This is a genomic window from Stenotrophomonas sp. I18B00994, from assembly GCF_014145825.1.
In the GTDB taxonomy this organism is placed as follows: domain Bacteria; phylum Pseudomonadota; class Gammaproteobacteria; order Xanthomonadales; family Xanthomonadaceae; genus Stenotrophomonas; species Stenotrophomonas maltophilia.
Genome location: NZ_JACIUW010000010.1, coordinates 113082 through 167199 on the forward strand (window position 1 = coordinate 113082; position 54118 = coordinate 167199).

62 protein-coding genes and 1 pseudogene (2 of these 63 only partly in view) are annotated in these 54118 nt (G+C 67.5%); 48 read left to right on the forward strand and 15 right to left on the reverse strand.

Annotated features, from left to right (window positions below; genetic code table 11):
• Positions 1-1080: the 5' portion of a bifunctional aspartate kinase/diaminopimelate decarboxylase gene (locus H4O10_RS13060; RefSeq protein ID WP_033835574.1), read on the reverse strand. Its footprint begins 1515 nt before the window's first position; the window shows 1080 of its 2595 coding nt (coding positions 1-1080); it begins with the start codon at positions 1078-1080; its stop codon lies beyond the left edge, outside the window.
• A 75-nt stretch (positions 1081-1155) separates the two neighbouring features.
• On the opposite strand from H4O10_RS13060, the gene H4O10_RS13065 reads away from it, so the two are divergent.
• The gene (locus H4O10_RS13065) at positions 1156-2028 is read left to right on the forward strand and encodes a PhzF family phenazine biosynthesis protein (protein ID WP_033835573.1); all 873 of its coding nucleotides are present in this window, start codon (positions 1156-1158) and stop codon (positions 2026-2028) included.
• A 131-nt stretch (positions 2029-2159) separates the two neighbouring features.
• Entirely contained in the window at positions 2160-3038 is an 879-nt protein-coding gene (locus H4O10_RS13070; RefSeq protein ID WP_033835572.1) for a PhzF family phenazine biosynthesis protein, read from the forward strand.
• Between the two features lie 158 nt (positions 3039-3196).
• On the opposite strand, the gene H4O10_RS13075 is transcribed toward H4O10_RS13070, so the two are convergent.
• Positions 3197-3628 (reverse strand): OsmC family protein, encoded by a 432-nt coding sequence (locus H4O10_RS13075; protein WP_005408443.1) that lies wholly within the window; start codon positions 3626-3628, stop codon positions 3197-3199.
• A 374-nt stretch (positions 3629-4002) separates the two neighbouring features.
• Between H4O10_RS13075 and H4O10_RS13080 the strand changes: the two genes are divergently transcribed.
• The 4 genes from H4O10_RS13080 to H4O10_RS13095 all read left to right on the forward strand — a co-directional run bounded on the left by H4O10_RS13080 (position 4003) and on the right by H4O10_RS13095 (position 6266).
• A complete protein-coding gene (locus H4O10_RS13080) occupies positions 4003-4401 on the forward strand; it encodes an HU family DNA-binding protein (protein ID WP_005408442.1) in 399 nt (132 codons plus the stop codon).
• 295 nt (positions 4402-4696) lie between these two features.
• A complete protein-coding gene (locus H4O10_RS13085; protein ID WP_005408441.1) occupies positions 4697-5005 on the forward strand; it encodes a DUF3861 family protein in 309 nt (102 codons plus the stop codon).
• A gap of 51 nt (positions 5006-5056) precedes the next feature.
• The gene (locus tag H4O10_RS13090; protein ID WP_033835571.1) at positions 5057-5587 is read left to right on the forward strand and encodes a hypothetical protein; all 531 of its coding nucleotides are present in this window, start codon (positions 5057-5059) and stop codon (positions 5585-5587) included.
• A gap of 82 nt (positions 5588-5669) precedes the next feature.
• Positions 5670-6266: a DUF1439 domain-containing protein gene (locus tag H4O10_RS13095; protein WP_033835570.1), complete on the forward strand. Its 597-nt coding sequence runs from the start codon at positions 5670-5672 to the stop codon at positions 6264-6266.
• A 38-nt stretch (positions 6267-6304) separates the two neighbouring features.
• On the opposite strand, the gene H4O10_RS13100 is transcribed toward H4O10_RS13095, so the two are convergent.
• Complete coding sequence (locus tag H4O10_RS13100; protein ID WP_033835569.1) at positions 6305-6847, reverse strand: type 1 glutamine amidotransferase domain-containing protein; 543 nt, start codon at positions 6845-6847, stop codon at positions 6305-6307.
• 161 nt (positions 6848-7008) lie between these two features.
• A complete protein-coding gene (locus H4O10_RS13105; protein WP_182681057.1) occupies positions 7009-7476 on the reverse strand; it encodes an SET domain-containing protein-lysine N-methyltransferase in 468 nt (155 codons plus the stop codon).
• A 208-nt stretch (positions 7477-7684) separates the two neighbouring features.
• Between H4O10_RS13105 and H4O10_RS13110 the strand changes: the two genes are divergently transcribed.
• Genes H4O10_RS13110 through H4O10_RS13135 form a run of 6 tightly spaced genes read left to right on the forward strand, consistent with a single transcriptional unit; the run spans position 7685 to position 13316 of the window.
• Positions 7685-8140: an SUF system Fe-S cluster assembly regulator gene (locus H4O10_RS13110; RefSeq protein ID WP_005408436.1), complete on the forward strand. Its 456-nt coding sequence runs from the start codon at positions 7685-7687 to the stop codon at positions 8138-8140.
• 17 nt (positions 8141-8157) lie between these two features.
• Positions 8158-9633: a Fe-S cluster assembly protein SufB gene (gene sufB / locus H4O10_RS13115; RefSeq protein WP_005408435.1), complete on the forward strand. Its 1476-nt coding sequence runs from the start codon at positions 8158-8160 to the stop codon at positions 9631-9633.
• Entirely contained in the window at positions 9630-10034 is a 405-nt protein-coding gene (locus tag H4O10_RS13120; protein ID WP_033835568.1) for a hypothetical protein, read from the forward strand. Before sufB ends, H4O10_RS13120 begins: the two co-directional genes overlap by 4 nt.
• Before the next feature lie 2 nt (positions 10035-10036).
• The gene (sufC, locus tag H4O10_RS13125; RefSeq protein ID WP_049452241.1) at positions 10037-10801 is read left to right on the forward strand and encodes a Fe-S cluster assembly ATPase SufC; all 765 of its coding nucleotides are present in this window, start codon (positions 10037-10039) and stop codon (positions 10799-10801) included.
• Positions 10801-12063 carry a Fe-S cluster assembly protein SufD gene (sufD, locus tag H4O10_RS13130; protein WP_049452240.1) on the forward strand — a complete coding sequence of 421 codons (1263 nt, stop codon included), beginning with the start codon at positions 10801-10803 and terminating at the stop codon, positions 12061-12063. Before sufC ends, sufD begins: the two co-directional genes overlap by 1 nt.
• The gene (locus H4O10_RS13135) at positions 12060-13316 is read left to right on the forward strand and encodes a cysteine desulfurase (RefSeq protein ID WP_033835565.1); all 1257 of its coding nucleotides are present in this window, start codon (positions 12060-12062) and stop codon (positions 13314-13316) included. The genes sufD and H4O10_RS13135 overlap by 4 nt, the downstream gene beginning before the upstream one ends.
• A gap of 15 nt (positions 13317-13331) precedes the next feature.
• Here H4O10_RS13135 and H4O10_RS13140 read toward each other — a convergent pair whose 3' ends face one another.
• The gene (locus tag H4O10_RS13140) at positions 13332-13961 is read right to left on the reverse strand and encodes a transposase (protein ID WP_111118894.1); all 630 of its coding nucleotides are present in this window, start codon (positions 13959-13961) and stop codon (positions 13332-13334) included.
• A gap of 229 nt (positions 13962-14190) precedes the next feature.
• On the opposite strand from H4O10_RS13140, the gene H4O10_RS13145 reads away from it, so the two are divergent.
• From H4O10_RS13145 to H4O10_RS13205, 13 genes and pseudogenes are all read left to right on the forward strand, one after another.
• Complete coding sequence (locus H4O10_RS13145; RefSeq protein WP_180845653.1) at positions 14191-14730, forward strand: GNAT family N-acetyltransferase; 540 nt, start codon at positions 14191-14193, stop codon at positions 14728-14730.
• Positions 14727-15059, forward strand: a complete 333-nt coding sequence (locus tag H4O10_RS13150) for a non-heme iron oxygenase ferredoxin subunit (protein ID WP_005412525.1) — start codon at positions 14727-14729, stop codon at positions 15057-15059. Before H4O10_RS13145 ends, H4O10_RS13150 begins: the two co-directional genes overlap by 4 nt.
• 201 nt (positions 15060-15260) lie before the next feature.
• Entirely contained in the window at positions 15261-15665 is a 405-nt protein-coding gene (locus tag H4O10_RS13155) for a hypothetical protein (protein ID WP_005408427.1), read from the forward strand.
• A gap of 152 nt (positions 15666-15817) precedes the next feature.
• Positions 15818-18124 carry a TonB-dependent receptor gene (locus H4O10_RS13160; RefSeq protein ID WP_033835561.1) on the forward strand — a complete coding sequence of 769 codons (2307 nt, stop codon included), beginning with the start codon at positions 15818-15820 and terminating at the stop codon, positions 18122-18124.
• 68 nt (positions 18125-18192) lie between these two features.
• Positions 18193-18912, forward strand: a complete 720-nt coding sequence (locus tag H4O10_RS13165) for a tetratricopeptide repeat protein (RefSeq protein WP_033835560.1) — start codon at positions 18193-18195, stop codon at positions 18910-18912.
• A 10-nt stretch (positions 18913-18922) separates the two neighbouring features.
• On the forward strand, positions 18923-19600 hold the full coding sequence (locus tag H4O10_RS13170) for a Fe2+-dependent dioxygenase (protein ID WP_049430447.1): 678 nt from the start codon (positions 18923-18925) through the stop codon (positions 19598-19600).
• A gap of 163 nt (positions 19601-19763) precedes the next feature.
• A complete protein-coding gene (locus H4O10_RS13175; protein WP_049430448.1) occupies positions 19764-20165 on the forward strand; it encodes a hypothetical protein in 402 nt (133 codons plus the stop codon).
• A gap of 146 nt (positions 20166-20311) precedes the next feature.
• Positions 20312-22732, forward strand: a pseudogene (locus H4O10_RS13180) (TonB-dependent receptor).
• Between the two features lie 230 nt (positions 22733-22962).
• The gene (locus tag H4O10_RS13185) at positions 22963-23601 is read left to right on the forward strand and encodes a PepSY-associated TM helix domain-containing protein (protein ID WP_005408421.1); all 639 of its coding nucleotides are present in this window, start codon (positions 22963-22965) and stop codon (positions 23599-23601) included.
• 26 nt (positions 23602-23627) lie between these two features.
• Positions 23628-24146 carry a DUF2271 domain-containing protein gene (locus tag H4O10_RS13190; RefSeq protein ID WP_005408420.1) on the forward strand — a complete coding sequence of 173 codons (519 nt, stop codon included), beginning with the start codon at positions 23628-23630 and terminating at the stop codon, positions 24144-24146.
• 122 nt (positions 24147-24268) lie between these two features.
• Entirely contained in the window at positions 24269-25072 is an 804-nt protein-coding gene (locus tag H4O10_RS13195; RefSeq protein WP_005408419.1) for a DUF4198 domain-containing protein, read from the forward strand.
• A 53-nt stretch (positions 25073-25125) separates the two neighbouring features.
• The gene (locus tag H4O10_RS13200; protein ID WP_049430462.1) at positions 25126-26097 is read left to right on the forward strand and encodes an FAD:protein FMN transferase; all 972 of its coding nucleotides are present in this window, start codon (positions 25126-25128) and stop codon (positions 26095-26097) included.
• Complete coding sequence (locus H4O10_RS13205) at positions 26094-27698, forward strand: sulfite reductase subunit alpha (protein ID WP_049430455.1); 1605 nt, start codon at positions 26094-26096, stop codon at positions 27696-27698. The genes H4O10_RS13200 and H4O10_RS13205 overlap by 4 nt, the downstream gene beginning before the upstream one ends.
• A 193-nt stretch (positions 27699-27891) precedes the next feature.
• Here H4O10_RS13205 and H4O10_RS13210 read toward each other — a convergent pair whose 3' ends face one another.
• The 4 genes from H4O10_RS13210 to H4O10_RS13225 form a co-directional block, all read right to left on the reverse strand.
• Positions 27892-28500: a HutD family protein gene (locus H4O10_RS13210; RefSeq protein WP_005412516.1), complete on the reverse strand. Its 609-nt coding sequence runs from the start codon at positions 28498-28500 to the stop codon at positions 27892-27894.
• A gap of 34 nt (positions 28501-28534) precedes the next feature.
• Positions 28535-29260 carry a murein L,D-transpeptidase catalytic domain family protein gene (locus tag H4O10_RS13215; RefSeq protein ID WP_005408415.1) on the reverse strand — a complete coding sequence of 242 codons (726 nt, stop codon included), beginning with the start codon at positions 29258-29260 and terminating at the stop codon, positions 28535-28537.
• Between the two features lie 17 nt (positions 29261-29277).
• A complete protein-coding gene (locus H4O10_RS13220) occupies positions 29278-30363 on the reverse strand; it encodes a L,D-transpeptidase (protein WP_033835554.1) in 1086 nt (361 codons plus the stop codon).
• A gap of 352 nt (positions 30364-30715) precedes the next feature.
• A complete protein-coding gene (locus H4O10_RS13225; RefSeq protein ID WP_043034217.1) occupies positions 30716-31003 on the reverse strand; it encodes a helix-hairpin-helix domain-containing protein in 288 nt (95 codons plus the stop codon).
• 238 nt (positions 31004-31241) lie between these two features.
• Between H4O10_RS13225 and H4O10_RS13230 the strand changes: the two genes are divergently transcribed.
• The 4 genes from H4O10_RS13230 to murU all read left to right on the forward strand — a co-directional run bounded on the left by H4O10_RS13230 (position 31242) and on the right by murU (position 34870).
• Positions 31242-32735 (forward strand): M20 family metallopeptidase, encoded by a 1494-nt coding sequence (locus tag H4O10_RS13230; protein WP_033835553.1) that lies wholly within the window; start codon positions 31242-31244, stop codon positions 32733-32735.
• A gap of 68 nt (positions 32736-32803) precedes the next feature.
• Positions 32804-33073, forward strand: a complete 270-nt coding sequence (locus tag H4O10_RS13235) for a GlsB/YeaQ/YmgE family stress response membrane protein (protein WP_005408411.1) — start codon at positions 32804-32806, stop codon at positions 33071-33073.
• A 64-nt stretch (positions 33074-33137) separates the two neighbouring features.
• Complete coding sequence (locus H4O10_RS13240; RefSeq protein ID WP_033835552.1) at positions 33138-34163, forward strand: phosphotransferase; 1026 nt, start codon at positions 33138-33140, stop codon at positions 34161-34163.
• Positions 34160-34870: an N-acetylmuramate alpha-1-phosphate uridylyltransferase MurU gene (murU, locus tag H4O10_RS13245; RefSeq protein ID WP_049452238.1), complete on the forward strand. Its 711-nt coding sequence runs from the start codon at positions 34160-34162 to the stop codon at positions 34868-34870. The genes H4O10_RS13240 and murU overlap by 4 nt, the downstream gene beginning before the upstream one ends.
• Before the next feature lie 536 nt (positions 34871-35406).
• Here the strand turns inward: murU and hda are convergent.
• From hda to H4O10_RS13260, 3 genes are read right to left on the reverse strand one after another with little or no spacing between them, the layout of a single operon-like run.
• Positions 35407-36114 carry a DnaA regulatory inactivator Hda gene (gene hda, locus H4O10_RS13250; protein ID WP_005408408.1) on the reverse strand — a complete coding sequence of 236 codons (708 nt, stop codon included), beginning with the start codon at positions 36112-36114 and terminating at the stop codon, positions 35407-35409.
• Positions 36114-37283 (reverse strand): AI-2E family transporter, encoded by a 1170-nt coding sequence (locus tag H4O10_RS13255; RefSeq protein ID WP_005408407.1) that lies wholly within the window; start codon positions 37281-37283, stop codon positions 36114-36116. The genes hda and H4O10_RS13255 overlap by 1 nt, the downstream gene beginning before the upstream one ends.
• Positions 37280-38419 (reverse strand): DUF2066 domain-containing protein, encoded by a 1140-nt coding sequence (locus tag H4O10_RS13260; RefSeq protein WP_049403272.1) that lies wholly within the window; start codon positions 38417-38419, stop codon positions 37280-37282. The genes H4O10_RS13255 and H4O10_RS13260 overlap by 4 nt, the downstream gene beginning before the upstream one ends.
• A 99-nt stretch (positions 38420-38518) precedes the next feature.
• Here H4O10_RS13260 and purM point away from each other — a divergent pair, with 99 nt between their 5' ends.
• From purM to H4O10_RS13295, 7 genes are all read left to right on the forward strand, one after another.
• On the forward strand, positions 38519-39577 hold the full coding sequence (gene purM / locus H4O10_RS13265; RefSeq protein WP_049452378.1) for a phosphoribosylformylglycinamidine cyclo-ligase: 1059 nt from the start codon (positions 38519-38521) through the stop codon (positions 39575-39577).
• Between the two features lie 23 nt (positions 39578-39600).
• Positions 39601-40089: a hypothetical protein gene (locus H4O10_RS13270; RefSeq protein ID WP_005408404.1), complete on the forward strand. Its 489-nt coding sequence runs from the start codon at positions 39601-39603 to the stop codon at positions 40087-40089.
• On the forward strand, positions 40086-40508 hold the full coding sequence (locus H4O10_RS13275) for a hypothetical protein (protein WP_049452377.1): 423 nt from the start codon (positions 40086-40088) through the stop codon (positions 40506-40508). Before H4O10_RS13270 ends, H4O10_RS13275 begins: the two co-directional genes overlap by 4 nt.
• 41 nt (positions 40509-40549) lie before the next feature.
• Entirely contained in the window at positions 40550-41212 is a 663-nt protein-coding gene (locus tag H4O10_RS13280) for a DUF2238 domain-containing protein (RefSeq protein ID WP_043034201.1), read from the forward strand.
• On the forward strand, positions 41209-41868 hold the full coding sequence (gene purN / locus H4O10_RS13285; protein ID WP_033835545.1) for a phosphoribosylglycinamide formyltransferase: 660 nt from the start codon (positions 41209-41211) through the stop codon (positions 41866-41868). The genes H4O10_RS13280 and purN overlap by 4 nt, the downstream gene beginning before the upstream one ends.
• A 67-nt stretch (positions 41869-41935) precedes the next feature.
• Positions 41936-42757, forward strand: coding sequence for a DUF3108 domain-containing protein (locus H4O10_RS13290; RefSeq protein WP_049452376.1), 822 nt, complete (start codon positions 41936-41938; stop codon positions 42755-42757).
• A 2-nt stretch (positions 42758-42759) separates the two neighbouring features.
• Entirely contained in the window at positions 42760-43443 is a 684-nt protein-coding gene (locus tag H4O10_RS13295) for a DUF3108 domain-containing protein (RefSeq protein ID WP_005408399.1), read from the forward strand.
• A gap of 139 nt (positions 43444-43582) precedes the next feature.
• On the opposite strand, the gene H4O10_RS13300 is transcribed toward H4O10_RS13295, so the two are convergent.
• The 3 genes from H4O10_RS13300 to H4O10_RS13310 are packed head-to-tail and all read right to left on the reverse strand — an operon-like array spanning position 43583 to position 45420.
• On the reverse strand, positions 43583-43900 hold the full coding sequence (locus H4O10_RS13300; protein WP_032957609.1) for a hypothetical protein: 318 nt from the start codon (positions 43898-43900) through the stop codon (positions 43583-43585).
• Positions 43897-45168 carry a UDP-N-acetylglucosamine 1-carboxyvinyltransferase gene (gene murA, locus H4O10_RS13305; protein WP_005408397.1) on the reverse strand — a complete coding sequence of 424 codons (1272 nt, stop codon included), beginning with the start codon at positions 45166-45168 and terminating at the stop codon, positions 43897-43899. Before murA ends, H4O10_RS13300 begins: the two co-directional genes overlap by 4 nt.
• Before the next feature lie 21 nt (positions 45169-45189).
• Positions 45190-45420 (reverse strand): BolA family protein, encoded by a 231-nt coding sequence (locus tag H4O10_RS13310; RefSeq protein ID WP_005408396.1) that lies wholly within the window; start codon positions 45418-45420, stop codon positions 45190-45192.
• 54 nt (positions 45421-45474) lie between these two features.
• Here H4O10_RS13310 and H4O10_RS13315 point away from each other — a divergent pair, with 54 nt between their 5' ends.
• The 12 genes from H4O10_RS13315 to H4O10_RS13370 all read left to right on the forward strand — a co-directional run.
• Complete coding sequence (locus H4O10_RS13315; RefSeq protein ID WP_033835544.1) at positions 45475-46476, forward strand: KpsF/GutQ family sugar-phosphate isomerase; 1002 nt, start codon at positions 45475-45477, stop codon at positions 46474-46476.
• Positions 46477-46542: 66 nt separating this feature from the next.
• The gene (locus H4O10_RS13320) at positions 46543-47091 is read left to right on the forward strand and encodes an HAD hydrolase family protein (RefSeq protein ID WP_005408394.1); all 549 of its coding nucleotides are present in this window, start codon (positions 46543-46545) and stop codon (positions 47089-47091) included.
• Positions 47088-47663 carry an LPS export ABC transporter periplasmic protein LptC gene (lptC, locus tag H4O10_RS13325; protein ID WP_012479345.1) on the forward strand — a complete coding sequence of 192 codons (576 nt, stop codon included), beginning with the start codon at positions 47088-47090 and terminating at the stop codon, positions 47661-47663. Before H4O10_RS13320 ends, lptC begins: the two co-directional genes overlap by 4 nt.
• A gap of 103 nt (positions 47664-47766) precedes the next feature.
• A complete protein-coding gene (gene lptA / locus H4O10_RS13330) occupies positions 47767-48318 on the forward strand; it encodes a lipopolysaccharide transport periplasmic protein LptA (protein ID WP_005408392.1) in 552 nt (183 codons plus the stop codon).
• Positions 48318-49037 (forward strand): LPS export ABC transporter ATP-binding protein, encoded by a 720-nt coding sequence (lptB, locus tag H4O10_RS13335; RefSeq protein WP_005408391.1) that lies wholly within the window; start codon positions 48318-48320, stop codon positions 49035-49037. The genes lptA and lptB overlap by 1 nt, the downstream gene beginning before the upstream one ends.
• A gap of 39 nt (positions 49038-49076) precedes the next feature.
• Complete coding sequence (locus tag H4O10_RS13340) at positions 49077-50498, forward strand: RNA polymerase factor sigma-54 (protein ID WP_049452375.1); 1422 nt, start codon at positions 49077-49079, stop codon at positions 50496-50498.
• 58 nt (positions 50499-50556) lie between these two features.
• Positions 50557-50874, forward strand: coding sequence for a ribosome-associated translation inhibitor RaiA (raiA, locus tag H4O10_RS13345; protein ID WP_004147311.1), 318 nt, complete (start codon positions 50557-50559; stop codon positions 50872-50874).
• A gap of 21 nt (positions 50875-50895) precedes the next feature.
• Positions 50896-51348 carry a PTS sugar transporter subunit IIA gene (locus H4O10_RS13350; RefSeq protein WP_033835541.1) on the forward strand — a complete coding sequence of 151 codons (453 nt, stop codon included), beginning with the start codon at positions 50896-50898 and terminating at the stop codon, positions 51346-51348.
• Entirely contained in the window at positions 51345-52295 is a 951-nt protein-coding gene (hprK, locus tag H4O10_RS13355; protein ID WP_005408388.1) for an HPr(Ser) kinase/phosphatase, read from the forward strand. Before H4O10_RS13350 ends, hprK begins: the two co-directional genes overlap by 4 nt.
• 27 nt (positions 52296-52322) lie before the next feature.
• Positions 52323-53207: an RNase adapter RapZ gene (gene rapZ, locus H4O10_RS13360; RefSeq protein WP_033835540.1), complete on the forward strand. Its 885-nt coding sequence runs from the start codon at positions 52323-52325 to the stop codon at positions 53205-53207.
• A gap of 424 nt (positions 53208-53631) precedes the next feature.
• Positions 53632-54024, forward strand: a complete 393-nt coding sequence (locus tag H4O10_RS13365; RefSeq protein WP_005408386.1) for a hypothetical protein — start codon at positions 53632-53634, stop codon at positions 54022-54024.
• Positions 54017-54118, forward strand: the 5' portion of a protein-coding gene (locus H4O10_RS13370) for an HPr family phosphocarrier protein (RefSeq protein WP_005408385.1). Its footprint extends 168 nt past the window's final position; 102 of the gene's 270 nt are visible here — the first part of the coding sequence; it begins with the start codon at positions 54017-54019; its stop codon lies beyond the right edge, outside the window. Before H4O10_RS13365 ends, H4O10_RS13370 begins: the two co-directional genes overlap by 8 nt.

The following is a 54118-nucleotide window of genomic DNA, read 5'->3' on the forward strand; positions in this document are numbered from 1 at the left end:
GGTTTCGGCCGAACCGATCAGGTCCACCGACAGGCCGTGCTTCTTGAACAGATTGAACACATCGGCCAGGAAGCCGACCTGCTGCCACATGCCGATGCCTTCCATCGACACCAGCACGATGCCGTTGCGGCGGCTGATCGCCTTCACCCCTGGTACCGGCGCGGCGCTGCCATCGATGCTGGTGCCCGGCAGTTCCGGGCGCTCGGTATCGAGGATGGCCATCGGTACGCCGGCATCGCGGCACGGCTTGATCGAGCGCGGGTGCAGCACCTTGGCGCCGGTGGTGGCGATTTCCTGCGCCTCGTAATAGTCCAGGCGGGTCAGCAGGCGCGCGTCCGGCACATCCTTCGGATTGGCGCTGAACATGCCCGGCACATCGGTCCAGATCTCCACCCGGCTGGCACCCAGCAACGCGCCGAAGTACGCCGCCGAGGTATCCGAGCCACCGCGGCCGAGGATGGCGGTACCGCCATCGGCGTGCCGCGAGATGAAGCCCTGGGTGATCAGCAGGCGGGTCGGCTGCGCACGGAAGCGCTGCATCCATTCCGCGTCGGCACGCCACTGGCAGTTCACCGACAGGCGCTGCGACCAGTCGCTCTGGTTCGGCTGCGGCGGCATCGCGTCCAGCCACTGGCGGGCATCCATCCAGCCCATGTCCAGGCCCGACGCGCGCAGGTAGGCCGCACCCAGGGTGGAGGACAGCAGCTCGCCCTGGCCCAGCACTTCGGCCTGCCAGTCGAGCGGACGGGTGGCTGCACGCGCGTCGTCGAGCAGGCCCTGCAGCGCGGCGAGGCGATCGGCCAGCACCTCGCGCCCCAGGCCCAGCTCGGCCAGGAAGCCTTCATGGCGTTCGACCAGCGCCGCCACGCGGTCCCGGCTGTCGGGCGCGCCATCGGCGATCGCGGTCAGTTCGTTGGTGACCCCGGACAGCGCCGACACCACCACCAGCACGCGCGAGCCGGTCTCTTCCGCGCGTTTTTTCGCCAGCTTCCCGATCGTGTCCCAGCGGTGACGACGCGACACCGAGGTGCCGCCGAACTTCAGTACGATCCAACGATCGACAAGGGGGGAAGCTGACATGGATTGGCTATGTAGAATGTGGGGAAGCCGCCCTCGGGGGCGGAACCTTTGATTCTAAGCGCAATATCCCCGTAGATGGCCGTCTTCCGTTACCTGCAGCTCGATGTCTTCGCCCCCCGCCCCGGCACCGGCAACCCGCTGGGCGTCATCCTGGACGCCGACGGGCTCTCCAGCAGCCAGATGCAGGCCCTGGCCGCCTGGCTGAACCTGTCCGAGACGGTGTTCTTCCTGCGCCCCAGCACGCCGGGCGCCGACTACCACATCCGCATCTTCACCCCGACCCGCGAGCTGGCCTTCGCCGGCCACCCCAGCGTCGGCGCCGCCTGGGCGGCGGTGACCTGCGGCCTAGCGCAACCGCACGACGGTTCCCTGCTGCAGCAATGCGCGGCGGGGTTGCTGCCGGTACGGGTGAGCGGCCCGGCCGAGGCACTGCAGATCCAGCTGGCCAGCCCACCGGCGCGGCAACTGGACACAGCGGCCGACGGGGCGCCCGAAGCGCTGCTGCCGCTGGCCGACAGCGGGCACGCGCCCGAACTGTGGGACAACGGCGCACGCTGGTGGCTGTTGCCGCTGCGCGACGCCGCCGCAGTACGCAACCTTGTGCCGGACATGGCCACGCTGGCCGACTGGAGCCTCGCCAGCGACGCGACCGGTGTGGCCGTGTTCGCCGACGAGGCCGGCGACGACCACACCCGAGTGGTGCGCGCCTTCTGCCCGGCTGATGCAGCCGCCGTGCCCGAGGATCCAGTGACCGGCAGCGCCAATGCGCTGATCGGTGCCTGGCTGCGCCAGCGCGATGCCCTGCCCGGCCGCGAGGGCCGCTACGTGGCCAGCCAGGGCCGCGAAGTCGGCCGCGATGGTCGCGTACAGGTCGAGGTTGATGCGCAGGGCACGGTGTGGATCGGCGGCCAGGTGCAGTGCGTGATCGATGGCAGCATCCGCTGGTAGCCCACGGAAGAAAGGGGACGGAGGGAATTAAGTCGCTTATGGCACATGGGGCAAAAGCGACTTAATTCCCTCCGTCCCCTTTTTGGTGCCCCGCGCTACGCTATGCGGCCTGTTTACTGGAGTGCCGCCTGATGTCCACCCGCCGTTTCCTGCAGCTGGACGTGTTCTCCCCGCGCGCCGGCGCTGGCAATCCGCTGGCCGTGGTACTCGATGCCGAGGGCCTGGACGACGCCAGCATGCAGGCCATCGCGCGCTGGACGCGCCTGCCCGAAACCACCTTCGTGTTCCCGCCGCAGGTGCCGGGCGCCAGCTATCGATTGCGCATGTTCAGCCCGCAGAAGGAAGTACCGTTCGCCGGCCACCCCAGCGTCGGTACCGCGCACGCGGTGCTGCAGGCGGGCCTGGCCGCAGCGGTCGACGGCGTGCTGGTGCAGGACGGCATTGCCGGCGCGCTGCCGCTGCGCGTCAGCGGTGAGGGTACGCAGCAGCGCATCGCCATCCGCACCCCGCGCGCGCAGCTGGCCGAGACTGCCGAGGCGACCGATCCTCGCCTGCAGGCCGCGCTGAAGGACTGGCCGCTGGGCACACTGCCGCCGGCACGCATGCAGGGTGGCCGCAGCTGGTGGGTGGTGCAGGTGGCCGATGAGGCCGCATTGCGCGCGCTGCAGCCGGACTGGGATGCGGTGGCCGCACTGGCTGAATCCACCGACAGCATGGGCGTGTTCGCCTATGCCTTCAGCGATGGCAGCGAGGGTTTCGACCTGGCCGTACGTGCCTTCGTCGGCAATGGACGCCGCTTCGAGGACGCCGCCTCGGGTGCGGCCAATGCGGTGCTGGCCGCGTGGCTGGACCTGCGTGACGCGCTGCCGCGTGGACGGACGCCGTTTGAAGTCAGCCAGGGCCGCGAAGTCGGCCATGACGCGCGCCTGACCCTGCTGGTCGACCATGACGGCGAGGTGTGGTCGGGCGGCCAGGTGCAGACGGTGATCAGCGGCACCATTGATTGGTAAACACCATCGAGGTGGAGCCGAAGGCAGCGGCAGGAGCCGCTGCCAACGTCGGACGCGACGGCCCGGAGGGTGGCGGCCAGGAAGGCCGCCATAACGCTGGCCGGCTGTTACCTGGACCTCGACATCATGCGGTTGCCGGCCAGCGGCCGGCACTACCCTCAGCCCAGCTCGGCTTCCAGGCTGATCGGCACCGCGCTCAGCGCCTTGGACACCGGGCAGTTCTGCTTGGCGTCATCGGCAATCGCACGGAACTGCGTCGCGTCGATACCCGGCACCACTGCCTTCACCTTCAGCCGGATCTGCGACAGCTGCGGGCCGCCCTCCAATGACAGATCGACCTTGGCTTCGGTGTCCAGCGAGGTCGGGGTAAAGCCGGCTTCGCCGAGCTTGGCCGACAGCGCCATGGTGAAGCAACCGGCGTGCGCAGCAGCGATGAGCTCTTCCGGATTGGTGCCCTTTTCGTCGCCGAAACGGCTGTTGAAGCCGTAGCGTGTCTTGTCCAGCAGCCCGCTCTGCGGCGTGCTCAGCTGCCCCTTGCCCGACTTCAGATCGCCTTCCCAGTGCGCGGTGGCGTGTCGCGAGATTCCCATGTGCTGCTCCTGCGTGACGGTGATGAACGGTCACCCTCGCACGGGAGGCGTTAGCCCTGCGTCGCTCCGCCGCACGCCGCAGGTCGCCTTCCGAACCCGGCGCGTGGACACTTTCTCACCAGCCGGAAACGCATTTTTCTCTTGTTTTCAGTGGTTTCGCGCATTCCGCCGACGGGCGGGCGTGGGCCGTCGCGCGCGTTGCCACACCCCCGCCCCCCCCACGGCGCGCCATGTACTGAATCGGCCTGGATATGAAAAAACATGCACTTTCCGCGCTTCGGGCTATTGGCGGCGCCCAAGAGTTGCCCTACATTGCGCTTGCCGACGGGGTTCGGCGCCGACCAAACAACCAACCGTTCACGGAACAGGAAACCATGGCAAAGACCGCTAAGAAGGCTGCCCCGAAGAAGGCAGTGAAGAAAGTCGCGACGAAGGCAGCCGCCAAGCCGGCCGCTCCGAAGCCGATCAAGGAAGTGCTGACCAAGTCCGGCCTGGTTGCACACATCGCTGAAGCCTCCGGCGTCGTCGCCAAGGACGTCCGCGCTGTGCTGGCCTCGCTGGAAAGCGCCGTTGCCTCCTCGGTGCACAAGAAGGGCGCTGGCTCCTTCACCCTGCCGGGCCTGCTGAAGATCACCACCGTCAATGTGCCGGCCAAGCCGAAGCGCAAGGGCATCAACCCGTTCACCAAGGAAGAGCAGTGGTTCGCTGCCAAGCCGGCCACCACCAAGCTGAAGGTGCGTCCGCTGAAGAAGCTGAAGGACGCCGCGCTGTAAGCGCGCGCCCCAACGCGGATTCCGACGGGACGGCTCTGGCCGTCCCGTTTTCTTTTGCACGTTCCCGGCAGTAGGTCCACGCCACGCGTGAATGCGCTGCCCCGGGGCATCCGCAACACAGCGTTGCCGCATACTGGAAAATCCCCGTTCAAGCCCGTCGCCATTAGCCAGGCGCGGCCTGGGCAGGCCCTGGAACGTACCGGGTGGAACACTGCGTGCAGCCCCGGCCATCGCCGCCGGGCACGGCCTTGCCTAAGGTGGGCACATCCTCCACAGCTACGGCGAGCATCCCCTCATGGCCAGCCCCTCCACCCGCTACCGGATCTCGGTGACCCCCATCGAAAAAGACGGGTTGCAGTGCACCGGGCGCTGCACCATCGAACTGGAACATCGCGCAAGCCGCGACCTGATGCGCCTGCTGGAAGCGGCGCCCCGCACCGCTGGCATCAGCGGTGATGAACGCGCGACCCTGGTGATCGCCACCCAGCTGCTGCGCGACATCGTGCAGCGCCACGCAGAGACCGATGGACATGCGTTGGCCGCCATCGCCGGGCAGGTGCTGCCGGCACTGGATGCGCTGGAACAGTTGCCCTCCTCCCGCTGATTCCCGCGCAGCCGATACACTGTCTCCCCCACATCGCCTCGGGGAGGAGGCATGCGCAGGACGCTTTTCCTGATCGCGCCCCTGGCGCTGCTCGGCTGCTCCAGGCCTGCGGCAGCGCCTGATGTTGCGCCAGCGCCAGCTGTCGCCAGCGCCGGAACGCAGGGCATCGCCGGCACCGAAGCGGCGCCCCTGCAGACACCGGCGATCGATCCGCTGTTCGCTGCGGTCGCCGCCGACGCCCAACCACCATCGGTGATGCTCAACCGCTACGTGATCGCGCTGCTCAACCGCAACCGCAGCGCCAGCGACGCGGCATGGGCGATTCCACCGGCCGATCCTCACCGCGCAGATGACGCTGCCATACGCCAGCTGCAGGGCGTGCGTACGCTGCGGCTGGACAGCGAGCCCCCGGTGGCGCGCGACGGCCAGCATCCTCCCCAGCTGCTGGAGGTGCCGGTGCGGATCCGCGCGGTCACCACCCAAGGGACCTTCCGCTTCGGCGGCTGGTACCGCGTGCAGCCCAGTGCTGATGGCCGCGGCTGGCAGATCCAGTCGGCGCAACTGCGGCCAACGCTGGACTGAACTGTTGCAGGGGCATGCACGCGCGATTCAGCCGCCCCGGCTACTCTTTCCTCCATCCATTCCCTATCCAGCGGTCACCGCCATGCGCCTGCGTTCCCTGATGACCCGCCTCGCCGCCTCCACCGTGCTGATCGCCGCCGCGATCGGCGCGCAGGCCGCCCCTTCCATTTCCGGCCGCGAACTGTCGGTCGGCGCCAGCGATGTGCAGCAGTATCTCGATGGCAGCTTCCCGCGCACCCAGGACGCGTTGGGCGGACTGATCGCCCTCACCATGAGCCACCCCCAGCTGAGCCTCCCGGCCGGCGAGCGCTTGAACCTTGGCATGGACGTGGCACTGGCCACTGCCGGTGGCAATCCGGCCAAACTGGGTATGGTGAAGCTCAGCAGCGGCCTGCGCTACGACGCGCAGACCCAGGGGTTCCATTTGCAGCAGCCGAGCGTGGATGACTTCACCCCGGCCAACCAGGGCGGTCGTCTCGACTCCCGTACCCGTGGCCTGCTCAACGCCTGGCTGAGCGACTACGCCCAGCGGGAGCCGATCTACAAGCTGGACCCGGCCGTGGCCGGCGTGCTTGGCGCACTGCAGGTGCAGTCGGCACAGGTGAAGAACGGCAAGCTGGTGGTCACCTTCAACCAGAACCTGGGCAACCTGGTGCCGGCAGGCGTGCTGGGCAAGTAAGGTGGTGCCGGCCAGCGGCCGGCACTACCGGCAGCGCATCAGGCGGCAAGTGCCTTGACCACCGCCTCACTGAAGGCTGGGATGTCGTCCGGCTTGCGGCTGGTGATCACGTTGCCGTCGACCACGACCTCGGCATCGCGCCAGTTCGCCCCCGCATTGGTCAGATCCTGCTGCAGGGACGGCCAGGACGTCAGCTCGCGGCCATCGGCGAGGCCACTGTTGATCAGCAGCCACGGGCCATGGCAGATCGCCGCCACAGGCTTGCCGGCTTCGTCTACTGCGCGGACGAAGCCGAGTACAGCCTCGTCGGTACGCAGCGTGTCCGGATTGATGACCCCTCCCGGCAGCACCAGGGCATCGAAGCTGGCCGGATCGGCCTCATCCAGCGGAATATCCACTGCAACGGCGTCGCCCCAGTCCTTCTCTTTCCAGCCCTTGATCGTCGCCTCCTTTGCAGGCGACACGACGCTGACGCGCGCGCCTTCGGCTTCCAGCAGACGCTTGGGTTCGGTCAGTTCGGACTGTTCAAAGCCGTGGGTGGCAAGGATGGCAATCTGCTTGCCCTTCAATCGTTCTGCCATGGGTGCACTCCGGTTGGGGTGCCGACAGAATGGAAGAACGGCCCTTGCACGGCGGTGACCCTGCCGTGCACGGCAGGTGGAGAGCCTCCGGGTGGTGCCGGCCGCTGGCCGGCACCTGGATTGCGCCTTGCCGGCCAGCGGTCGGCACTACCCGGTACCAGTCAGCGCCTGGGCTGCAGCATGGTGCCGGTGCACTTGGGCGAGCCGCAGCGGCACTCCCAGATCTTCTTCAGCTTGGCGGTGTGACGCTCGGCCAGGGTGATGCCGTAGTTGTAGGTCAGCTCTTCGCCGGCCTTGATGTCACGCAGCGCCTCGATGAACACCTTGTCGCCACGGCTGTCACCGTCCTCGTCTTCCTCGATCACCGCCTCGCAGTTCGGATCGCAGCTGTGGTTGATCCAGCGCGCATCGTTGCCCTTGTAGTTGGCATCGATCACCCAGTCATCGTTGAGGGTGAACAGGAAGGTATGGCCGCTTTCGACGTCGCCGCTGTCATCGGCATCAACGTCGCCGTGGCTGCGCAGCAGGCCCTTGTACTGGATCACGCGCTCGCCCTGCTTGATCGGGGCCACGGCGAACACGCCGTTGCCATGGATGGCGGACTTGCGGGCTTGGATCTTCTTCGGCATCGGCACGGGCTGTTTGCAGCGGATGGAACCGGGATTCTCGCCCATTCCGGGTGATTGCGAAAATCACCCCGTTGGCGCAGCATGGCGCCCCGGCGGTGGCCCCGGTGCGTCGTCCCGGTCCCTCCCAGCGCCGGCTGAATGCCCGGGTTGGATGCCGGCGAATAAAAGCGTACAATTTCAGTCCGCTTTAAGAACCGCTCGCATTCCCATGTTGCGTGTCACCAAGCTCACCGATTACGCCACCGTGGTGCTGACCGTGCTTGCCGCCCGTCCGGGCGAGGTGCTCAGTGCCACTGAGCTGGCCGAATTCACCGGCCTGGAGCCGCCCACCGTCAGCAAGGTGCTCAAGCCGCTGGCGCAGGCCGGCCTGGTCGAAGGCCTGCGCGGTGTCCGTGGCGGCTACCGCCTGACCCGCCCGGCCATCGAGATCTCGCTGTTCGAAGTGGTCGAAGCGATGGAAGGGCCATTGGCCCTGACCGAATGCAGCCACGACCACCACCAGTGCGGCATGGCGCCCAAGTGCGGCGCGCGCAGCAGCTGGCGGCTGATCAACGACGTGGTCTCCGAGGCCCTGCGCGATGTCACCCTCGCCCAGATCCTGCCCCCTCTTCCCCTTGCCGATGACGAACAGCGCCGCACCATCGCTGTCGACGTCGTCTCCTGATCCACAGGCAGCCCCCCATGGCCACCGAAACCATCGAAAACGTCGCCCACGACGACACCCCCAACCGCGAGATCCACGAGCAGCTCGGCCGCAAGTATTCGGCCGGCTTCATCACCGAGATCGAATCGGACTCCCTGCCGCCGGGCCTGGACGAGGACACCATCCGTGCCCTGTCGGCCAAGAAGGACGAGCCGGAGTGGATGACGCAGTGGCGCCTGGACGCCTACCGCCACTTCCTGACCATGCCGATGCCGGACTGGGCCAAGCTGGAGATCGCGCCGATCGACCTGCAGGCGCTCAGCTACTACTCCGCGCCCAAGGGCCCGAAGTACGCCTCGCTGGATGACGTGCCAAAGGAACTGCTCGACACCTACGACAAGCTGGGCGTGCCGCTGCACGAGCGTGCCAAGCTGGCAGGCGTGGCGGTGGACGCGGTGTTCGACTCGGTGTCCGTCGGTACCACGTTCCGCAAGGAACTGGCCGAGAAGGGCATCATCTTCTGCTCGATGTCCGAGGCCATCAAGGAACATCCGGAACTGGTCCGCCAGTACCTGGGCACCGTGGTGCCGGTAGGCGACAACTACTTCGCCGCGCTCAATTCGGCGGTGTTCTCCGATGGCAGCTTCGTGTTCATTCCCAAGGGCGTGCGTTGCCCGATGGAACTGAGCACCTACTTCCGCATCAATGCCGGCCACACCGGCCAGTTCGAGCGCACCCTGATCGTGTGCGAGGACAAGGCCTACGTGTCCTACCTGGAAGGCTGCACCGCGCCGATGCGCGACGAGAACCAGCTGCACGCGGCGGTGGTCGAGCTGGTCGCGCTGGAAGACGCGGAGATCAAGTACTCCACCGTGCAGAACTGGTACCCGGGCGACGAGAACGGCGTCGGCGGCATCTACAACTTCGTCACCAAGCGTGCCGAATGCCGTGGCGCGCGCAGCAAGGTCACCTGGACCCAGGTCGAAACCGGTTCGGCGATCACCTGGAAGTACCCGTCCTGCGTGCTGCTCGGCGACGACTCGGTCGGTGAGTTCCACTCCGTGGCGCTGACCCATCACCGCCAGCAGGCGGACACCGGCACCAAGATGATCCACGTCGGCAAGCGCACCAAGAGCAAGATCGTCAGCAAGGGCATCAGTGCCGGCCGTGGCCAGAACACTTACCGCGGCCTGGTGCGGGTGGACCGCAACGCCGATGGCGCGCGCAACTACACCCAGTGCGATTCGCTGCTGATCGGCAAGCAGTGCGGCGCGCACACCTTCCCCTACATCGAGGTGAAGAACCCGGGCGCCACCGTCGAACACGAGGCGACCACCTCGAAGATTTCCGACGACCAGCTGTTCTACTGCCGCGCCCGTGGCATCAGCCAGGAAGACGCGGTGTCGATGATCGTCGACGGCTTCTGCAAGCAGGTGTTCCGCGAACTGCCGATGGAGTTCGCGGTGGAGGCCAAGAAGCTGCTGGAAGTCTCGCTGGAAGGAAGCGTCGGATGATGCGTACGTCTTTGCCCGCACTGTTGCTGCTGGGCCTTTCGCCCTGGGCCCTGGCCAACGCGTCCTGCCCCCCCGAAGAACTGGTGGGTGCCACCCCGGTCAAATTGCCCGCCAGCACGGTCATCTCCGCGCCGAAAGAATTCTCGATACTGCTGACAACGCGGCAGGACGGCAGCTTCGGCGCGATCCGGGCTCGCCTGAGCTCGGGCAACCGTGAGCTGGATCGCGCCGCTGCCGAATCCATCCGACAGGCCTCCCTCGCAGTCTCCTGCCTGCAAGAACCCGGTGAAGAGATCATCGTGGTTTTCTCCGCCCTCCCCGCTCAACCTGGGCAGCCCGGCAACGGCACGGTGCAGATCGTCCGCATCGACCCCGCAGCCCCGAAACCTACCAAGCCATGACCATGCTGAAGATCGAAAACCTCCACGCCCGCATCGGCGACAAGGAAATCCTCAAGGGCCTGTCGCTGGATGTTAAGCCCGGCCAGGTGCACGCCATCATGGGCCCGAACGGCGCCGGCAAGTCCACCCTGGGCAATGTCCTGGCAGGCCGCGACGGCTATGAAGTGACCGAAGGCAGCGTGCAGTTCGAAGGCAGCGACCTGCTCGACCAGGACCCGGAAGCGCGCGCCGCCGCCGGCCTGTTCCTGGCGTTCCAGTACCCGGTGGAAATCCCGGGTGTGAACAACACCTACTTCCTGCGCGCCGCGCTGAACGCGCAGCGCAAGGCGCGTGGCGAGGACGAACTGGACTCCATGCAGTTCCTCAAGCTGGTGCGCCAGAAGCTGGCCGTGCTGCACCTGAAGGACGAGCTGCTGCACCGTGGCGTCAACGAAGGCTTCTCCGGTGGCGAAAAGAAGCGCAACGAGATCTTCCAGCTGGCCGTGCTCGAGCCGAAGCTGGCGATCCTGGACGAAACCGATTCGGGCCTGGACATCGACGCGCTGAAGAGCGTCGCCGACGGAGTCAACGCGCTGCGCGGCGCCGACCGCTCGTTCCTGGTCATCACCCACTACCAGCGACTGCTCGACTACATCAAGCCGGACTTGGTGCACGTGCTGGCCGATGGCCGCATCGTCAAGAGTGGCGGCCCGGAACTGGCGCTGGAACTGGAAGCGCACGGCTACGATTTCCTCAAGGATCGCGTGGTGCGCGAGGCGGCGGTCTGATGAGCGCCCTGCTCGACTCCATGGCCCAGGCCTTCTGCGGCAGCGACGCGCGCCGCGAAGTGCTGGACGCGGCCCTGCGTGACGGCCTGCCAGCCGCGCGCAAGGAAGCCTGGAAGTACACCTCGCTGCGCCAGCTGGAACGCCGTGCGTTCGCGGCTGCACCACTGCAGGGCCCGGCGCTGGACGCCGCGCTGCTGGACGACATCCCGGCACCGCGCCTGGTGTTCGTCAACGGCCGCCTGGATGCCGCGCTGAGCGACGTGCAGAGCCTGCCGGCCGGCGTGCAGCTGCAGCCGCTGTCGGCCGCACTGGCCTCCGGCGAAGACGCCGTGCGTTTCCTTGGCCGCCGCTACGAGCGCAGCGAAGAGATCTTCGCCCGCCTGAATGCCGCGCTGGCCGATGAAGGCGTGGTGCTGCGCGTGGACGAAGGCGTGCAGGTCGAAGCGCCGCTGCAGCTGGTGTTCGCCAGCGTCGCCGGCGATACCGACCTGGCCTGGCACCACCGCCACCTGATCGAACTGCGTGCCGGCGCCAGCCTGGGCGTGGTCGAGCACCGCCTCAGCGTCGGCGATTCGGCCCACCTGGACAACACCGTGCTGCACGCCCATGTCGCCCGCGATGGCGTGCTCAAGCACGCCCGCGTGCAGGCCGGCAGCGCGCGCCAGACCAGCTTCCTGCGCACCGACGCCGTGCTGGCCCGCGACGCGCAGTACCACCGCGTCGATCTGGAACTGGGCGCCGCGCTCAGCCGCCATGAACTGAACGTGCGCCTGGAAGGCGACAATGCCCAGCTGACCGCCAACGGCGTGCTGCTCGGCAATGGCCGCCGCCACGTCGAAACCCGCCTGGGCATCGACCACATCGCACGCGATACGAGTTGCGAGCTGCTGTGGCGTGGCGTTGCCGCCAACCGCAGCCGCGTGGTGTTCCATGGTGGCATCCAGATCCGCGAAGGCGCCGACGGCACCGATGCGAACCTGTCCAACAAGAACCTGCTGCTGTCGGCCGACGCCGAGATCGATACCCAGCCGACGCTGGTCATCGACGCCGATGAAGTGAAGGCCGCGCATGGTGCCACTGTCGGCCAGCTCGATGCCAACGCGCTGTTCTACCTGCGCTCGCGCGGCCTGCCGCAGGCACAGGCGCAGGCACTGCTGAGCGCCGCGTTCTGCCACGAGCCGCTGAAGATCCTGCCGGAAGCCCTGCGCGAGCAGCTGGCACGCCGTTTGGACAAGGCCCTGGCCGAGGCGGGTGTGGCATGAACCTGTCCACCCCGCGCCCGATCGAAGAACGCACCGGCGCGCTCGATTGGGATCGCGTCCGCCTCGACTTCCCGCTGCTGATGCGTGAAGTGCACGGCAAGCCGCTGGTCTATTTCGACAATGCCAACACCGGCCAGAAGCCGGTGCAGGTGATCGGCGCGGTGGACGAGTTCTACCGGCGTTACAACGCCAACGTCAGCCGCGCGGTGCATGCACTGGGCAGCGAAGCCACCGACGCCTACGAAGGCGCGCGCAACACGCTGGCACGCTTCCTCAACGTGCGCCCCAGCGACCTGGTGCTGTGCAGCGGCACTACCTTCGCCATCAACCTGGTGGCGTATTCGTGGGCCCTGCCGCGATTGAAGGCCGGCGACGTGATCCTGATCACGCGCATGGAACACCACGCCAACATCGTGCCGTGGCAGCTGGTCGCACAGCGTACCGGCGCCACCATCCGCGTGGCCGAGATCACTCCTGACGGCGCACTCGATCTGGATGCGCTGCGCGCGGCAATGACCCCGGAGGTCAAGCTGCTGGCGGTCACCCACGTGTCCAACGTGCTGGGCACGGTCAACCCGGTGCGCGAGATCTGCCGTGAAGCGCGCAAGCGCGGCATCATCACCGTGGTTGATGGCTCGCAGGCCGTGCCGCACCGCAAGGTCGACGTGGCCGCGATCGGCTGTGACTTCTATGCCATCACCGGCCACAAAATGTGTGGTCCGACCGGCACCGGTGCGCTGTGGGCCCGCCGCGAGCACCTGGATGCGATGCCGCCGTTCCTTGGCGGCGGCGAGATGATCAAGGAAGTCAGCTTCGACGGCACCGTGTTCAACGATGCCCCGCACAAGTTCGAAGCTGGCACCCCGAACATCGCCGGCTTCATCGGCCTGGGCGTGGCCGCCGACTACCTGCAGCAGCTTGGCCAGGAGAACGTGGAAGCACGCGAGGCTGAACTGCTGGCGCATTTCACCGAAGAGCTGCGCCGCGTCGATGGCCTGCGCATCATCGGCGAAGCACCGGAGAAGGCCGCCGTGGTCTCGTTCCTGATCGACGGCGCACATGCCCACGACCTGGCAACCCTGCTCGACCTGGAAGGCGTGGCCGTGCGGTCAGGCCAGCACTGCGCGCACCCGCTGCTGCAGTACTTCGGCGTCGCGGCAACCTGCCGTGCCTCGCTGGCGTTCTACAACACCCACGCCGAGATCGAGCGCTTCATGACCGCGCTGACCAAGGTGCGCAAGCTGCTGGGCTGAGCCGGCACACCGGGGTCAGGTCCCTTTCGCGACGCGAAAGGGATCTGACCCCACCAGCATTCCCGACAGCCGCCGTTGCGACTGCAATGCCCGCCGGATCGCCAGCAGATCCCCCGCCGGAATGCCCGCCTCGATGAACTCCACATAGCGCCTGCGCCGTTCATCCGCATCAGAACCCATCAGCTCGAATGCCGAATGCGGCTCGAGCAGCGCATTGGGCCTGCCACGCGCATTGGCGCGATAGCTGGACCAACGATAGTCGCCGGGATGCGCCACCTTCCCCGCCCGAACCGGGTTGAGCTCTATGTAGCGCTGGCAGGCCAGCAGATAGCGATCCGAATCCACCACCGTGGAGTGGAAGCGCCCCTCCCATAACGTGCCGGTGCGGCCCTGCCGATCATTCACCCGACGTACGTAGGCCCGGCTCACGGCCTGCATCATCGTTGACAGCCCGCCGCAGACATCAGGCGTTGCCAGAAGATGGACGTGGTTGCCCATCAACACATAGGCGTGAACCCGGCAATGCTGCTGGTGCGCGTGATGACACAGCAGGCGAAGGCAGGCGGCGCGGTCGCCATCGGTGAAGAACACGGGCTGGCGATTGTTGCCGCGCTGGACGACATGTTTGCGGGTATCCGGGTGCATCGACCCGTCGTGGCCTCGGCATGGCCTGCTCCTGGTAACAGGGGGTCAGAGCCCTTCGCTGCGCAAAGGGATCCGACCCCGAGCATCCGCCGATTCCGCGCCCGTGCCAGTCGGTCCATGGCCTGCCGTTGGGTCAGTAGACGCCGGGGGCAGAGCTCCTCCGCGTTGCGAAAGGGATCTGCCCCCTCCCCCCATTTGCGCCCGCCCACGCCCCACCTAGAATGGGGCCATGAGCACCCTGACCTTCCGCGCCGCCACGCCGGCCGACATCCCCGCCCTGATCGCCCTCGTCACCTCGGCCTACCGTGGCGACGCCAGCCGCGTTGGCTGGACCACCGAAGCCGACCTGCTGGATGGCGCCCGCATCGACGCCGAAGGCATCCAGGCCGACCTCGACCGCCCGCGCTCCACCATGCTGCTGGCCGAGCGCGGGGACCAGCTGGTGGCCTGCGCCCACGTCGCCGATGTCGACGGCAAGGGCTACTTCGGCATGTTCTCGGTCGATCCGGCCCAGCAGGGCGGCGGCGTCGGCAAGCAGCTGATGGATGCCGCCGAAGCACACGCCGCGCGCGAATGGAACGTACCGGTGATGCAGATGACCGTCATCGACGTGCGCGACGAGCTGATCGCCTTCTACGAGCGCCGCGGCTACAGCCGTACCGGCATCAAGAAGCCGTTCCCGTATGGCGACGAACGCTTCGGCATCCCGAAGCGCGACGACCTGCGCTTCGAGATCCTGGAAAAGCCGCTGAACGGAGCCACCGCGTGAGCGAGGCCTGGACCTTTGTCTGTGCCGGCAACGAGCTGCTGCCGGGTGAAATGAAGAGCGTGTTCGACGAAGTGACCGGCACGCCGATCGTGGTGTTCAACCTGGACGGTGAGCTGTACGCCCTGGAAGACCAGTGCACTCATGAAGAGTTCGAACTGTCCTCGGGCGAGTTCAACACGACGGAAGGCAGCGTGGAGTGCGTGCTGCACGGCGCGCGCTTCGACGTGCGCGATGGCCGCGCCCTGTGCGCCCCGGCCTACAGCCCTGTGCCCAAGTTCCCGGTGAAGCGCGAGCACGACGCGGTCTGGACCCGCGACGACCGGGATTGAGGCGGCGCCCGGCCCGGAGAGCCCCCAGAGGGCGCCTCGCGGGAGAGCATGCACCCATGGGGCGGATCCACTGAAGTGCACTGGGGGGCCCTCCAAGGCCCTTCCAGGCCATCCAGATCGGCAACCCGATTGCGCATATGCGAATCATTATCGTTGATGTTATTCTACGTAACATCTTCGTAACGACATCGCCCCTGCGCCATGGCTTCGCCCGCGCCCACCGCCACGCTGTGCCAGCTCGCCCGCCAAGGGTGGCCACTGCTCGTGGCCGTGCTGCTGACGTTGCTGCTGGGCTGGTCGGCCTTGCACGAAGGGCGTGGCGGCGATCCGGCCGCGCACGGCTGGCAGGCACACGCTGAAGATCTTCTGCAGGCGATGCCGCTGCCGCAACCGCCAGCCGACGAATGCCCGCAGCACGCCGCACCAGCACCGGAGCCTCCGTTCGATGGCGAGGGCACCTCGCCCTGCACCGGTCTGGTCCCTGCACGCGCCGCTCTGGTCGCGCGTATCCCGCTATGGCGCTCCGATGCCCTGCGCTGGCAGTTGCATGATCCCGCGCTGCGGTTGAACCCCGGCCACGCACCGCCCGCACCGCACGCCAGCTGAGGCGCCCTGCGGCCGTTGCCGTGCGCCTGATTGCGTTTCCCGCCAGCCGAGCCTGGCTCGGCTCTACAGCACCCACTTCCCGCCTGTCGCCGCATGCCCATCTGCGCCGGCTCGCGCTCGCCCTTTCCCGATCCAAGCCACTACCCACAGTCATGACCCACATCACGTCCCGCAAGCACGCCCCGCGCGTTTCCCTGCTCGCCACCGCCACCCTGGCCGCGGGCTTTGCTCCGCTGGCTGCGCAGGCTGCCGACGGCGCCGACGCCGGTTCCCGCAACGCCACCGAGCTGGACAAGGTGCAGGTGCGCGGCAGCTGGTTCAACCCGTCCTCGCCGAAGTTCACCGCCGAGCTGCTGGACACCCCGAAGTCGGTGTCGATCGTGTCGGAGAAGCTGATCGCCGAAACCGGTGCGACCAACCTGCAGGATGCGCTGCGCATGGTGCCGGGCATCACCTTCGGTGCCGGCGAAGGCGGCAACCCGACCGGTGACCGCCCCTTCATCCGTGGCTTCGATTCGCAGAGCAACGTGTTCGTCGACGGACTGCGCGACGTCGGCTCGCAGACCCGCGAGATCTTCGACCTGGAGCAGGTGGAAGTGGTCAAGGGCCCGAGCTCGGCCTACGGCGGCCGTGACTCCGGTGGTGGCAGCCTGAATCTGGTGAGCAAGACGCCGAAGCTGAAGAACGAGACCAGCGCCAGCATGGGCATCGGCACCGACAGCTACGCGCGCGGCACCGTGGACGCCAACTACGTGCTGGGCGACGGCATCGCCGCCCGCCTGAACCTGATGAAGCACGAGTCGGACATCGCCGGCCGCGACGCCGCCAACGTCAGCCGCTGGGGCATCGCGCCGTCGATCGCGTTCGGCCTGAACGGCCCGGCGCAGCTGATCGCCAGCCACTACCACATGCAGAGCGATGACCTGCCCGATGCGGGTGGCTTCCCCTACAGCAATCCGTTCTCCAGCGGCCCGAACGTGGCCAAGAATGGTGATGGCCGCCCGATGGTGCCGGACCGCAACAACTACTACGGTCTGGTCGACCGTGACTTCCAGCGCACCCGCGCCGACATCAGCACCCTGGATGCCAGCTACGACTTCGGTGGCCACAAGCTGCGCAACATCGCGCGCCTGGGCAACACCAGCAACGACTACCTGTGGACCCAGCCGGACGACAGCAAGGGCAACCCCAACCTGTACGGCACCTTGTGGCGTCGCACCAACACCCGTGCGGTCGACGTCAAGAGCTTCGCCGACCAGCTGGGCCTGACCGGTGCGTTCCAGACCGGCGCGCTCAAGCACAGCTACAGCGCGGGCGTGGAGTACAGCGACGAGAAGATGACCCGTGGCAGCTACCTGATGTCGCCGGGCACCGCCAATCCCCTTGAAAACAGCGCCAACAGCACTCGCTGCCAGGTGTCCGGCGCGGCCACCGGCTACAACTGCACCGACTTCAACAATCCGAACCCGAACGATCCATGGGCGGCCGGTCAGATCGTCTATCGCAGCGACAAGGCACTGGACGTCGAGCAGCGCACCAAGACCACCTCGGCCTACGTGTTCGACACCATCGAGCTCAATGAGCAGTGGATGATCAACCTCGGCCTTCGCTACGACGACTTCCGTACCACCCTGACCACTCCGGTGGCCGGCAAGGCACCGACCCGCGTGCGCAACAGCAACGACTTCCTGAACTACCAGGCCGGCGTGGTGTTCAAGCCGGCCGCCAACGGCAGCATCTACCTGTCCTGGGGCACCTCCTCGACCCCGCCGGGCATGGACGGTGGCGACGGTTCGGACGGCCTGAGCGCCGCCGTGGCCGACCTCAAGCCGCAGGACACCAGGAACCTCGAACTGGGCACCAAGTGGGACCTGTTCGACAAGCGCCTGAACCTGACCGCAGCGATCTTCCACACCGTGATGAACAACGCACGCGTGACCATCGACAACGGCACCAGCCAGAACGCCGGCAAGAAGGAAATCAACGGCTTTGAGCTGGGCTTCACCGGCCAGCTGACCGATGCCTGGAGCCTGTACGGCGGCTACACCTACCTGGACTCGGAACTGAAGGACAACGGTTTCGTCTGTGGCGCACCGGTGGGCCGCACCTGCCCGTCCAACGTCTACGTGCCGTCGCCGAACAACGGCAACGTGTTCCCGAACACCGCCAAGCACAGCGCCAACCTGTGGACCACCTACCGCTTCCCGATCGGCCTGACCATCGGCGCCGGTGCGTTCTACTCGGACAAGCAGTACGGTGACGTCGCCAACACCAAGTGGATTGCCAGCTACACCCGCTTCGACGCGATGGCCAGCTACGCGATCCAGGACAACATCAGCCTGCAGCTCAACGTGCAGAACCTGACCGACAAGACCTACTTCACCAAGGCCTATGCCTCGCACTACGCGAGCATCGCCCCGGGTCGCTCGGCCACCCTGGCACTGAACGTGAAGTTCTGATGTAACTGCGCTCCACCACGGCGGCAGGCTCTCCTGCCGCCGTTTTTGTTTCCGGCGATACTCACCCCATGGCAACCCGTACCCCCATCGACAGCGATGCTCTGGCCGCGCTGCTGCAGCACGATCCGCAGGCTGCCTTCGCACGCGTGCGCGACGCCGCGCAGGCCGGACAGGTCGAGGCACAACTGCTGCTCGCGCAGATGCACATGGAAGGCAAAGGCACCGCACAGGACGCCTCGGCGGCACGGCTCTGGTACGAAACCGCCGCCAACAACGGCGCGCCGATGGCGATGAACATGCTGGGCCGCTGCCACGAACTGGGCCAGGGCACCGCACCCGACCCGGTGCTGGCCGCGGTGTGGTACCGGCGCGCGGCCGACACCGGCCTGGACTGGGGCCTGTACAACCTGGCCAACCTGCTGGCCACCGGCCGCGGCGTGACCCAGGACCGCGCACAGGCACTGGCCCTGTACACCCGTGCCGCACACCTGGGCCATGCCAAATCGATGAACCTGCTGGCCCGCCACCTCGAAGACGGGCTGGATACCGCACCCGATCCGCAGGCAGCCCTGGGCTGGTACCAGCGCGCGGCCGAAGCCGGTGATTTCCGCGGCCAGGCCAACTACGCCTCGATCCTGCTGCAGGCCGGCCAGGTCGAGCAGGCCGTGCACTGGCTGCGGCGCGCACTGGCCCACGGCAGCCCGGCGTTCATGGCGCACATCGTGCCGGAACTGGCCGCGTCGCCGCATCCACAGGTGCGCGCCCTGGTCGCGCCGCCGTCCCTCTGAGGAGTCCCGCATGCTGCTGCACATCCCCGACATTCTCAGCGCCGACCAGGTGGCCGACTTTCGCCGCCGACTGGATGCCGCCGACTGGACCGATGGCCGCGAAACCGTCGGCCATCTGGGCGCGCAGGCCAAGCACAACCAGCAGCTGCCCGAGGCCTCACCGCTGCGCCGCGAACTGGGCGAGATCATCCTCGTCGCGCTGGCCCGGCACCCGCTGTTCTTCAGCGCCGCGCTGCCGCTGAAATACCTGCCGCCGCGCTTCAACCGCTACAGCGGTGGCGGCACCTATGGCTTCCATGTTGATGGCGCGGTGATGAACCTGGCCAACGGCGAACAGCTGCGTTCGGACATTTCCTGCACCCTGTTCCTGTCGGCGCCGGACGAGTACGAGGGCGGCGAACTGATCATCAGCGACACCTACGGCGAGCACGAAGTGAAGCTGCCGGCCGGCGACCTGATCGTGTACCCGTCCAGCAGCCTGCACCAGGTGCGCCCCGTCACCGCCGGAGCGCGCGTGGCCTCGTTCTTCTGGGTGCAGAGCATGGTCCGCGACGATGTGCAGCGCCGCCTGCTATGGGAAATGGACGGCTCGATCGAGCGCCTGCGGCAGACTGGCGGCGACGCCGGGGCGGTGCTGCAGCTGACCGGCGTGTACCACAACCTGCTGCGGCGCTGGAGCGAGGTCTGAGCCCGGTCGGGCTGGCCTGCGAAATTTTGGCAATCATTCTCATTTGCAACAGCTAACAGCTCTCATTACAATCACGCCCCGTTGATGCCGGCCGCTGCCGGCAGACCCCTGGGACCCCTGCTTGCTGCGCCCGCTTCGCCCTCGTCCACTCATCCATCGCAAAATGGGCACCGCCATGCGCGGCCAGCGTCCTGCGCTGGCCAGCCTGCTGGCGTGGGTGGCGATGCTGGCCTTGCTGCTGGGCACCCTGCCGCTGCTGCCACACGGCCAGGCCGGAATGGCCGTGCAGATGCCGCTGGAAGAGCGCGGTGGCGAAGGCACCTTGCAGGAAGAGGCACCGGCCAAGCTGCGCCGCTGTGCTGCCGCTCCGGTGAAATCAGCCGAGAAGGCACGCCCGCCGTTGCTGCTGGCCAGCCAATGGCTGCGCACCGAGCTTGAACTCGTACCCGCCACGCCGGCCATGCCCGGCGTGCGCCCGGACTGGCCGCTGGCCGCTCCGGACACGCCCTGGGCCGATGCGCCCGGGCGCCGCCAGCAACGCGGCCAGGCGCCGCCGCTCGCCTGATTCACGGCCCCGCGTGACCGCCTGCGCGGTCGCGCCCGCGCGTTGCTGCCTGCTTCATCCCTGCCGCCCCTGACCGGGCCTCCCCGTGCATGCCGCGACGTTCGCGCCTGGCATCGCACCACCCTGCATCCTTCGAGGTTACTGCCATGGCCCAGCGCCATCGTGTCCGTTCGTCCCTGTCCCGTACCCTGCTGACCAGCGCCGTGCTGGCGGCCATGACCGCCCCTGCCTTCGCCCACGGTGACGCTTCCGGCGCGCCACAGACGCTGGACAAGGTGGTGGTCACCGCCTCCGGCTTCGAGCAGAAGGTGGTCGATGCACCGGCCAGCATCAGCGTGGTCAGCCGCGAAGAACTCAGCAAGCGCCCCTACACCAACCTGGTCGATGCGCTGCGCGACGTCGAAGGCATCGACGTCGGCCTGGAGGCCACCGACAAGAACGGCCGCGCCACCATCTCCATGCGCGGCCTGCCGTCCGAATACACCCTGGTGCTGATCGACGGCCGCCGCCAGAGCAATGTCGGCCAGCTGTACCCGAACAACTTCGGTGGCGGCCAGTTCGCCTACCTGCCGCCGCTGGACGCGATCGAGCGCATCGAAGTCGTGCGCGGCCCGATGTCCACGCTGTACGGCTCGGACGCGATGGGCGGCGTGATCAACATCATCACCCGTCGCAACCAGGACCGCTGGCATGGCGCCGTAACCCAGGGCTTCACCGTGCAGCAGGACGACCAGTTCGGTGATGCGCGCACCACCGACCTGTACCTCAGCGGCCCGCTGCTGAAGGACCGCCTCAGCCTGGCGCTGCGCGGCAGCTACTACGATGCCAAGGCATCGAACCCGGAGTGGGATGCACTGACCCTGCCCGACGGCAGTCTGTGGGAGCGCAGCATCGGCTTCGGCGGCGGTGGCAAGTCGGTGGCCAACACCAACTGGAATACCGGCGTGCGCCTGGACTTCCGGGTCAACGATGACCACGAACTGTGGCTGGACTACGACGTGTCGCGGCAGAAGTACGACAACAGCGAAGGCCAGACCGGCACGCTGGACAGCCTGGCCAGCCTGTGGCGTGTCGGCAATGCGGTCATCCCCAACCCGAACGGCAGCGGCACCGTCACCCGCCGCGTGGTGCAGCCGCGCGTCGGCTACACCGCCTACCAGCGCTATGAGCGCGATCAGCTGTCGCTGACCCACCAGGGCCGCTACAGCTTCGGCACCTGGCAGACCTCACTGACCCACAGCAAGAGCAGCAACCTCGGTCGTTCGCTGCCACTGACCCTGGACGAGCGCGCCAACCTGCAGACGCTGTGGAATGACGTCTGCCGCCGCACCGGTGCCGCCAACAACTGTGCGGCCGGCCGTGGCAATGCCCTGGCCGCGCTCAACCCGAGCGAGATGGCGCGCCTGCAGGCGTTCCTGCCGCGTCCGCTGCGCACCATGGAACTGGAGGGCTACGTGCTCGACACGATGCTCGACCTCGACTTCGGCGCGCACAAGCTGACCGTCGGCGGCCAGTACAACGACACCGACATGATCGACGGCGTGTTCGGCATGGATGGCGCCGGTTATCGGAGCAACACCAGGCAGAAGCACCGCATGTGGGCGCTGTTCGCCGAGGACAACTGGGCGCTGACCGATACCCTCACCGCTACCTTCGGCCTGCGCTACGACGACCACAACGTGTTCGGCAGCCACGTCAGTCCGCGTGGCTAACTGGTGTGGAACGCCAGCGATGCGTGGACCTTCAAGGGTGGCGTCAGCACCGGCTACAAGACCCCGCGACCGGACCAGTTGTTCCCGGGCATCACCGGCTTTGGTGGCCAGGGCGTGCTGCCGCTGGTCGGTTCCCCGAACCTCAAGCCTGAAACCAGCACCAACTACGAGCTGGCCGCCTATTACGAAGGCCAGCGCTGGGGCTTCAACGTCACCGGCTTCTTCAACACGTTCGAAGACAAGATCGCCAGCGGCGGAACGTTCCCGAACTGCGAAGTGGCGCGCGCCGGCAGCGGCTACTGCGTGGACATCGGCCCAGGCTGGGCAGCACTGGGCTACAGCACCTTCACCCAGAGCGTGAACATCGACAAGGCCGAGACCCGCGGCGCGGAACTGGCCGGTCATGTCGACCTGCTCGACACCCTGCAGCTGCGCGGCAACTACACCTGGACCAGGAGCGAGCAGACCAGCGGCCCCGACAAGGGACGCCCGATCTCAGGCACCACGCCGGCAAAGCACATGGCCAACGCCAGCCTCAACTGGCAGATCAACGAAGCGATCAGCCTGTCGCTGATCGGCGAAGGCCGCTACGACCGCTATCGCGACACCCTCATCGACAGTGCCGGCACCCGCCACGTGCGCTATTACGAGGACTACACGATCTTCCACCTGGGGGGCAGCTGGAAGGCTACGCCGTGGCTGACGGTCAATGCACGGGTCAACAACCTGTTCGACAAGGACTTCGTTTCGCAGTCGTGCCTGCTGCTCAATCCCAGCGAGTTCAGTTGCGTGGATGACTACGCGACCAAGGACCAGCGCCGCAGCTACTGGATTTCGTTGAACGCGAAGTTCTGATCGCCGCGCACCGGCAGTGCCGGCCACTGGCCGGCATTGCCCTGCCCTGGTGGGTGCCGACCTTGGTCGGCACCGCTTCATCCACGCATGGCCTGGATCTACCGATCGGTAGTGCCGGCCGCTGGCCGGCAACCCGCAATGCCTGCTCCCGGGATACAGAACGACACGCAATTGCGAGCTATTCTCATCAATGATGTAATGGGCAGTCCGCGTCCGCCTCGAACCGTGCCGTGAGCCGTCCTGCCTCTTCCACCGTGCAGCAGCAACAGAACCGTGGCTTCTGGCTGCGGACGCTGCACCAGTGGCACTGGATCAGCTCGGCGGTGTGCCTGATCGGCATGCTGCTGTTCGCGGTGACCGGCCTGACCCTCAACCATGCCGCGAAGATCGAGGCCAAGCCCGAGGTGCAGAACCAGCATCTGGAACTGCCGGCCGCGCTGCTTGGACAGCTCGGCACGCGCGAAGACGGCAACGCACCGATTCCGCGCCCTGCCCGGCAATGGCTGGACACGCAGCTGGGCATCGCCATCGGCGGGCGACCGGCCGAGTGGTCGCCCGAAGAGATCTACCTGTCGCTGCCGCGCCCCGGTGGCGACGCCTGGCTGAGCATCGATCGCGAGACCGGCGCGGTGGAATACGAATCGACCTCGCGCGGCGCGGTGTCCTACCTCAACGACCTGCACAAGGGCCGCAACGCGGGCCCGGCGTGGGGCTGGTTCCTGGACCTGTTCGCCGTGGCCTGCCTGGTGTTCTGCATCACCGGCCTGTTCCTGCTGCACCTGCATGCGCGGCAGCGGCGCATGACCTGGCCGCTGGTCGGCCTCGGCCTGATGATCCCGCTGCTGATCGCCCTGTTGCTGATCCACTGACTTTTCCCCGTTTCCGGAGCCGCCCCATGCGCGTCACCCTGACCATCGCCCTCAGCGGCCTGCTGGCCACCTCGCCGGCCTATGCCACCACCCTCGACATCAACGTCGAAGTGCCCAAGCTCAACGTGGCCGAATACCACCGGCCGTATGTGGCCGTGTGGCTGGAAGGCGCGGACCAGAAGGTCGCGGCCAACCTCTCGGTCTGGTACCAGCAGACCAGCAACAGCGAAGGCCACGGCACCAAGTGGTTGCCCGACCTGCGCCAGTGGTGGCGCAAGAGTGGCCGCACCCTGCAGGTGCCGGTGGACGGCGTGACCGGCCCGACCCGCCCGGCCGGCAAGCACGCGCTGTCGTTCAACGACAGGCAGCCGGCACTGAAGCAGCTGGCCCCGGGCAACTACACCCTGGTGGTGGAAGCGGTGCGCGAAGTCGGCGGCCGCGAGCTGCTGAAGATCCCCTTCACCTGGCCAGCTACCGCCGCGCAGAACGGCAAGGCGCAGGGCGCCACCGAACTGGGCCAGGTCACCCTCGCCGTCAAACCATAACTGCCTGAGCCGGGGTCGGATCCCTTCCGCAGGAAGGGCTCTGACCCCATCGCCGTATCCCCCGGGGTCAGAGCCCTTTCCGATGGAAAGGGATCCGACCCCTTCCAACTGGAGTCTTCCGCATGAAGCGCACGCTCGTCCTCGCCGCCGCCCTGGCCGCTGCCCTTCCCTTCTCCGCCCTGGCCCACAAGGCCTGGCTGCTGCCCTCGCAGACCGTGATCGCCGGCAACGCGCCGTGGATCACCGTCGACGGTGCGGTCTCCAACGACCTGTTCTACTTCAACCACGTGCCGCTGCGCCTGGAATCGCTGGTGATCACCGCGCCGGACGGCAGCACCGTGCAGCCGCAGAACGCATCCACCGGCAAGTACCGCAGCGTGTTCGACATCGAACTGAAGCAGCCGGGCACCTACCGCATCGCGTCGGTCAATGACGGCCTGTTCGCCACCTACGAGCAGAACGGCGAGCGCAAGCGCTGGCGCGGCAGCGTCGCCACCTTCGGCGAACTGCCGAAGGACGCGAAGAAGCTGGAAGTGAGCCAGTCAGTCGGCCGCGTGGAGACCTTCGTCACCAACGGCGCGCCGAACGATACTGCGCTGAAGCCGACCAACCGTGGCATCGAGCTGGTCGCCGTCGGCCACCCGAACGATCTGTTCGCCGGCGAGGAAGCCACCTTCCGCGTGCTCGTCGATGGCAAGCCGGCGGCTGGCCTGGAATTCGAGATCGTGCGTGGTGCCACCCGCTACCGCAACGCACAGGACGAGCTGAAGGTCACCAGCGATGCCAAGGGCGAGATCAAGGTGACCTGGCCGGAAGCCGGCATGTACTGGCTGGAAACCGGCACCGAGGACAACAAGACGTCGGTGAAGCAGGCCGCCAAGCGCCGCCTGAGCTACGTCGCCACGCTGGAAGTGCTGCCGCAGTAATGACGCGGACCGCGATGCCGGGCAGCCCGGCATCGCACCCGCAACGCATCACCATGACCGATTCCCTGCTCGACATCGCCCGCCTCGGCGGCACCACCATGGGCACCACCTGGAGCGTGTCGCTGGTCGCGCCGCGCCAGCGCGACCTGCACCCGCTGCACGCCGGCATCCAGGCGCGGCTGGACGAAGTGGTCGCGCAGATGAGTACCTGGGAGCCCGGTTCGGACCTGAGCCGCTACAACCGCGCCGACGCGGGCCAATGGTGCGTGCTGCCGGCCGAGACCCGCCACGTTCTGGCCTGCGCACAGGCCATCGCTTCCGCCAGTGGCGGTGCCTTCGATCCCACCCTCGGTCCGCTGGTTGCCCTGTGGGGCTTCGGTGCACATGCCGGTGAACGCCGCCAGCCCGACGACGCTACCCTGCAGGCCACGCGCGATCGCTGCGGTTGGCAGCGCCTGCAGTGGCAGGACGATGCGCTGCTGCAACCGGGTGGGCTGGAACTGGATCTCTCCGCGATCGCCAAGGGCTTTGGCGTCGACCATGTCGCTGCGTGGCTGCGCACACAGGGCATCACTGCCGCGCTGGTCGAAGTCGGCGGCGAACTGGCCGGCTACGGCCGCAAACCGGACGGCCAGCCGTGGCGCGTGCTGGTGGAGTCCGCGCCGGAAGAAGATGCGCACACCAATACCCCGCCGCGGGTGCTGGCGCTGGAGGGCAAGGCGGTGGCCACCTCCGGCGATCGCTGGCACCAGTACCAGGTCGATGGCGAGGCCTACAGTCACAGCCTGGACCCGCGTTCGGGCAGACCGGTGCGGCAGGTTGCGGCGGCAGTGACGGTGGTTGCCGATGATGCGATGCATGCTGATGCCTGGGCCACTGCGTTGACCGTGCTGGGCCGCGAACAGGGCATGGCGCTGGCCGAGCGCGAAGGCCTGGCTGCACGCTACCTGCAGCGTGCAGCAGACGGCCCGCAGGAATTCCTCAGCAGCGCCTTCCAGCGCCTGCTCGACGAGCAGAGCCCATGAGTACCCGGCCGTCGCGCGCGTGGCTCGGCAACGCGCTGGTCCTGCTTCTGCTGGCGCTGATCGGCTGGGCGCTGCTGCGCCTGCACCTCGGTGAAGCGTGGTGGCAGGGTGCGCCACCGGCGCGGCAGTCTCAGATCGCGGTACTCGCCACGGCGCTGTATGCGCTGGCCTGCGTTGCGCTGTGGTGGCGTGGGCGCCCGCGCGACGGTGCCGCAAGCGGAGACTCCGCGCCCATCCTGCTGGCCTGGTCCAGCCAGACCGGCTTTGCCCGCGAACTGGCCGAACGCAGTGCCGAGGCCCTGCGCGGAGCCGGCGTGCCAGCGCGCGTGCGCGGACTGCATGAGGTCGACGCCGTGTTGCTGGCCGGCAGCCAGCGCGCGCTGTTCATCGCCAGCACCACCGGCGAAGGTGATCCGCCCGACCACGCCCTGCCGTTCCTGCGCGGGGTAATGGCCACGCCGCCCTCGCTGCAGCATCTGCACTACGGCGTGCTCGCACTGGGCGACCGCAGCTATGGCCACTTCTGCGGATTCGGTCACCAGCTCGACCAATGGCTGCGCCAGCACGGCGCGCATCCACTGTTCGATGCAATCGAAGTCGACAACGCCGATCCGGCGGCGCTGCGTCATTGGCAGCAGTTGCTGGGACAACTCGGCGGTAACGCCAGCGAACTGCCCGACTGGAGTCCGGCCGAGTACCAGCCGTGGACGCTGCTGCAACGCGAGCATCTGAACCCGGGCAGCCCCGGCGGCCCCGTGCATTGGTTGCGCCTGCAACCCCCAGCCGATGCAGATGCGCAATGGCAAGCCGGTGACATCGCCGAGATCGGCCCACAGCACGCATCGCACACCGTGCGTGCCTGGCTGGACACACAACGCTTTGACGCGGACATCGTGCTGGATGACGGACAGACGTTGCTGGCACGCGTCGCGCGCTCGCACCTGCCCTCATTGGTTCCCCCGGGTGATCTGCCTGCGTTGCTGGCGACCCTGCAGCCGCTGCCGCACCGCGAGTACTCGATCGCCTCGGTGATGGCCGACGGTGCGGTGGAGCTGCTGCTGCGCCGCCAACTGCGCGCCGATGGAACACCGGGCATCGGCAGTGGCTGGCTGTGCGACCACGCGGCCATCGACGAACCGGTGCAGCTGCGTCTGCGCCGCAACGACAATTTCCATGGTGTGCCCGCCGATGTGCCGCTGCTGCTGATCGGCAACGGCACCGGCATCGCCGGCCTGCGCGCGCATCTGCACGAACGTGCCCTGCAGGGCGCGCGCCGCACCTGGCTGCTGTTTGGCGAGCGCACCGCCGCGCACGACTTCCACTTCGGTGAAGAACTGCAGGCGATGCTGGCCGACGGCACGCTGGCGCGGCTGGATGCGGTGTTCAGCCGAGATGGCGGCGCGCATCGCTATGTGCAGGACCGGCTGCTGGCCGAAGCGGCAACGCTGCGGCAGTGGGTGGATGAAGGCACGACGATCCTGGTCTGCGGCAGCCTGCAGGGCATGGCCCCGGCGGTGGATGCGGTGATCGAGCAGGTGTTGGGTACTGCGGGCAAGGAAGCGCTGTTGCTGGCCGGTCGTTACCGGCGCGATGTGTATTGAGGTTGCCCCATCCACGCATGGCGTGGATCTACTGAACGCACCGACGCCCGCGAACCGCCCTCTTGTGGGTGCGAACCGCGTTCTGGTGGGTGCGAACCGCTTCTGGTGGGTGCGAACCTTGGTTCGCACCATGACGCGGCATCGGCGGCCGCAGCCACGCCATGCGTGGATGGCGCCCACCGGCGCCCAGGAATCATCCCGCTGCTGCACTGACCCGTATCGCCAGCAACTCGCCACCGCCCTGCAATGCGTGCCGCTGACGTTCGCCGGCCGCCAACCATGCGGTATCGCCCGCCTGCAACGCCGGCAGCCCGCTGTCGGCACCAAACTCCGCCTGACCGGCCAGCAGATGCAGCGCCCAGGCCACGCCCGGTTCGCAGAAGAAGAACATCGCGCCCACCAGCGGCCGGTGCAGCAGTTCGGCCTGCAGCAGCTCGCGCTTCCACATCAGGTTGAAGTCGTGGGTGGTGCCATCGACCAGTTCCCCGTGCAGTGTCTCCTCACCAGCAAACCGCACTCGTCCGTGTGGCGGCAGCACTTCCGCCACGCGTCCATCGTCGAAGCGCAGGCGCACGCCATTGCCCTGCAGCAACACCAGTTCGCGCTCCACGCCGGGGAAGGCAGAGAACGCGGCATCCTGTTCGATTTCGGCCACCGACAGGCGCAGCGCCCAGTCATCGCCCTGCGCGGGCAGGCGCAGGATCTCGCGGGTCCAGCCCAGGCCGTTGCGCCAACGTTCGCGGCGGTAGTCCAGGCTGGAGATCACCTGGCTCGGAGTGTGCAGCAGGGAGTCGATGTTCATCGGCGCATTGCATCATGCCGCACGCCGTCGTGCATCACCGCGTGGCGAGCGTGCCCTGGCCACCGCACCCGCCGGCCAGCAGCTGCGAGTGCTTCAGCCAATCCTGGTCGGGGTAGTAAGCAAACACCATCGTGCCGCCACGCAACGCATCGATCAGCGGCCTGGCCACCGACAGGCGCACCGCCGGGCAACCCAGGCTGCGGCCCAGCCGCCCCTGCAGCTGCGCGGCAGCCGGGTTCACGTATGGCGCACCATGGATGACGATGGCTCGGTCACGCGCGCGGTCGTTGAAGCCCGGTTCCAGCCCGGCCAGGCGCAGCGAATATCCATTGCCACCCATGTAGGTCTCCTGCGCGGTGAACGCGCCGAGACTGGACATGAAACTGCCATCGCGGTTGGAGAAGTGCTCGGTGCGGTTCTCGCCACTGTTGCGGCCATGCGCCACCCACTCCTCGAACAGCAGGCGCTGGTGGGCCAGGTCGAACACCCACAGGCGCGGCTCGGTGGACGGGCGCGAATAGTCGATCACGCTGAGGCGATCACCATTGATGCCCAGTTCCGGCCGCTGCAGCGCACAGCGCATGGCGTGCGCCGCCAGCTGCAACACGTGGCGGTCGGCCTTGGGCGCACTGCGCGACAGCAGGGCAGCCAGATCATCGGCGCTGGTGGCAAGGGCGGGCGTCTGTGCCAGCGCCGGGGCGCTGGCCGAGGTCGCCAGCAGGCCGAACGCGGCCAGCCGGCACAGGCGGGATGCAGTCATGGGCACAACGAGGGCACTCAGTTGCCCTTGAGGGTGGACCCTGGCGGCTCGGATTCCAAGACCGGCTGCATTCCGGATTCAGCCGGGCTTGGGCGGACCGCCGGCAGCGAAGTCACCAGCAGGGTCGTGCCCGGCACCAGCACCTGGTACAGCTGGCGGGCGAAATCGGGCGGCAGCGCCATCGGCAGCGAGGGCGTGGCCAGCAGGTCCGGCGTGGCCTGGGCACGGTCCTGGCCCAGCAACGGGTAGGCCGTCCACTGGTGCAGGCGCTGGTTCACGTCCAGCGGGCTGGGGGTGTCGCTGTAACCCTGCCCCATCACGAACAGCGTGGTGCCCTGGAACGCCGGCAGGGCGTCAGCCTTCAGCGGCGACTCGCCGATCATCACGCCATCGCGCAGCACGTACAGGCGCTGGTCGTGCAGGCTGACCAGGATGCCGACCTGCCCGGCCGGCGCCGCGCTGTCGTCCCACCAGGCCTGTGCCGGGGCTCCGCCCTCGGCCTCCGGCAGCGGCTGGCCGCGCGCGTTCACCGGCGCCAGCACCGACGGATAGGCCAGGGTCATCGGTGAGCTCTTGGCATCGGCCACGACCACGGTATCGCCACGCTGGGTTTCGCTGAACAGCTTCTGCGCGAAGGCCTGCGGCAGGCGCACGCAGCCGTGCGAGGCGGGATGCCCGGGCAGGCTGCCGCCATGCAGGGCGATGCCGTCCCAGGTCAGCCGCTGCATGTACGGCATCGGCGCGCTGTTGTAGAGGTTGGACCTGTGGTCCTTGTCCTTCTGCAGGATGGTAAACACGCCGGTTGGCGTCTCGTGCCCGGCCTTGCCCGAGCTGATCGTGGTCAGGCCGATGGCAATTCCGTTGCGGTAGACGTAGGCGCGCTGCTCATCGAGGCTGACCACCAGCACGATCGGGCCGGTCGGCGAGATTTCCGGATGCCAGAGGTATTCGCCCGGCTTGAGGTCGGTCGGCCCGCGCACTTCAGCGCTGCTGGCTGCGGCAGCCGTGGGCTTGGCAGCCGCTGTCGGCGCAGCGGCATGGGCCAGCAGCGGCAGGGCCAGTGCAAGGGCGAGCATCAGGGTGGTGGGGCGGTGCGGGAGCATCCAGCGGGGGTCCTTTCCATGCGGTGCGGCCACCGTACACCATCGGCCCGTGGTGGCCGCGGCAAAACCAGACGCCGGAAATGAAACTGCCCGGCGACACAGCCATGTGTCGTACCGGGCAATCGTTACGTCCTTGTCGGCCTGCTGCCGCCCCCTCGCATCCTGCGCTGTGGGGGTAGCGTTGCATCCTGCACGCGGCCGCGTCTGTCCTGTTTGTATCTCAGCCCCTTCCACAGGTCTGTGATGCCACCATCCTGGTGATTGGTGCCGCGTCCTGCGGCGGTCGGTGGTCACGGCCATCCTGTCCGTGACCGCTGAACCAGCTTCCTGCCGGTTCCGACGATTCCTGCTGTCAGCGCCTCGGTACGGTTCGCACCGGTACCGATCCGGGTACCGGATCCGCCGGCAACAACCTGTTGCCTACGGTGATCCGCTGTCGATTCCGTTCGACGATTGCTTTCCCTATCCCCTTCACCTGCGTCAGGTCCTCGACGCGATGAAACGGGCCGTGTCTGCGCCGGTGCTCGACGATCGCCTCGGCCTTGGCGGCTCCGACCATCGTCAATCCCTGCTGCAGCGCCTGGGCATCGGCGCGGTTGATGTCGATCGGTTCGGCGGCATGCGCCCCAGCGATCCCCATGACCAGCACCAGTGCCCTCAACACGACAAACCAAGGCACAACGTGTATCTCCTTGTGATTCTGGCCGCCCCGACCGGCAATCCCGTCGGCAGGAACAGTGTCCGTCACCACATGCACACAGCCTATCGGTTTCCCGGATTTCCGTAAGCCAGCCAAATACCCGACGTGATGTAGGAAAAACCCTACTCACGGCACAGGCGTAGAATGGCCGCATCAGCCCATGCAACCGGAGTTTCAGATGGACAGCGCCAAGCTCGGCCAATTCGTCAATGACAAGTGGGACAGCGAGATTGTCCCGCAGTTGGTCGACTACATCCGCATTCCCAACAAGTCGCCGATGTTCGACGCCAATTGGGTGCAGAACGGCTACATGGAACAGGCGGTCACGCTGATGGAGAACTGGGCTAGGGCCCAGCAGCTGCCCGGCCTGAAGGTTGAAGTGGTGCGCCTGGAAGGCCGTACCCCGCTGATCTTCCTGGAAATTCCGGCCACCGGCGCCGAGACCGGCGACGACACCATCCTGCTCTACGGCCACCTGGACAAGCAGCCGGAAATGACCGGCTGGGACGACGACCTCGGCCCGTGGACCCCTGTCCTGCGCGGCGACAAGCTGTATGGCCGCGGCGGCGCCGATGACGGCTACGCCATCTTCGGCTCGCTGGCCGCCGTGCTGGCGTTGCAGGCCCAAGGCCTGCCGCACGCGCGCTGCGTGGTGCTGATCGAAGCCTGTGAAGAGTCGGGCAGCTACGACCTGCCAGCCTACGTCGACCACCTCGCCGACCGCATCGGCAAGCCGTCGCTGGTGGTCTGCCTGGATTCGGGCTGCGCCAACTACGACCAGTTGTGGTGCACCACCTCGCTGCGCGGCCTGACCGGCGGCAATTTCACCGTGAAGGTGCTCAACGAAGGCGTGCATTCCGGCGATGCCTCCGGCGTGATCCCGTCCAGCTTCCGCCTGCTGCGCCAGATCCTCTCGCGCATCGAGGACCAGGAGACCGGCCGCATCCTGATCGACGGCATGAACGTCGAGATCCCGGCCGAGCGCCTGGAACAGGCCAAGCGCGCCGCCGAAGTGGTGGATACCGAGATCTTCGAGAAGTTCCCGATGGTCGACGGCCTGCGCCCGATGAACGAGGACCTCACCGAGCTGGTGCTCAACCGCACCTGGCGCCCGGCGCTGTCGGTCACCGGCGTCGGCGGCATGCCGCCGCTGGAATCGGCCGGCAACGTGCTGCGCCCGCAGACCTCGGTGAAGCTGTCGCTGCGCCTGCCGCCGACGGCCGATGGCAAGACCTGCGGCGAGCTGCTGAAGGAAGCGCTGCTGCGCGACCCGCCGAATGGCGCGCAGGTCAGCCTGGACCTGGAAAAGGCCTCCACCGGCTGGAACGCCCCGGCGATGGCGCCGTGGCTGACCCAGGCCATCGACGACGCCAGTCAAACCTTCTTCGGCAAGCCGGCGATGTACATGGGCGAAGGCGGCTCGATCCCGTTCATGGGCATGCTGGGCGAGAAGTTCCCCGGTGCCCAGTTCATGATCACCGGCGTGCTCGGCCCGCACTCCAATGCGCACGGCCCGAACGAGTTCCTGCACATCCCCATGGGCAAGAAGGTCACCGCCTGCGTGTCCAAGGTGATCAGCGAGCACTACGCAGCCAGCCTGCGCGGCGAGACCAGCGGTTCGCCGGTGGCTGCCGACAGCGGCACCCGCCACGGCGACCACGGCTGCTGCTGATCCGGCACCCGTGACGGACGCAGCCTGGCCTTGCTAGGCTGCGTCCACCCTTGGTGGAAATCGCGCGCATGAATGGTCTGTTCGGCAGCAGCAGCTGGCTCTACATCATCCTGGTCGGCTTCTTCGTCGGCCTGCTCGGGCGTTTCTTCATGCCCGGCAACAACCGCATGGGCTGCCTGCTGACCATCGTGCTGGGCATCCTTGGCGCCCTGGTGGCCGGCTGGTTCGGCCAGTACATGGGCTGGTACGCCCCCGGTGAGCCGGCCGGTTTCCTCGGTGCGGTAGTGGGTGCGGTGGCCGTGCTGGCCGTGCTGCGCCTGTTCAGCGGCCGTCGCTGACCCCGTCCCTCCTTCCCTTCCTGTTCCCGACGTTGGCGCGCCCGGCGCGCCCGGATATGCCTGCATGACCGAACCCGCCTCCGATCCCCAGCGCAGCGCGCAGCGCCTGCAGTGGGCCCGTACCCAGCTCGATGATGCCAGCGCGGTGGTCGAACGCGCCTCGGTCGATGCCGGCATGCGCAGCTACTGGCGCACCACCAGCACGCGCGGCAGCCACATCGTGATGGATGCCCCGCCGGGGCTGGAAGATCCGAGGCCGTGGCTGCGCATGCGCGGCCTGCTGCACGACAACGGCCTGCGCGTGCCCATGCTGCTGGCGCAGGATCTGGATGCCGGCTTCCTGCTGCTGGAAGATCTCGGCGGCCCGACCCTGGCCAGGATCCTCGACGAGCGCAACGCCGATGAATGGTTCGGCCGTTCGATCGAACAGCTGCTGCGCCTGCAGGCGATCCCGGTGCCGGCCGACTTCGGCCAGTTTGGCGAGGCGCTGCTGCAGCGCGATGCCGGCCTGTTCGACGAATGGTTCCTGCAGCGCCACCTGAACCTGGAGCTGGACTGTGGCGAGATCGAAGGGCTGCAGCTGGTACACCGCCGCTTGATGGACAACGCGCTGGGCCAGGCCCAGCTGATGACCCACCGCGATTACATGCCGCGCAATCTGATGCCGGTCGAAAATGGTCCCGCAGTGCTGGATTTCCAGGACCTGGTGCGCGGCCCGATCGCCTACGACGCGATGAGCCTGTTCAAGGACGCGTTCCTTAGCTGGCCGCTGGAGCGTGTGGACGAGTGGCTGGCGCAGTACCACGAGCGTGCCCGCGACGCCGGCCTGCCGGTGCCCGACCGCGCCACCTTCCTGCGCGATGCCGACTGGATGGGCATCCAGCGCCACGTGAAGATCCTGGGCCTGTTCTGCCGGCTGCGTTACCGCGACAACAAGGGCCATTACCTCGACGACGCACCGCGCTTCATCACCTATCTGGATGAAGTGCTGCCGCGCTATCGGGAACTGGCACCGCTGCAGCAGCTGCTGGACGAGCGCATCAAGCCGGCGCTGGCCGGGCTGGGTGCACCGATGCGCGTGGCCCGATGAAGGCGCTGGTCTTTGCCGCCGGCCTCGGCGAGCGCATGCGCCCGCTGACCCTGCACACGCCCAAGCCGCTGCTGGAAGTGGCTGGCAAGCCGTTGATCGTCTGGCACCTGGAACGCCTGGCCGCACTCGGCGTGCGCGAGGTGGTGGTCAACACCGCATGGCTGGCCGAACAGTTCCCGGCGACGCTGGGCGATGGCAGCCAATGGGGCCTGCAACTGCATTTCCTGTACGAAGGAGCGACCCCGCTGGAGACCGGCGGTGGCATCCTCAACGCCCTGCCGGTGCTGGGCGATGCCCCGTTCCTGGTGGTGAACGGCGACATCTGGACCGATTTCGATTTCGCCACGCTGCCGCGCGAGCCGCGGGGCCAGGCGCACCTGGTGCTGGTCGACAATCCGGTTCAGCACCCGCACGGTGACTACCGCCTCGATGCGCAGGGGGTGCTGCACCACGATCGCGAAGGCCCCTGCCTGACCTATGCCGGCATCGGCGTGTACCGTCCTTCGATCGTGGCCGACTGGCGCACGGTGATCGGCGAGGCGCCGGGCAGCGAGCGGCTGCCGCCGAAGTTCTCGGTGGTGCCGCTGCAGAAGCATTTCATGGCGCAGGGGTTGATGACCGGGCAGCACCATCGCGGGCGCTGGACCGATGTCGGCACCGTGGATCGCCTGCGTGCGCTGGATGCTGAGTTGGCGGCGAACGGCTGAGCCCCTCGTGGCTGGTCGCTCAGATCAAAAGCCGTGCTTGGCCGGGCGGGTGGGCCATGCAGGGGACGCTGCAAGTACGTCCCTGTAAGCTCGATGGCGCCATCCATGGCGCCAACGCCCCTGCATGGCCCACCCGACCAGCCTCTGACAGTTTCCGTGGGCGTCCAGCCACGGAAGAAAGAAAGAAAAGCAAAAGCGGGTCGCTTCGCTGCGCTTGCTCTGGTGACGACCAACGGTCGTCACCCACCACAAGCAAGACACGTGTCGACCAAGGTCGACACCCACCAACAGCAGTCAGCAGTAAGCAGTAAGCAGTGCAGTACGCAGTCCCGGCAGATCGCGGCCAACTGTCGAAGGCGGGGTGGGTCCGGTTGCGGGGGCGTGAGCCGCATGGATGCGGCGACCGAGCTTACAGGGACGTACTTGCAGCGTCCCCCGCAACCGGACCCACCCCGCCATCCCACGGAGATGGCCAGCTTTTGACGTTGACGTTGATTCGGCGGGTGCAGGGCGCAGCCCTGCAAACAAACCCACCCTCAGTAGCGGGGCCGGCCTTCTTCCAGCACCTGGCGCAGGAACGGCACGGTGATCCGCCGCTTCGCCGCCAGCGACTCGCGGTCCAGCCAGTCCAGCAGCGTGATCAACCCACCCAGTTCGCGCCCGGTATGCGACAGCAGCCACTCGATGGATGCCTCGTCGATCGCCAGGCCGCGTCGCAGCGCGCGTTCGCGCAGCACCGCTGCCCGCCCCTCCTCATCCAGCGGCTGCAGCAGCACGCGCACGCACTGGCCCAGCCGTGAACGCAGGTCCGGCAGCACCAGGCCAAGCGCTTCCGGCGCCTTCTGCGCCGTGTACAGCACGGTCACGCCTGCAGCGCGCGCGCGGTTGTGGAAATCGAACAGCGCGATCTCGTCGTCGCGGTTGCCGGCAACCTCGTCCAGGCCGTCCAGCGCCACCAGCTCACGCGCCTCCAGCCCATCCAGCGCCGCACGCACGCGGCCGGCTGCACTGGCCAGCGGCACATAGGTCGGCAGGCGCCCTGCCTGCTCGGCGCTGGAACACATCGCCAGCGCCTGGTGGGTCTTGCCCGTGCCCGCCGCACCTTCCAGGTAGACCCAATCGTGGCTGGCACCCACCGCGATCGCGCGCAGCTGCGCCAGCGCGCCATCCGGCGCGCCGATGAAGGTCTCCAGGCGCTGGTCCCGCGGGTAATGCAGGGCCAGCGGCAGTTGCGGCACACCCATCACTTCAGGTCGGGGCCTTTTTCGTTCGGAACGATGATATGGGGCGCATCGACCACGCCGTCAAGCACGATTGCCGGCTTCTCGCCCACGTACAGCTCGCTCTGGCGGTAACGCTGGTGCGCGTAGCGCAGCAGCACGTTGGTCACCGCCGCCACCGGCAGCGCGAGCAGCATGCCGAGGAAGCCGAACAGCTGGCCGCCGGCCATCACCGCGAAGATCACCGCCACCGGGTGCAGGCCGATCTTGTCACCGACGATGCGTGGGGTCAGTACGTAGCTCTCCAGCAGCTGGCCCACGGTGAACACCACGCCGACCAGGATCAGCAGCTTCAGGTCGAAGCCCTGTGCCTGCACCAGCGCGGCGATCACCGCCATCAGCACGCCGGTGGTCGCGCCCAGGTACGGGATGAAACTGATCAGACCGGCAATCAGGCCGATCAGCAGGCCCAGCTTGAGGCCGACCAGCGACAGGCCGCCGGCATAGATCACGCCCAGTGCCAGCATCACCAGGAACTGGCCGCGGATGAACGCGCCCAGCACCTCGTTGGACTCACGCGCCAACGCGCTGATGGTGCCAATGTGGTTGCGCGGAATCACCGACGCCACGCGCTCGACCAGCTTGTCCCAATCACGCAGGAAGTAGAACGCCAGGATCGGCAGCAACAGGATGTTGACCACCCAGGTCACCATCGCGAAGCCGGAGCGCGAGACGTAGCCCATGAACGTGGTGGCGAAGCCGCCGGCCTGCTGCCAGTGGCTGCGCACCCATTCGATCAGGCGGTCCGGGTCCAGCCACTGCATCACTTCCAGGCCGGTCTTCTGCTCGAACCAGGGAATCCCCTTCTCCATCAGCCACGCCTGTGCCTGCGGGGCAACCGCGATCAGGGTGGTGATCTGGCGCTCGATCATCGGTACCAGCACCAGCAGCAGCGCCACGATCACCAGCACCATCGCCGCAAACACCAGCACTACGCCGGTCATGCGCGAGCGGCCGGTGGCCTCGATGCGGTCCACCAGCGGGTCACCCAGCCAGGCCAGCGCCAGCGCCAGCACGAACGGGGTCAGGATCGGCGCCAGCAGCCACACCACCCAGCCGATCAGGCCGGCGAACAGGATGTATTTCAGGCGGCGCAGGAACTGCGCGATTTCCGCTTCCGGGGTCAGAGTCATCGCAGGCGGTACTCGTTGCTGACCGGGGCGGCCACCGGAGTACCGGTGGTGTCGTCGATCGGAGCGGGCAGGGCCGGCAGCGGAGCGCTCGGCACCAGCACGCCGTTGTCGCCCAGCATGCGGTTGAAGCCGGCCAGGCCGGTGGTCATCTCCAGGTTCAGCTCCAGCTGGCCAGCCGAGGCATGCAGGGGGGTGACATTGCGCACCACCGGCACCTCGCGCAGGCCAGCGGCCAGACGCAGGTAGTCGTCGGCGCTGTTGATGCCGGTGACCACCACACGGTAGGTCCCGGCCTGACCGACGGCGGCGCCGGCCTTGGCATAGCGTTTGACCAGCGCATCGGCGGCGCCGTCGGCACCGGCCGCCATCGCGCGCATGGCGTTGGCGTCCTTGCTGGTCCACTTGTTCAGTTCACGGCCGTTGTCGACGAACACCCAGTCCGCCTGCCAGCCGCCATTGGCGCGGTACAACTTGCCGATCAGCTGCATCGGCGGCGAGTAGCGCGAGGAGGCACGGGCCACGGCGGCACTGTCCTGGCGCCAGATCGCACCCGCCAGCGCCTGTTCGGCGGCGCCACCACTGGGCAGGCCCAGTTTGTAGCCGCGCTCGATGGCGCGGTTCAGCAACGGCCGGGCGGCGTTGGCCTGCTGCACGCTGACCAGGCGCGGGCCACTGCCATCGTCGACGGCCAGCCACAGCACCGGCTTCGGTCGCGGCTGCGGCCACAGCGGCAGGCCCAGCGCCGACACCAGCGAGTCGACATCATCCTCGCGGAAGCGGGCCACCAGCAGGGTACGGAAGCTTGGGGCGCCACTGGCGCCCACGCTCTGGTCCTGCTTGTAGTCGTAGCTGGCCACGTAGTCCTTGGCGTTGCGCAGCGCCTGCACCACGCCGGGGCGGGACATCACGCTGCGGTCGCCGGACAGCTTGCCCAGTACCACGCTCAGGGCGCGGGCCAGGGCGCCGTTGCGATCGGCCTCGGCTTGGCTGTTGACGGGCACTTCGGCCTCGTACGCGCCACTGGCGGTGGCGACATCACCCTCGGTGCGAAGGCCGCTCTGGGCCATCGTGGCCACCGGCAGGCTCAGCGCAAGGAGCAGGGTCAGAATCAGGCTGCGGCGCATCAGGACATCCATTGGCTCGACGTATCCGGGGGAATTGTTGCCCGAATACGGCCTTTGCGCCAATGCGGCCTGTTAAAATCGCCCGTTCAACCCCTGCCAGCGCCGACGCCCGTGACCAACACCCCGTCTTCCGCCCCCTCCCCCCTCACCTACCGTGACGCGGGGGTCGACATCGACGCCGGCAATGCGCTGGTCGAGCGGATCAAGCCCCTGGTCAAGCGCAGCTTCCGCCCGGAAGTGATGGGCGGCCTGGGTGGCTTCGGTGCCCTGTTCGACCTGTCCAACAAGTACCGCGAGCCGGTGCTGGTGTCGGGTACCGACGGCGTGGGCACCAAGCTGAAGCTGGCCCACCAGCTGAACCGCCACGATACGATCGGCATCGACCTGGTCGCCATGTGCGTGAACGACGTGCTGGTGCAGGGCGCCGAACCGCTGTTCTTCCTGGACTACTTCGCCACCGGCAAGCTGGACATCGACACCGCCGCAGCGGTCGTGGGCGGCATCGCCAACGGCTGCACCGAGGCCGGCTGTGCGCTGATCGGCGGCGAAACCGCTGAAATGCCCGACATGTACGCCCCCGGCGAATACGACCTGGCCGGCTTCACGGTCGCCGCGGTGGAGAAGAGCGAGCTGAAGGACGGCGCCAGCGTGGCCGCCGGCGACGTGCTGATCGGCATCGCCTCCTCCGGCCCGCACTCCAACGGCTACTCGCTGGTGCGCCGCATCTACGACCGCGCCGGTCGCCCGGCCGATCTGGAGCTGGAAGGCGGCGTGAAGCTGGTCGATGCGCTGATGGCACCGACCCGCCTCTATGTGAAGCCGATCCTGTCGCTGCTGAAGTCGCACGGCGAGGCCATCCATGGCATGGCCCACATCACCGGCGGCGGCCTGACCGAGAACATCATCCGCGTAGTGCCCGACGGCCTCGGCCTGGACATCCAGGCGTCGTCATGGACCCTGCCGCCGGTGTTCCGGTGGCTGCAGAAGGAAGGCGCGGTGGCCGACAGCGAGATGTGGCGCACCTTCAACTGCGGCATCGGCTTCGTGCTGATCGTCGCAGCGGACCAGGTGGCTGCCGTTTCCGATGCAGTCAAGGCGCAGGGCCTGGAGCACTGGACCATCGGCCAGGTGGTCACCGCCGAAGGCGCCGAACGCGTCCACATCGGCTGACGCCGGCAACCCAGGAGCCCCGCATGGACGCAACGCCCCCTTTGTCGCCCGCCCCCGTGCCGCCGCCGCTGGCGACGGTACCGCCGTTCAGCGCGCAGGATGCCGACCACCTGCGCATGCTGGCCATCGCACACTACGTGGTCGGTGGCCTGATCGTGCTGTTCTCGCTGATCTTCATCCTGCACATCGTGATCGGCATCGCCGCGTTGACCGGCAGCCTGCCGATGAAGTCCGGCGGCGAGCCCTCCTCGCTGGAGGAACAGCGCCTGATGGGCTGGGTGTTCACCGTTCTCGGCTGCGTCGTCGTGTTCGGTGGCATCACGCTGGGCGCGTTCGTGGCCTATGCCGGCCGCTGCCTGTCCCGCCGCCGTCGCCATCTGCTGTGCCTGATCGCGGCTGGCCTGGCCTGCCTGTTCACGCCGGTCGGCACGGTGCTGGGGGTGTTCAGCCTGATCACCCTGCTGCGCCCGCAGGTCAAGGCCGCCTTCGACCTTCCCGCCGCGACCGCATGACCGCCTCCGGCAATCCACCGCCGCTGCCGCATCAGACCCTGGCGCAGCTGCAGCTGACCAGCCATCTGCAGACACTGAGAGTGCTGTTCTACGCCCTGGCCGGTTTCCACTGGGTCGCCGCGGTGGCGTTCCTCGGCCTCAGCGGCTGGGTGGCCCAGTCGCGCGGGTTGGAGCATGCCTGGATGCTGGCCACGGTCTATGCGTACATCGCCGTGCTGGCCGCCGTGCTGGGGTTCGTGCAGCTGCACACCGCGCGCCAGCTGTCACATCGCACCGGGCTGGCCTGGTGCCAGCGCGCGGCGTGGCTGGGCGTGCTGGCTGGACCACTGGGCATGGCGTTGGCCGCTTATGCCTGGGTGTTCCTGTCCAAGCCGGAGATGGCTGCGCTGTTCGACCGCGGTGATCACCTCAGTGCCTGAACCTGCCGGCAGACGCCGCGCCCTATCCTGATCGATTTCCCATGTCCGCGCCTGTCCTCCCGACGTCTGCTTCGCCCACCACCCGCCGCTTCCCGGGCCCGAAGAAGTGGGCTTTCGCCGCCGTACTGGCGGTGTTCGCGATCAGCTGGATCCACCCGCTGTGGCCCATCGAGCAGGCCCTGCACAGCACGCTGACCGTGGTCGGTCTGGCCGCCCTGCTGTGGGTCGACCGCCGCGGCGGCTGGCTGGGCAACGGCGCCTTCATCGCCATCTGCGGCTTCATCGCCCTGCACTGCGTGGCGGCGCGCTGGCTGTATTCCAACGTGCCCTACGACGCCTGGGCGCAGATGCTGACCGGCTGGTCGCCGAATGCGGCCTTCGGCTGGCAGCGCAACCATTTCGACCGCCTCATCCACTTCCTGTTCGGCGTCTGCTTCACCCCCGCACTGCTGCAGCTGGCCCGTCATGCGTGGCCGGCGCTGCGCCTGGGCCAGGCCTTCACCCTGGCGGTGATGACGGTGATGTGTGCCAGCCTGGTCTACGAATGGTTCGAATGGGCCATCGCGCTGGCGCTGTCGCCGGATGCCGCCGAAGCCTACAACGGCCAGCAGGGTGACATGTGGGATGCGCATGCCGACATGCTGATGGCGACCGTCGGCAGCCTGCTGACCTGGCCTCTGATCCGCCGGAGTTCCCTGCAATGACCGCCCCAACCCGCATCGCTGTGCTCGCCTCGGGCCGCGGCAGCAACCTGCAGGCCATCCTCGACGCGATCGGCAGCGGCCGCCTGTCGGCCGAGGTGGTCGGCGTGTTCTCCGACCGCCCCGCCGCAGAGGCCCTGCTGCGTGTCGATGCCGGCCTGCGCTGGGCGCATGCACCGAAGGAATTCAGCGACCGCGCCAGCTACGAGCAGGCGCTCGGCGATGCGCTTGCCGCGGTACAGCCGGACTGGATCGTCTGTGCCGGCTACATGCGCATCCTTGGTCCGGCCTTCGTGCAGCGTTTCGATGGCCGCCTGGTCAACATCCACCCGTCGCTGCTGCCGCTGCACAAGGGCCTGGACACCCACGCGCGGGCGCTGCAGGCCGGTGACGCCGAGCATGGCGCCAGCGTGCACCTGGTGGTCCCCGAACTGGATGCCGGCGCGGTCCTGGCGCAGGCCCGCGTGCCGGTGCGGCCCGGCGACGACGCGCAGGCGCTGGCCGCACGCGTGCTTGCGGTGGAGCATCCGCTGCTGATCGCCACACTGCAGCTGCTGTGCGAAGGCCGCCTGGCTGAACGGGAGGGTCAGCCCTGGCTGGACGGTCACCCCCTGTTTAGCCCCTTGGCCCTAGATTCCGCCGGAAACCTGAACCGGTAACGCTCTTGCACACGCCCCGCTGACTGCGGGGCTGGCATCCTGCCCCCTCCCGCGGTTCCTGTCCTCCATGAAGACCACGACGCTGCTGTCCACTTCACTGCTGTTGTCGCTTGCCGCGCTTCCCGCTGTGGGCTGGGGCCAGGCGCAGCCGCCTGCGGCTTCCCCGCCGCCCACACCCGCTGCGCTGCCACCGAACGAGCCCAGTGTGCCGCTGTTGCCGGCACTGGCCTGGGAGCCGCCGCCGCTGCAGCCGTTCACAGCCACCTACCAGGCCTTCTACAAGGGCAAGGAAGCGGGTGATGCCAGCATGCAGGTCACCCACACCGGCGGCAGCCAGTGGCGCGTGGACATGCAGGTGGTCGGCCGCCGCGGCTTTGCCAGCGTGCTCGGCCTGAACATCGAGCAGAGCACGGTGTTCGAGGAGCGCAGTGGCGTCTACGCACCGCTCAGCCAGAGCACGGTGCGCAAGGGCCTGTTCCTGGGCAAGAAGGCCGTGGGCACTTACAACTGGCAGGCCGGCACCGCGCAATGGACCGGCGACGTCAAGAAGGAGCGCGCGCAGCCGATCCCGCTGCGGGCCGGCGACCAGAGCGCGCTGCTGATCAATCTGGCGATCATGCGCGATGCGCGTCCGGGCGCCACCATGCATTACCGCTACGTGGACATGGGCAAGGTCCGAGAACACGACTACCAGGCCGCGCCGCAGACCGAGAACGTCGAGGTCGGCGACCTGTCCTACAACGCGCTGCGGGTCTACCGGACCAACGGTGGCAGAAACGAAACCATTCTCTGGATCGCCAACGGTGTCCCCACCCCGGTGCGCATCCTGCAACGCGAAGACGGCGAAGACCGCGTCGACCTGCGCCTGATCGAATACCAAGGAGTCTGAGCATGAATACCCTGACCCGCCCCCTCACCTGGATCGCAGCCGCTGCCCTGACCGTGGCCAGCCTGCCGGCCATGGCGCTGGAACCGTTCAAGGCGGATTACCTGGCCAGCTACATGGGCATGCAGGCCAACGGCACCATGACCCTGGCCAGCGAAGGCAGCAACAAATGGCGCTACAGCCTGCAGGTGAAGAACCAGCTGGCCGACCTCAGCCAGAGCACGGTGTTCGAGGAAGTGCGTGGCCAGCTGCGTCCGCTCAGCAGCCAGGACCGTTCGGCGCTGCTGGTGAAGAAGCGCAACGTGCAGGCCAACTACAACTGGACCAGCAACCAGGCCACCTGGACCGGCGACATCAAGCCGGACCGTGCGGGCCCCATCGCGCTGAAAGCAGGCGACATGGACGCGCTGCTGATCAACCTGGCGATCGCCCGTGACCTGGCCGCCGGCAAGCCGCTGACCTATCGCATGGTGGACGAAGGCCGGATCAAGAACATGACCTACCGCGTGATCGGCAAGGAATCGATCACCGTGGCCGGCAAGAGTTACGAGGCGACCAAGGTCTCGCGCGCCGACGGCAACAAGGAGCTGATCGCCTGGATCGTGCCGGACTTCCCGGTGCCGGCGCGCATGCTGCAGCGTGAGAGCGGCCGCGATGCGCTGGACCTGACCATCAAGGCGATGAACTGAGTGCCGGGGTCGGATCCCATCCCCTCGGGGATGGGCTCTGACCCCGGTTGTGTGGCTGGGGTCAGAGCCCTTTCCGATGGAAAGGGCTCCGACCCCGGGCCCCGCGAAAAGAAAACGCCCGCTTTCGCGGGCGTTTTTCTTACTTCTTTTCCTCGGCCGCCGCCGGCTTGAACTCGGTGCGGCAGTCCACGCGGATCTGCTCGCCGGTGCTGCGCCAGACAAAGGTGCGGCAGTGACGGTTGCCGTCCTGGCTGTCGTTCACCGCGACCGCATAGAACGACTCGATGATTTCATCACGCGAGACCGTGCCGTCGCCGTTCCAGTCCATGTCCTTCTGCTCGATGCCCTGGGTGATGGCGATGTTGGCGTACCAGGCATAGCCCAGCCACGCCAGCACGATCAGCACCAGGGCCAGCAGCGCCTTGCGACGCGGGCTGAACTTGCCGCGCAGGATCATGGCACGCGCCGGATGGTGGCGCCGAGCGAAGACAGCTTCTCTTCGATGTTCTCGTAGCCACGATCAAGGTGGTAGATGCGGTCGATGGTGGTATCGCCGCTGGCCATCAGGCCGGCCAGGATCAGCGAGGCCGACGCTCGCAGGTCGGTCGCCATCACCGGTGCGCCGCTCAGGTGCTCGCTGCCACGCACGATGGCGGTGTGGCCTTCAACCTGGATGTCCGCGCCCAGGCGCAGCAGTTCGTTGACGTGCATGAAACGGTTCTCGAAGATCGTTTCGTTGATCACGCCCACGCCGTCAGCCACGCAGTTGAGTGCCATGAACTGCGCCTGCATGTCGGTCGGGAATGCCGGGTACGGCGCGGTGGTCAGGTTGACCGCCTTCGGCCGCCGGCCCTGCATGTCCAGGGTGATGCTGTCGTCGGTGGTCTCGATCTTCGCACCGGCCTCGACCAGCTTGGACAGCACCGCGTCCATGGTGTTCGGGCGCGCACGGTTGACGGTGACCTTGCCACCGGTCATCGCCGCGGCCACCAGGAAGGTGCCGGTCTCGATGCGGTCGGGCAGCACTTCGTGGCGGCCACCGGACAGGCGCTCGACGCCCTCGATCACCAGGCGGGCGGTGCCCAGGCCTTCGATCTTCGCGCCCAACGCGATCAGGCAGTGCGCCAGGTCGGTCACTTCCGGTTCCATCGCGCAGTTGTCGAGGACGGTGGTCCCTTCAGCCAGCACCGCGCCCATCAGCACGTTCTCGGTGCCGGTGACGCTGACCATGTCGAAGGTGAAGTGGCCACCCTTCAGGCGCTTGGCGCTGGCCTTGATGAAGCCGTTCTCGACCACGATCTCGGCGCCCAGCGCCTGCAGGCCCTTGATGTGCTGGTCGACCGGTCGCGAGCCGATCGCGCAGCCGCCCGGCAGCGACACTTCGGCGGCGCCGAAGCGGGCCAGCAGCGGGCCCAGCACCAGGATCGAGGCGCGCATGGTCTTGACCAGCTCATACGGTGCGACGTGCTGGTTGACCGGACGCGGGTCGACCACGATCGCGCTGCCGCGCGACAGCGTGCCCTGGTCGATGGTGACCTTGGCGCCCAGCTCGCCAAGCAGCTTCACCGTGGTGACCACGTCGTGCAGGTGCGGCACGTTGGTGATCTCCACCGGCTCATCGGCCAGCAGGGTCGCGCAGAGAATGGGGAGGACGGCGTTCTTGGCGCCGGAGATGCTCACTTCACCGTGCAGCGCAGCGCCGCCGGTCACAACGATCTTGGCCATGTATTCGGGATCTTCTGCGGTTCAGCCGGCTTCGGCCGGGGTCACGGTTTTCAGCGCCAGCGCGTGGATCGCGCCGCCCATCAGGTCGCCCAGGGTGGCATACACCATGCGGTGGCGGGCCAGCGGCATCTTGCCGGCAAAGGCCTCGCAGACCACGGTCGCTTCGAAATGCACGCCATCGTCGCCCTGCACGTCGGCGCGGGCGCCGGGCAGGCCGGTTTCGATCAGATTGCGGATGGTGTCGGCGTCCAACGGGCTTTCCTAATAAAATGTGGGTCCATTCTACTTCCGCTGCGTGGCGTCCGCATGGCCGAATCCCTGTTGCCCCCCCGTTCCGTCGACCCTGCCGGCCTGGTTGCCAGTGGCCGCCGCGTGTTCGAGATCGAGCGGCAGGCCCTGGATGCCGTGGCCGACCGCCTCGGCGAGGCCTTCCAGCAGGCCTGCCAGGCGATCCTGGCCAGCCGCGGGCGGGTGGTTGCCACCGGCATGGGCAAGTCCGGGCATATCGCGCGCAAGATCGCCGCCACCCTGGCCTCTACCGGTACGCCGGCGTTCTACGTGCACCCCGGTGAAGCCGGCCACGGCGACCTGGGCATGATCACCGAGGACGACGTCGTGCTGGCCCTGTCCTACTCGGGCGAATCGGACGAGGTGCTGATGCTGCTGCCGGTGCTCAAGCGCCAGGGCAACCTGCTGATCTCCATGACCGGCCGCCCGCAGTCCAGCCTGGCCACCGCCGCCGACATCCATCTGGACGTGAGCGTGCCGGCCGAGGCCTGCCCGCTGGCGCTGGCACCCACTTCCAGCACCACCGCCTCGCTGGCGATGGGCGATGCACTGGCCGTGGCCCTGCTCGATGCACGTGGCTTCACCGCCGATGACTTCGCCCGCTCGCACCCGGCCGGCAGCCTCGGCCGTCGCCTGCTGCTGCACATCACCGACGTCATGCACACCGGCGACGACCTGCCCAGCGTGGGCGCCGACGCCAGCCTCAGCGAGGCGCTGGTGGAAATGAGCCGCAAGCGGCTGGGCATGACCGCCGTGGTTGACGCCGACGGCGTGCTGATCGGGCTGTTCACCGACGGCGACCTGCGCCGTGCGCTGGACAGCGCGCTGGATGTGCGCACGGCGAAGATCGCCGACGTGATGACCCGCAACCCGCGCACCATCGGCGCCGACCAGCTGGCGGTCGAGGCCGCCCGCCTGATGGAGACCCACAAGATCACCGGCCTGATCGTGGTTGATGGCCAGGGCCGCGCGGTTGGCGCGCTGAACATTCATGACCTGTTGCGGGCCCGGGTGGTTTAACCGACAGTCCGTAGACCCCATTCAGTCTGTAACGCCGCACCCGCCCATAACGAGCCTGCCGCCCTGATGCCCTGGTCCCCCCTGCCCGCCTTCCCCGCCCACCTGCATGCCGCTGCGGCCCAGATCCGCCTGGCCTGCTTCGACGTGGACGGCACCCTCACCGACGGTCGGCTGTACTACGACAAGGACGGCAACGAGAGCAAGGCGTACTTCGTGCAGGATGGCCTGGGCCTGAAACTGCTGCAGCAGCACGGTATCCACCCCGTGCTGATCACCGCGCGCAACAGCCAGTCCGCGCTCAAGCGCGGCGCCGACCTCGGCATCGACACCCAGATCGCCGTGGGCGACAAGCTGGCCAGCGTGCAGGCGCTGTGTGCGCAGCACGGGATCGGCCTGGAACAGGTGGCGTTCATGGGCGATGACCTGCCCGATCTGGCGCCGCTGGGTGCGGTCGGCCTTGCGGTGGCCCCGGCCAATGCCCATCCGTGGATCGCCGAACGCGTGCATTGGCAGACCCGCGCCGAGGGTGGCCGTGGCGCCGCGCGCGAGCTGTGCGACATCCTGCTGGCCGCCCAGGGCCGCGCGGATGCGGTGCTGGCGAGGTTTGGCGCATGAACCTGCCCACCTTGAACTGGCGCACCGTGCTCGGCATCAGCCTGCTGCTGGCCGCCCTGCTGAGCAGCTGGGCGGCGCTGCGCAACCGCGACAAGGGTCCAGCCACGGGGGGCCAGGAAATCGGTGTGGATTACATCCTGCATGACTTCCAGATCGTCGCCCTGGATGAGCACGGCAAGGAATCGACCACCCTGCGCGCACCGCGGCTGGAGCGCCAGCGCGGCGACCAGACCATCAACATTGCCACCCCGCTGTTCGAGATGCCGGACAAGGATGGCAAGCACTGGACGCTGCGTGCCGAGACCGGCTGGCTCAGCGCCAAGGGCGACGAGATGAAGCTGCGCGGCAAGGTTGCCGGCGACAGCCCGGCGGGCCCGGGCGTGGTGCCGACCACCTTCCGCACCGACCACCTGGACGTGTTCCCGAAGGAGAACCGCGCCCGTACCGACGCCCTGGTGACCATGACCCGCCCGGGCATGGAACAGTCCGGCGTCGGCTTCGAAGTGGATTCGAAGAACAACACGTATCATTTCCTCAGCCAGTCCAAGGGCCGTTACACGCCCAGACGCTGATTCCGCCGCCAGCCCGCGACGTCTCCGGACAGGCGCAGGGCCGGCAGCCCCACCCTCCGCCCCCGGCCCGCCCGGCAGGCCCCCACCGGTAGAACGGACCCCGATGAAGATTCCCTTTGCCGCCGTACTCGCGCTCGGTCTTCTTGTCCCCAGCGCCGCCTTCGCCAAGTCCACCGACCGCAACGAAGACATGCACATCGATTCCGGCGCCCAGTCCGGCATGCTCACCGGCGACGGCAAGACCGTGCTGTCGCAGGGCGTGATCATCACCCAGGGCACGCTGGACCTGCGTTCGTCCGAGGCCGAGATCTACCTCAAGGACGGCGAGGCCGTGCGCGTGGTCTTCACCGGCAAGCAGGCCAAGATGAAGCAGCAGCTTGATGACGGCACCTGGATGGATGCGCTTGCTGATCGCATCGACTACGACATCAAGACCGAGATCATCACCCTGACCGGCAACTACAAGGTCACCAGCGCGCGCGGCACCAATGCCGGCCAGCGCATGGTCTACAACACCCGCACCGGCGAGATGAACTCCGGTGGTGACGGCAGCCGCGTGCGTACCGTCATCCCGCCGAAGAACAAGACCCCGGCCGCGCCTGCGGCACAGCCCAAGGCCACCACGCCGGCACAGCCGGCCGGGAGCAGGAAGTAATGCTCGTCGCCAAGGGCCTGCGCAAAAAGTACAAGCAGCGCGAAGTGGTCAAGGACTTCGGGCTGACCCTCGATGCGGGTGAAGTGGTCGGCCTGCTCGGCCCCAACGGTGCCGGCAAGACCACCTGTTTCTACATGATCGTCGGTCTGGTGGCCGCCGATGCCGGTAGCATCGTGCTCGACGGCAAGGACATCACCGGCGACCCGATGTACACCCGCGCCAAGCAGGGGGTGGGCTACCTGCCGCAGGAACCGTCGGTGTTCCGCAAGCTTACCGTGGCCGACAACATCCGCCTGGTGCTGGAACTGCGCGAGGACCTGGACTCGGCCGGCCGCGAGCGCGAATTGAACGGCCTGCTCGACGAACTGCAGCTGGGCCATGTCGCCGACCAGCTCGGCGCCAGCCTGTCCGGTGGCGAACGCCGCCGCTGCGAGATCGCCCGCGCACTGGCCGCACAACCGCGCCTGATCCTGCTCGACGAACCGTTCGCCGGTGTCGACCCGATTTCGGTCGGCGAGATCCAGCGCATCGTCACCCACCTCAAGCAGCGTGGCATCGGCGTGCTGATCACCGACCACAACGTGCGCGAGACCTTGGGTATCTGCGACCGCGCGTATATCCTCGCCGAGGGCAGCGTGCTGGCCCAGGGTTCGCCGGAGGCGATCCTGGACAACGCCGATGTACGCCGCGTCTACCTCGGGGATTCCTTCAAGCTGTGAAGCAGTCGCCGGGGCCCTTTCCTTCCTTTCGGCACAGGCATGAAGACTCGGCTGCAGACATCGTTGGGACAGCAACTGGTGCTCACGCCCCAGTTGCAGCAGGCGATCAAGCTGCTGCAGATGTCGGCCACCGAACTGGAGCTGGAGATCGCGCAGGCAGTGGAAAGCAACCCACTGCTGGACTGGGCCGACAGCAACGACGGCAGCGCCGCCAATGAAGGCAGCGATGGCAACGACAACGAAGCGCCTGCAGAGCGCAGCGATGAGGGCGACGACTGGGCGCCGACCGAACTGGACTGGACGACGACCGGCAGCGGTGGCAGCTTCGATGATGACGACGACAATGGCAGCGCTGCCGAGCGCGTAGCCGAAACCGAAACACTGGCCGACCATCTGCTGTGGCAGCTGCATCTGTCGCATCTGTCCTCGCGTGATCGCAGCATCGGTGCCGCACTGATCGATGCACTGGACGACGACGGTTACCTGCGCGAACCGCTGGCCACCATCGCTGAAACCCTGTTGCCGGCGATCCACGCCGACGATGACGAGATCCTCGCCGTGCTGCATCGCATCCAGCGCTTCGATCCGGTGGGTGTGGCCGCACGCACGCTGGGCGAATGCCTGCTGCTGCAGCTGGATGTGCTGGCCGGCGACACGCCCGGCCTGCTCCTGGCGCGACAGATTGCCGCAGGACCCTTGGAACGTTTGCCGCGCAGCGGCGTCGCCGGGCTCGCCCATGAGTTGAAGCTGCCGCTGGACGAGGTCGAGACTGCCGTGGCGCTGCTGCGCTCGCTGGACCCGCGCCCGGGCACGCAGATCGCGCCGCTGTCGCAGGACACCTACGTGGTGCCGGATGTGGTGGTGTGGCGGCAGAACGGCGTATGGCGCGCAGCGCTGGCCGCGCATGCCGGGCCGAAGGTGGTGATCCACCGCGGCTACGAACAGCTGATCCGACGTTGTGGCGACGCCGATGCCGGCTACCTGCGTGCCCAGCTGCAGGAAGCGCGCTGGCTGCTGAAAGGGCTGCAGCAGCGTGGTGACACCCTGCTGCGCGTCGTGCGCAGCCTGATCCTGCAGCAGGCCGGCTTCCTCGAATTCGGCGAGCAGGCGCTGCGTCCACTGACCCTGCGCGAGATCGCCGCCGAGCTCGGCCTGCACGAATCCACGGTCTCGCGCGCGATCGCCCGCAAGCACGTGCGTACCCCGCGAGGCACCCTGCCGCTGCGCGCCTTCTTCGCCTCGGGCATCGATACCGAGAGCGGTGGCGAGGCGTCCAGCACCGCCATCCAGGCGATGATCCGGCGCCTGATCGACGACGAGAACCCGCGCAAGCCGCTTTCTGACGCCAAGCTGGCTGACCTGCTCAAATCGTCGGGAATTCCAGTAGCGCGACGCACCGTGGCGAAGTATCGTGAAGCCATGAACATTTCCGCCTCGCACGAAAGGGTCAGAATCGCTTGACGCGCCGCCGCGCCCGGCGGAGAGGTTCATTGGCACATCCGAACACAGGAGAAACCCGATGCGCATCGAAACGTTTGGCAAAGATGTCGAAGTCACCCCGGCCCTGCAGTCCTATGTTGAGGAGAAGCTGGCCCGGATCGGAAAGCACTTCGACCAGCACTGCGAAGCGCGGGTGACCCTCAAGCTGCAGAAGACCGAACACCACGTCGACGCCAGCCTCAACATTCCCGGCCAGACCCTGCACGCCGAGGCCAATGCCCAGACCATGTATGCCGCGATCGACCTGCTTGCGGACAAGCTTGACCGTCTGGTGATCAAGCACAAGGAGAAAAAACAGCAGCACGCACCGCTGCCGGTGGGCGACAATGGTGGCTGATCGCCACCGTTCCCCGCAGACATGCCCCTGACTGACCTCCTGGCGGCCGTGCAGACCCAGCTCTGCACGGCCACCGACCGTGACAGCGTCCTGCAGGCCGCCGCCGGGTTGCTGGCCTGCCGCCAGGCCAACGCCGAACAGATCTATCTGAACCTGTGCCAGCGCGAAGCGCTGGGCAGCACCGCCATCGGCCACGGCATCGCCATTCCCCACGGCCGCGCGCCAACCCTGGACCGCCCCCGCGGCGCTCTGCTGCGGTTGGCCACCCCGGTCGATTTCGGTGGCGAGGAGCCGGTGGACCTGGTGTTCGCGATGGCCGTCCCCGCCCACTACACCCACCAGCACCTGATGCTGCTGTCCGAGCTGGCCGAGCTGTTCTCGGCGCCGGACATCCGCCAGGCCCTGCGCGAAGCGGGCGATGCCCGGGCGCTGCGCAAGGCGCTGGACATGACCCCACCTGCGAGTGCCGCATGAATACCAGCATCACCGCCCGTGAACTGTTCGAACAGCAGCGCGAGCGGCTGGGACTGCGCTGGGCTGCCGGCAAGTCCGGCGAGAAGCGCGAGCTGGAGGCCGGCAACACGGTCTCGCGGCGCCCCTCGCTGGCCGGCTACCTCAATGCCATCTATCCCAACAAGGTGCAGATCCTGGGCACCGAGGAACTGTCCTGGCTGGATGCGCTGGAACCGCGCCAGCGTTGGGAGACCATCGAAAAGATCATGCAGTCGCACCCGCTGGCGCTGGTGCTGACCCGCAACCAGGCCTGCCCGGAAGACCTGCGCGCTGCCGCGGACGAATCCGGCACGCCATTGTGGCTGTCGCCCAAGCGCGGCCACGAACTGCTCAACCACCTGTCCTACCACCTGGCGCGGACGCTGGCGCCGCGGGTGATCCTGCATGGCGTGTTCATGGAGATCTATTCCATCGGCGTGCTGATCACCGGCGAAGCGGGATCCGGCAAGAGCGAACTGGCGCTGGAACTGCTCAGCCGTGGCCATCGCCTGGTGGCCGACGATGCTCCCGAATTCACCCAGATCGCACCCGATGTACTCGATGGCACCTGCCCGGAGCTGCTGCAGGACCTGCTGGAAGTGCGCGGCCTGGGCGTGTTGAACGTGCGCGAGATGTTCGGCGACACGGCTGTAAAGAAGAACAAGTACCTTCGGCTGATCGTCCACCTGACCAAGCCGATGACCGAACCCACCCCGCATGGCTACGAGCGCCTGACCGGCGATTCGGGCACCCGCCATGTGCTGGACCTGGACGTACCGCTGATCACCCTGCCGGTGATGCCCGGCCGCAACCTGGCCGTGCTGACCGAGGCGGCCACCCGCCTGCACATCCTGCGCACCAAGGGCATCGACCCGGCAGCCATGTTCATCGCCCGTCACAGCAACCTGCTGGAACGGCGAACACCCTGATTTCCCTGCCCTTCGAAGAGCCTGTCCATGAGCACCGTCACCCCCTCCGCCCCGACCCTGATCATCGTCAGCGGCCTGTCCGGCTCGGGTAAATCCGTCGCCCTGAAGACCTTCGAGGACCAGGATTACTACTGCTCGGACAACCTGCCGATCAATCTGCTGCCCGACTTCGTGCGCAGCCTGTTGACCAACCACGACGGCAGCGCACCACGGCGTCTGGCCGTAGGCATCGACGTTCGCGGCCAGGCCGACCTGAGCCAGCTGGGCGACTGGCGGCAGCTGGCGGCCGACGCCGGCGTGGACGTGAAGGTGCTGTTCTTCGAGGCCAGCGACGAGACGCTGCTCAAGCGCTACGCCGACACCCGCCGCCGCCATCCGCTGAGCCAGCTGGGCCTGTCGCTGCCTGAAGCCATCGCCCGCGAACGCGAGTTGACCGCACCGCTGCGCCGCGAGGCCGATGCGGTGATCGACACCAGCAGCCTCAACGTGCATCAGCTGCGGCGGCGGATCATCACCGAGTTCACGATGGACCATGCCACCGGCCTGTCGCTGCTGTTCGAATCGTTCGCCTACAAGCGCGGCGTGCCGGCCGAGGCGGACTTCGTGTTCGATGCGCGGGTGCTGCCCAATCCGCACTGGGACCCGGACCTGCGCGCGCTCAGCGGTCGCGAACCGGGTGTACGCGACTACCTGGAAGCGCAGCCGGACGTGCAGCGCTACCTGGCCCAGCTGATGGACTTCCTCGATACCTGGCTGCCGAAGCTGGGTGATGGCACCCGCAGCTATGTGACAGTGGCGTTCGGCTGCACCGGCGGCAAGCACCGGTCGGTGTTCCTGGCCGAGCGCCTGGCCCGGCATGCCCGCGAGATGGGCTGGGAAGACGTGGCGACGTACCACCGCGAACAGGATTGAGGGGGTCGGCCGGGCTGCGCCCGGCACCCGCCGATAGTGCCGGCCGCTGGCCGGCAACAGCAACAGCAACAGCAACAGCAACAGCAGGAGCGGCATCCCGTGGGATGGCGGGGCGGTGTGGGTCTGCAGGACACGTCGTGAACCCGTTCCTAGGGGCTCGATGGCGCCATCCATGGCGCCAACGGTCCTGCAGACCCACACCGCCCCACCTCTGGCAGATTTCTGCTGCGGGTGGGTGTCGACCCTGGTCGACACGATGGATCCACGCCTGCGTGGATGAATCGCTGTCAGGCATCGAAAAACGGATGGGGTCGGATCTCTTTCTCAACGGAAAAGGCCTCCCTGGGAGCAACGCTGAATACGGGACACAGTGCCCCTCTCCTGCTGCTATCGCCAATTCACCTTGACCTGTTAACGTGCAGTAATGACCTGTGGCATTCTCCTCGTAACACATCCCGGGGTCGGGACCGCCCTGCTTGACGTGGCGACCCGGCTCCTGCGGCAGTTGCCGCTGAAAACCGAAGCTTTCGAAGTACCGTTCGACGCAGACCTGGACGCCCTGCTCCCGCTCGCCTCGGCCGCCCTGCGGCGGGTTGACGGGGGTGATGGTGTGCTGATCCTGACCGACCTGTACGGCGCCAGCCCCGCCAACCTTGCCGGGCAGCTGGCCCGGCTGGGGACCCCGGTTCGCCGGGTGTCGGCGCTGAGCCTGCCGATGTTGCTGCGGGTGATGAATTATCCGGAACAGGGACTGGATCAACTGCCCGCCACAGCCGCGGCGGGTACCCGTAATGGAGCGATAGTCGACGATGCTTGAACGAGAACTCACAGTCAGCAACCGCCTGGGCCTGCATGCCCGGGCCACCGCCAAGCTGGTGCAGACCCTGGCGCCGTTCCGCTGCAACGTGACC

Bases quoted from the DNA above. Each gene is read 5' to 3' on its own strand.
- sufC (WP_049452241.1), top strand. From the start codon at position 10,037: ATGCTGAAGATCGAAAACCTCCACGCCCGCATCGGCGACAAGGAAATC.
- H4O10_RS13170 (WP_049430447.1), top strand. From the start codon at position 18,923: ATGCTGCTGCACATCCCCGACATTCTCAGCGCCGACCAGGTGGCCGAC.
- rapZ (WP_033835540.1), top strand. From the start codon at position 52,323: ATGAGCACCGTCACCCCCTCCGCCCCGACCCTGATCATCGTCAGCGGC.
- lptB (WP_005408391.1), top strand. From the start codon at position 48,318: ATGCTCGTCGCCAAGGGCCTGCGCAAAAAGTACAAGCAGCGCGAAGTG.
- murU (WP_049452238.1), top strand. From the start codon at position 34,160: ATGAAGGCGCTGGTCTTTGCCGCCGGCCTCGGCGAGCGCATGCGCCCG.
- H4O10_RS13255 (WP_005408407.1), bottom strand. From the start codon at position 37,283: ATGACTCTGACCCCGGAAGCGGAAATCGCGCAGTTCCTGCGCCGCCTG.
- H4O10_RS13195 (WP_005408419.1), top strand. From the start codon at position 24,269: ATGAAGCGCACGCTCGTCCTCGCCGCCGCCCTGGCCGCTGCCCTTCCC.
- lptA (WP_005408392.1), top strand. From the start codon at position 47,767: ATGAAGATTCCCTTTGCCGCCGTACTCGCGCTCGGTCTTCTTGTCCCC.
- H4O10_RS13085 (WP_005408441.1), top strand. From the start codon at position 4,697: ATGGCCAGCCCCTCCACCCGCTACCGGATCTCGGTGACCCCCATCGAA.
- H4O10_RS13340 (WP_049452375.1), top strand. From the start codon at position 49,077: ATGAAGACTCGGCTGCAGACATCGTTGGGACAGCAACTGGTGCTCACG.
- H4O10_RS13145 (WP_180845653.1), top strand. From the start codon at position 14,191: ATGAGCACCCTGACCTTCCGCGCCGCCACGCCGGCCGACATCCCCGCC.
- H4O10_RS13120 (WP_033835568.1), top strand. From the start codon at position 9,630: ATGATGCGTACGTCTTTGCCCGCACTGTTGCTGCTGGGCCTTTCGCCC.
- sufB (WP_005408435.1), top strand. From the start codon at position 8,158: ATGGCCACCGAAACCATCGAAAACGTCGCCCACGACGACACCCCCAAC.
- H4O10_RS13075 (WP_005408443.1), bottom strand. From the start codon at position 3,628: ATGGGAATCTCGCGACACGCCACCGCGCACTGGGAAGGCGATCTGAAG.
- H4O10_RS13080 (WP_005408442.1), top strand. From the start codon at position 4,003: ATGGCAAAGACCGCTAAGAAGGCTGCCCCGAAGAAGGCAGTGAAGAAA.
- H4O10_RS13190 (WP_005408420.1), top strand. From the start codon at position 23,628: ATGCGCGTCACCCTGACCATCGCCCTCAGCGGCCTGCTGGCCACCTCG.
- H4O10_RS13090 (WP_033835571.1), top strand. From the start codon at position 5,057: ATGCGCAGGACGCTTTTCCTGATCGCGCCCCTGGCGCTGCTCGGCTGC.
- raiA (WP_004147311.1), top strand. From the start codon at position 50,557: ATGCGCATCGAAACGTTTGGCAAAGATGTCGAAGTCACCCCGGCCCTG.
- H4O10_RS13320 (WP_005408394.1), top strand. From the start codon at position 46,543: ATGCCCTGGTCCCCCCTGCCCGCCTTCCCCGCCCACCTGCATGCCGCT.
- hda (WP_005408408.1), bottom strand. From the start codon at position 36,114: ATGGGTGTGCCGCAACTGCCGCTGGCCCTGCATTACCCGCGGGACCAG.
- H4O10_RS13275 (WP_049452377.1), top strand. From the start codon at position 40,086: ATGACCGCCTCCGGCAATCCACCGCCGCTGCCGCATCAGACCCTGGCG.
- murA (WP_005408397.1), bottom strand. From the start codon at position 45,168: ATGGCCAAGATCGTTGTGACCGGCGGCGCTGCGCTGCACGGTGAAGTG.
- H4O10_RS13100 (WP_033835569.1), bottom strand. From the start codon at position 6,847: ATGGCAGAACGATTGAAGGGCAAGCAGATTGCCATCCTTGCCACCCAC.
- H4O10_RS13280 (WP_043034201.1), top strand. From the start codon at position 40,550: ATGTCCGCGCCTGTCCTCCCGACGTCTGCTTCGCCCACCACCCGCCGC.
- H4O10_RS13160 (WP_033835561.1), top strand. From the start codon at position 15,818: ATGACCCACATCACGTCCCGCAAGCACGCCCCGCGCGTTTCCCTGCTC.
- H4O10_RS13110 (WP_005408436.1), top strand. From the start codon at position 7,685: ATGTTGCGTGTCACCAAGCTCACCGATTACGCCACCGTGGTGCTGACC.
- H4O10_RS13230 (WP_033835553.1), top strand. From the start codon at position 31,242: ATGGACAGCGCCAAGCTCGGCCAATTCGTCAATGACAAGTGGGACAGC.
- H4O10_RS13350 (WP_033835541.1), top strand. From the start codon at position 50,896: ATGCCCCTGACTGACCTCCTGGCGGCCGTGCAGACCCAGCTCTGCACG.
- sufD (WP_049452240.1), top strand. From the start codon at position 10,801: ATGAGCGCCCTGCTCGACTCCATGGCCCAGGCCTTCTGCGGCAGCGAC.
- H4O10_RS13225 (WP_043034217.1), bottom strand. From the start codon at position 31,003: ATGGGGATCGCTGGGGCGCATGCCGCCGAACCGATCGACATCAACCGC.
- H4O10_RS13220 (WP_033835554.1), bottom strand. From the start codon at position 30,363: ATGCTCCCGCACCGCCCCACCACCCTGATGCTCGCCCTTGCACTGGCC.
- H4O10_RS13065 (WP_033835573.1), top strand. From the start codon at position 1,156: ATGGCCGTCTTCCGTTACCTGCAGCTCGATGTCTTCGCCCCCCGCCCC.
- purN (WP_033835545.1), top strand. From the start codon at position 41,209: ATGACCGCCCCAACCCGCATCGCTGTGCTCGCCTCGGGCCGCGGCAGC.
- H4O10_RS13165 (WP_033835560.1), top strand. From the start codon at position 18,193: ATGGCAACCCGTACCCCCATCGACAGCGATGCTCTGGCCGCGCTGCTG.
- H4O10_RS13365 (WP_005408386.1), top strand. From the start codon at position 53,632: ATGACCTGTGGCATTCTCCTCGTAACACATCCCGGGGTCGGGACCGCC.
- H4O10_RS13235 (WP_005408411.1), top strand. From the start codon at position 32,804: ATGAATGGTCTGTTCGGCAGCAGCAGCTGGCTCTACATCATCCTGGTC.
- H4O10_RS13200 (WP_049430462.1), top strand. From the start codon at position 25,126: ATGACCGATTCCCTGCTCGACATCGCCCGCCTCGGCGGCACCACCATG.
- H4O10_RS13295 (WP_005408399.1), top strand. From the start codon at position 42,760: ATGAATACCCTGACCCGCCCCCTCACCTGGATCGCAGCCGCTGCCCTG.
- H4O10_RS13070 (WP_033835572.1), top strand. From the start codon at position 2,160: ATGTCCACCCGCCGTTTCCTGCAGCTGGACGTGTTCTCCCCGCGCGCC.
- H4O10_RS13175 (WP_049430448.1), top strand. From the start codon at position 19,764: ATGGGCACCGCCATGCGCGGCCAGCGTCCTGCGCTGGCCAGCCTGCTG.
- H4O10_RS13205 (WP_049430455.1), top strand. From the start codon at position 26,094: ATGAGTACCCGGCCGTCGCGCGCGTGGCTCGGCAACGCGCTGGTCCTG.
- H4O10_RS13155 (WP_005408427.1), top strand. From the start codon at position 15,261: ATGGCTTCGCCCGCGCCCACCGCCACGCTGTGCCAGCTCGCCCGCCAA.
- H4O10_RS13140 (WP_111118894.1), bottom strand. From the start codon at position 13,961: ATGCACCCGGATACCCGCAAACATGTCGTCCAGCGCGGCAACAATCGC.
- H4O10_RS13300 (WP_032957609.1), bottom strand. From the start codon at position 43,900: ATGATCCTGCGCGGCAAGTTCAGCCCGCGTCGCAAGGCGCTGCTGGCC.
- lptC (WP_012479345.1), top strand. From the start codon at position 47,088: ATGAACCTGCCCACCTTGAACTGGCGCACCGTGCTCGGCATCAGCCTG.
- H4O10_RS13270 (WP_005408404.1), top strand. From the start codon at position 39,601: ATGGACGCAACGCCCCCTTTGTCGCCCGCCCCCGTGCCGCCGCCGCTG.
- H4O10_RS13315 (WP_033835544.1), top strand. From the start codon at position 45,475: ATGGCCGAATCCCTGTTGCCCCCCCGTTCCGTCGACCCTGCCGGCCTG.
- H4O10_RS13105 (WP_182681057.1), bottom strand. From the start codon at position 7,476: ATGCCGAAGAAGATCCAAGCCCGCAAGTCCGCCATCCATGGCAACGGC.
- H4O10_RS13260 (WP_049403272.1), bottom strand. From the start codon at position 38,419: ATGGATGTCCTGATGCGCCGCAGCCTGATTCTGACCCTGCTCCTTGCG.
- H4O10_RS13215 (WP_005408415.1), bottom strand. From the start codon at position 29,260: ATGACTGCATCCCGCCTGTGCCGGCTGGCCGCGTTCGGCCTGCTGGCG.
- hprK (WP_005408388.1), top strand. From the start codon at position 51,345: ATGAATACCAGCATCACCGCCCGTGAACTGTTCGAACAGCAGCGCGAG.
- H4O10_RS13240 (WP_033835552.1), top strand. From the start codon at position 33,138: ATGACCGAACCCGCCTCCGATCCCCAGCGCAGCGCGCAGCGCCTGCAG.
- H4O10_RS13210 (WP_005412516.1), bottom strand. From the start codon at position 28,500: ATGAACATCGACTCCCTGCTGCACACTCCGAGCCAGGTGATCTCCAGC.
- H4O10_RS13290 (WP_049452376.1), top strand. From the start codon at position 41,936: ATGAAGACCACGACGCTGCTGTCCACTTCACTGCTGTTGTCGCTTGCC.
- H4O10_RS13095 (WP_033835570.1), top strand. From the start codon at position 5,670: ATGCGCCTGCGTTCCCTGATGACCCGCCTCGCCGCCTCCACCGTGCTG.
- H4O10_RS13135 (WP_033835565.1), top strand. From the start codon at position 12,060: ATGAACCTGTCCACCCCGCGCCCGATCGAAGAACGCACCGGCGCGCTC.